The organism is Flavobacterium sp. DSR3-2, assembly GCF_049896525.1.
In the GTDB taxonomy this organism is placed as follows: domain Bacteria; phylum Bacteroidota; class Bacteroidia; order Flavobacteriales; family Flavobacteriaceae; genus Flavobacterium.
Genome location: NZ_JAFCUM010000001.1, coordinates 115,344 through 173,014, shown reverse-complemented (window position 1 = coordinate 173,014; position 57,671 = coordinate 115,344). Strand labels below are relative to the sequence as shown.

45 protein-coding genes, 2 tRNA genes and 1 pseudogene (2 of these 48 cut by a window edge) are annotated in these 57,671 nt (G+C 35.5%); 15 read left to right on the top strand and 33 right to left on the bottom strand.

What is annotated here, in order from left to right:
• Positions 1-426, top strand: partial view of a 5'-nucleotidase gene (locus tag ACP7AV_RS00725; protein ID WP_426090367.1) — the end only. 576 nt of this gene lie to the left of the window's left edge; the window shows 426 of its 1,002 coding nt (coding positions 577-1,002); the start codon falls outside the window, past its left edge; the stop codon is at positions 424-426.
• Positions 427-607: 181 nt separating this feature from the next.
• On the opposite strand, the gene ACP7AV_RS00720 is transcribed toward ACP7AV_RS00725, so the two are convergent.
• From ACP7AV_RS00720 to ACP7AV_RS00705, 4 genes are all read right to left on the bottom strand, one after another.
• Positions 608-2,071, bottom strand: a complete 1,464-nt coding sequence (locus ACP7AV_RS00720; RefSeq protein WP_426090366.1) for an energy transducer TonB — start codon at positions 2,069-2,071, stop codon at positions 608-610.
• Positions 2,068-2,442 (bottom strand): BlaI/MecI/CopY family transcriptional regulator, encoded by a 375-nt coding sequence (locus tag ACP7AV_RS00715; RefSeq protein WP_426090365.1) that lies wholly within the window; start codon positions 2,440-2,442, stop codon positions 2,068-2,070. Before ACP7AV_RS00715 ends, ACP7AV_RS00720 begins: the two co-directional genes overlap by 4 nt.
• Positions 2,443-2,451: 9 nt before the next feature.
• Positions 2,452-2,877: a hypothetical protein gene (locus ACP7AV_RS00710; protein WP_426090364.1), complete on the bottom strand. Its 426-nt coding sequence runs from the start codon at positions 2,875-2,877 to the stop codon at positions 2,452-2,454.
• Positions 2,878-3,120: 243 nt separating this feature from the next.
• Positions 3,121-4,509, bottom strand: coding sequence for a dipeptidase (locus tag ACP7AV_RS00705; protein WP_426090363.1), 1,389 nt, complete (start codon positions 4,507-4,509; stop codon positions 3,121-3,123).
• 108 nt (positions 4,510-4,617) lie between these two features.
• Between ACP7AV_RS00705 and ACP7AV_RS00700 the strand changes: the two genes are divergently transcribed.
• Positions 4,618-4,699: transfer RNA gene (locus ACP7AV_RS00700), tRNA-Leu, on the top strand.
• Between the two features lie 50 nt (positions 4,700-4,749).
• Here ACP7AV_RS00700 and ACP7AV_RS00695 read toward each other — a convergent pair.
• Complete coding sequence (locus tag ACP7AV_RS00695; RefSeq protein ID WP_426090362.1) at positions 4,750-6,513, bottom strand: DUF885 domain-containing protein; 1,764 nt, start codon at positions 6,511-6,513, stop codon at positions 4,750-4,752.
• A gap of 180 nt (positions 6,514-6,693) precedes the next feature.
• Here ACP7AV_RS00695 and ACP7AV_RS00690 point away from each other — a divergent pair, with 180 nt between their 5' ends.
• Positions 6,694-8,841: a M3 family metallopeptidase gene (locus ACP7AV_RS00690; RefSeq protein WP_426090361.1), complete on the top strand. Its 2,148-nt coding sequence runs from the start codon at positions 6,694-6,696 to the stop codon at positions 8,839-8,841.
• Between the two features lie 79 nt (positions 8,842-8,920).
• Here ACP7AV_RS00690 and ACP7AV_RS00685 read toward each other — a convergent pair whose 3' ends face one another.
• The 6 genes from ACP7AV_RS00685 to ACP7AV_RS00660 all read right to left on the bottom strand — a co-directional run bounded on the left by ACP7AV_RS00685 (position 8,921) and on the right by ACP7AV_RS00660 (position 13,998).
• On the bottom strand, positions 8,921-9,283 hold the full coding sequence (locus tag ACP7AV_RS00685) for a nuclear transport factor 2 family protein (protein WP_426064533.1): 363 nt from the start codon (positions 9,281-9,283) through the stop codon (positions 8,921-8,923).
• 84 nt (positions 9,284-9,367) lie between these two features.
• Entirely contained in the window at positions 9,368-10,276 is a 909-nt protein-coding gene (locus ACP7AV_RS00680) for a pseudouridine synthase (protein WP_426090360.1), read from the bottom strand.
• A gap of 344 nt (positions 10,277-10,620) precedes the next feature.
• A complete protein-coding gene (locus ACP7AV_RS00675) occupies positions 10,621-11,574 on the bottom strand; it encodes a geranylgeranylglycerol-phosphate geranylgeranyltransferase (protein ID WP_426090359.1) in 954 nt (317 codons plus the stop codon).
• A 92-nt stretch (positions 11,575-11,666) separates the two neighbouring features.
• Entirely contained in the window at positions 11,667-12,605 is a 939-nt protein-coding gene (locus ACP7AV_RS00670; RefSeq protein WP_091204376.1) for a mevalonate kinase family protein, read from the bottom strand.
• Between the two features lie 56 nt (positions 12,606-12,661).
• Positions 12,662-12,856 carry a hypothetical protein gene (locus tag ACP7AV_RS00665; protein ID WP_426064529.1) on the bottom strand — a complete coding sequence of 65 codons (195 nt, stop codon included), beginning with the start codon at positions 12,854-12,856 and terminating at the stop codon, positions 12,662-12,664.
• 41 nt (positions 12,857-12,897) lie between these two features.
• Entirely contained in the window at positions 12,898-13,998 is a 1,101-nt protein-coding gene (locus ACP7AV_RS00660; protein WP_426090358.1) for a diphosphomevalonate/mevalonate 3,5-bisphosphate decarboxylase family protein, read from the bottom strand.
• 113 nt (positions 13,999-14,111) lie between these two features.
• On the opposite strand from ACP7AV_RS00660, the gene ACP7AV_RS00655 reads away from it, so the two are divergent.
• The gene (locus ACP7AV_RS00655) at positions 14,112-14,591 is read left to right on the top strand and encodes a TspO/MBR family protein (RefSeq protein WP_426090357.1); all 480 of its coding nucleotides are present in this window, start codon (positions 14,112-14,114) and stop codon (positions 14,589-14,591) included.
• 67 nt (positions 14,592-14,658) lie between these two features.
• Here the strand turns inward: ACP7AV_RS00655 and ACP7AV_RS00650 are convergent, their stop codons facing one another.
• The 11 genes and pseudogenes from ACP7AV_RS00650 to ACP7AV_RS00600 all read right to left on the bottom strand — a co-directional run bounded on the left by ACP7AV_RS00650 (position 14,659) and on the right by ACP7AV_RS00600 (position 28,167).
• Positions 14,659-15,396 (bottom strand): hypothetical protein, encoded by a 738-nt coding sequence (locus ACP7AV_RS00650; RefSeq protein WP_426090356.1) that lies wholly within the window; start codon positions 15,394-15,396, stop codon positions 14,659-14,661.
• Positions 15,397-15,686: 290 nt separating this feature from the next.
• Positions 15,687-15,821, bottom strand: a pseudogene (locus ACP7AV_RS00645) (type II toxin-antitoxin system YoeB family toxin); the annotation flags it as partial.
• A gap of 122 nt (positions 15,822-15,943) precedes the next feature.
• On the bottom strand, positions 15,944-16,165 hold the full coding sequence (locus tag ACP7AV_RS00640; RefSeq protein WP_426090355.1) for a DUF2683 family protein: 222 nt from the start codon (positions 16,163-16,165) through the stop codon (positions 15,944-15,946).
• 98 nt (positions 16,166-16,263) lie between these two features.
• On the bottom strand, positions 16,264-17,475 hold the full coding sequence (locus ACP7AV_RS00635) for an NAD(P)/FAD-dependent oxidoreductase (RefSeq protein WP_426090354.1): 1,212 nt from the start codon (positions 17,473-17,475) through the stop codon (positions 16,264-16,266).
• Positions 17,472-18,149, bottom strand: coding sequence for a glycerophosphodiester phosphodiesterase (locus tag ACP7AV_RS00630; RefSeq protein ID WP_426090353.1), 678 nt, complete (start codon positions 18,147-18,149; stop codon positions 17,472-17,474). The genes ACP7AV_RS00635 and ACP7AV_RS00630 overlap by 4 nt, the downstream gene beginning before the upstream one ends.
• A gap of 292 nt (positions 18,150-18,441) precedes the next feature.
• On the bottom strand, positions 18,442-20,100 hold the full coding sequence (locus ACP7AV_RS00625; RefSeq protein ID WP_426090352.1) for an alpha-amylase family glycosyl hydrolase: 1,659 nt from the start codon (positions 20,098-20,100) through the stop codon (positions 18,442-18,444).
• 89 nt (positions 20,101-20,189) lie between these two features.
• Entirely contained in the window at positions 20,190-22,067 is a 1,878-nt protein-coding gene (locus tag ACP7AV_RS00620) for a glycoside hydrolase family 13 protein (protein WP_426090351.1), read from the bottom strand.
• Positions 22,068-22,262: 195 nt separating this feature from the next.
• Positions 22,263-24,566 (bottom strand): glycoside hydrolase family 65 protein, encoded by a 2,304-nt coding sequence (locus ACP7AV_RS00615; protein ID WP_426090350.1) that lies wholly within the window; start codon positions 24,564-24,566, stop codon positions 22,263-22,265.
• Positions 24,567-24,664: 98 nt separating this feature from the next.
• A complete protein-coding gene (pgmB, locus tag ACP7AV_RS00610) occupies positions 24,665-25,321 on the bottom strand; it encodes a beta-phosphoglucomutase (protein ID WP_426090349.1) in 657 nt (218 codons plus the stop codon).
• Positions 25,314-26,843, bottom strand: a complete 1,530-nt coding sequence (locus ACP7AV_RS00605; RefSeq protein ID WP_426090348.1) for an MFS transporter — start codon at positions 26,841-26,843, stop codon at positions 25,314-25,316. Before ACP7AV_RS00605 ends, pgmB begins: the two co-directional genes overlap by 8 nt.
• Before the next feature lie 301 nt (positions 26,844-27,144).
• Complete coding sequence (locus ACP7AV_RS00600; RefSeq protein WP_426090347.1) at positions 27,145-28,167, bottom strand: LacI family DNA-binding transcriptional regulator; 1,023 nt, start codon at positions 28,165-28,167, stop codon at positions 27,145-27,147.
• Positions 28,168-28,402: 235 nt separating this feature from the next.
• Here ACP7AV_RS00600 and ACP7AV_RS00595 point away from each other — a divergent pair, with 235 nt between their 5' ends.
• The 4 genes from ACP7AV_RS00595 (at position 28,403) to ACP7AV_RS00580 (ending at position 36,823) form a co-directional block, all read left to right on the top strand.
• On the top strand, positions 28,403-31,378 hold the full coding sequence (locus ACP7AV_RS00595) for a SusC/RagA family TonB-linked outer membrane protein (protein WP_426090346.1): 2,976 nt from the start codon (positions 28,403-28,405) through the stop codon (positions 31,376-31,378).
• Between the two features lie 35 nt (positions 31,379-31,413).
• Positions 31,414-33,021, top strand: coding sequence for a RagB/SusD family nutrient uptake outer membrane protein (locus ACP7AV_RS00590; RefSeq protein WP_426090345.1), 1,608 nt, complete (start codon positions 31,414-31,416; stop codon positions 33,019-33,021).
• Between the two features lie 23 nt (positions 33,022-33,044).
• Entirely contained in the window at positions 33,045-33,863 is an 819-nt protein-coding gene (locus ACP7AV_RS00585) for a SusE domain-containing protein (RefSeq protein WP_426090344.1), read from the top strand.
• A gap of 71 nt (positions 33,864-33,934) precedes the next feature.
• A complete protein-coding gene (locus tag ACP7AV_RS00580) occupies positions 33,935-36,823 on the top strand; it encodes an alpha-amylase family glycosyl hydrolase (RefSeq protein WP_426090343.1) in 2,889 nt (962 codons plus the stop codon).
• A gap of 112 nt (positions 36,824-36,935) precedes the next feature.
• On the opposite strand, the gene acs is transcribed toward ACP7AV_RS00580, so the two are convergent.
• The 9 genes from acs to ACP7AV_RS00535 form a co-directional block, all read right to left on the bottom strand.
• Positions 36,936-38,843, bottom strand: coding sequence for an acetate--CoA ligase (gene acs / locus ACP7AV_RS00575; protein ID WP_426090342.1), 1,908 nt, complete (start codon positions 38,841-38,843; stop codon positions 36,936-36,938).
• Between the two features lie 14 nt (positions 38,844-38,857).
• Positions 38,858-40,756 (bottom strand): acetate--CoA ligase, encoded by a 1,899-nt coding sequence (locus ACP7AV_RS00570; RefSeq protein ID WP_426090341.1) that lies wholly within the window; start codon positions 40,754-40,756, stop codon positions 38,858-38,860.
• Positions 40,757-40,773: 17 nt separating this feature from the next.
• Entirely contained in the window at positions 40,774-41,136 is a 363-nt protein-coding gene (locus ACP7AV_RS00565) for a response regulator transcription factor (RefSeq protein ID WP_091204335.1), read from the bottom strand.
• Positions 41,137-41,140: 4 nt separating this feature from the next.
• On the bottom strand, positions 41,141-43,846 hold the full coding sequence (locus ACP7AV_RS00560) for an ATP-binding protein (RefSeq protein ID WP_426090340.1): 2,706 nt from the start codon (positions 43,844-43,846) through the stop codon (positions 41,141-41,143).
• A gap of 324 nt (positions 43,847-44,170) precedes the next feature.
• The gene (locus ACP7AV_RS00555) at positions 44,171-44,395 is read right to left on the bottom strand and encodes a DUF6814 family protein (RefSeq protein WP_426064505.1); all 225 of its coding nucleotides are present in this window, start codon (positions 44,393-44,395) and stop codon (positions 44,171-44,173) included.
• 12 nt (positions 44,396-44,407) lie between these two features.
• A complete protein-coding gene (locus tag ACP7AV_RS00550; RefSeq protein WP_426090339.1) occupies positions 44,408-45,943 on the bottom strand; it encodes an MFS transporter in 1,536 nt (511 codons plus the stop codon).
• Between the two features lie 24 nt (positions 45,944-45,967).
• The gene (locus ACP7AV_RS00545) at positions 45,968-47,347 is read right to left on the bottom strand and encodes a porin (protein WP_426090338.1); all 1,380 of its coding nucleotides are present in this window, start codon (positions 47,345-47,347) and stop codon (positions 45,968-45,970) included.
• A 101-nt stretch (positions 47,348-47,448) separates the two neighbouring features.
• Positions 47,449-47,868: an IS1/IS1595 family N-terminal zinc-binding domain-containing protein gene (locus tag ACP7AV_RS00540; RefSeq protein WP_091204322.1), complete on the bottom strand. Its 420-nt coding sequence runs from the start codon at positions 47,866-47,868 to the stop codon at positions 47,449-47,451.
• Between the two features lie 641 nt (positions 47,869-48,509).
• Positions 48,510-48,582 (bottom strand) — tRNA-Phe (locus ACP7AV_RS00535).
• 143 nt (positions 48,583-48,725) lie between these two features.
• Here ACP7AV_RS00535 and ACP7AV_RS00530 point away from each other — a divergent pair.
• From ACP7AV_RS00530 to ACP7AV_RS00505, 6 genes are all read left to right on the top strand, one after another.
• Positions 48,726-49,460, top strand: a complete 735-nt coding sequence (locus ACP7AV_RS00530; protein WP_426090337.1) for a type III pantothenate kinase — start codon at positions 48,726-48,728, stop codon at positions 49,458-49,460.
• The gene (locus ACP7AV_RS00525) at positions 49,453-50,703 is read left to right on the top strand and encodes a hypothetical protein (protein WP_426090336.1); all 1,251 of its coding nucleotides are present in this window, start codon (positions 49,453-49,455) and stop codon (positions 50,701-50,703) included. Before ACP7AV_RS00530 ends, ACP7AV_RS00525 begins: the two co-directional genes overlap by 8 nt.
• A gap of 40 nt (positions 50,704-50,743) precedes the next feature.
• Positions 50,744-51,298 carry an LPS export ABC transporter periplasmic protein LptC gene (gene lptC / locus ACP7AV_RS00520; RefSeq protein ID WP_426090335.1) on the top strand — a complete coding sequence of 185 codons (555 nt, stop codon included), beginning with the start codon at positions 50,744-50,746 and terminating at the stop codon, positions 51,296-51,298.
• A 10-nt stretch (positions 51,299-51,308) separates the two neighbouring features.
• Positions 51,309-51,506, top strand: coding sequence for a hypothetical protein (locus ACP7AV_RS00515; RefSeq protein ID WP_091204314.1), 198 nt, complete (start codon positions 51,309-51,311; stop codon positions 51,504-51,506).
• 3 nt (positions 51,507-51,509) lie between these two features.
• On the top strand, positions 51,510-52,769 hold the full coding sequence (locus tag ACP7AV_RS00510) for a hemolysin family protein (RefSeq protein ID WP_426064498.1): 1,260 nt from the start codon (positions 51,510-51,512) through the stop codon (positions 52,767-52,769).
• Positions 52,770-52,877: 108 nt separating this feature from the next.
• Positions 52,878-54,974, top strand: a complete 2,097-nt coding sequence (locus ACP7AV_RS00505; protein WP_426090334.1) for a peptidylprolyl isomerase — start codon at positions 52,878-52,880, stop codon at positions 54,972-54,974.
• 101 nt (positions 54,975-55,075) lie between these two features.
• Here ACP7AV_RS00505 and ACP7AV_RS00500 read toward each other — a convergent pair whose 3' ends face one another.
• Complete coding sequence (locus ACP7AV_RS00500; protein ID WP_426090333.1) at positions 55,076-55,993, bottom strand: GYDIA family GHMP kinase; 918 nt, start codon at positions 55,991-55,993, stop codon at positions 55,076-55,078.
• A 60-nt stretch (positions 55,994-56,053) separates the two neighbouring features.
• Complete coding sequence (locus ACP7AV_RS00495) at positions 56,054-57,370, bottom strand: hydroxymethylglutaryl-CoA reductase, degradative (RefSeq protein WP_426090332.1); 1,317 nt, start codon at positions 57,368-57,370, stop codon at positions 56,054-56,056.
• A gap of 179 nt (positions 57,371-57,549) precedes the next feature.
• Here ACP7AV_RS00495 and ACP7AV_RS00490 point away from each other — a divergent pair, with 179 nt between their 5' ends.
• A protein-coding gene (locus tag ACP7AV_RS00490) for a S9 family peptidase (RefSeq protein ID WP_426090331.1) crosses the window boundary here: on the top strand, positions 57,550-57,671 show its 5' end (the start). 2,050 nt of this gene lie beyond the right edge of the window; the window shows 122 of its 2,172 coding nt (coding positions 1-122); it begins with the start codon at positions 57,550-57,552; its stop codon lies beyond the right edge, outside the window.

Sequence of the window (57,671 nt, the reverse complement as noted above, 5' to 3'; positions counted from 1 at the left end):
GAAAATGAGGATGTTCCATTAAATGAAGGTCCTTTCGCTGAGTTACTTAAAAAGTTATCCAAAATTCAAGAAAAACTTCCAATGACAATTGAATTGACTCCATTACGAATTGCAATAGTGACTGCAAGAAATGCTCCAAGTCATATGAGAGTAATCAAAACTTTAAGGCATTGGGGTGTATATGTAGATGAAGCATATTTTATGGGAGGTTTATCGAAAGATAATGTATTGAAAGCTTTTGGAGCACATATTTTCTTTGATGACCAAGAAATTCATTTAGATGGTTCTAGCAAAGTTGTACCTTGCGGTAAGGTTCTATATAAGTCTAATTCACCAATGAAAAAATACGACCAAAGAATAATTGCTGAAGAAGTATTAGAAAAAGAAATGGACAAGAAAAAGATTACTGAATCTGAAATTAAATAAAGCAAAAATCGCACAACAGCTGTTTCGATATAGATGGAATTTAGTGAAATTAAAGTTTCGCATCACCTTTTCTGCAAAGTAGAAAATTTCGAGGTGACGAATTCCCTACCATCTAAAATCCATAAAACGTTAGTTTTATAAATCCGCTTCAGAAGTAGAAGCGGATTTCTTTTTTTTACAATTACACCTTTCCAGATTGAATTGTGATTGGTAAGCTATACATTACTCTAACAGGAACGCCGTTCAGTTTTCCGGGAATCCATTTCGGGCATGTTTTCAAAACACGTATCGCTTCTTCACCGGTTCCAAAACCAATATCTCGTATGTTTTTTATGTCGCTTAAACTGCCGTCTTTTTCTACTATAAAGGTGATGTATACTTTTCCTTTTAAGTTAGGTTGTTCTGGAGTTTTAAAATTATTGCCGACAAATTTGTAAAATTCCATAATTCCTCCCGGAAAATCTGGTTTTTCGGTTATTCCAGCAGTATTATAAACTTCATTTTCCCCTTTTTGGACAAACTTATTTTCAGAATTGAATGTGTCTATTTCAATTATTTCGGGAGCTCCTTTGCTTAAAGTCGCCAGAAGTTCCTCATTTGTAGGTAATTTTTTTTGTTTTGACAAGATAGAAGGTATAGCTCTCTTTTCTACAGGAGTTAGTTCATTGTATTTTTTTTCGCTGGCGACCTTTCCTTTTTCATCTTTGATTTTAAAAGTAGTTTTGTCATAATACGTTTTAAATATATTTTCGGACTTTTTAGGAGTAGTTTCCTTTTTTACATTGGTTTCTTGTGCAGCGACTTTCGTACACAGTAAAAATAATAATGTAGCTACTATCGGCATGAGCATCGCTTTTCTTAATAAAGCTTCTGTTTTTGATGTGGTTTTTGTCATCATAAGTAATCGTTTTTTAGTTATTAAATAATTCAAATTACTGGCCAAGTAAAAAGTTTGGTTCTCGTTCGCTTTCGATAATAATAAAGATTGGTAGAACGGAACGTTGTTATACGATTTCACTACTTTCTCGTCAGCAAGAAATTCGTGGTTGAGTTGTATGGCTTTTTTGTAAAAAATAAAAATAGGGTTGAACCAGAAAACGGTTTTCAATAGTTCAATGAATAAAATATCCAAAGTGTGTTTTTGGGTTACATGCGTGAGTTCGTGCGTGTACAATTCAGCTTCAATTTGACGGTTGTTGTATTCCGTTTCGTTGATGAAAATCGTATTCAGGAAAGTGTGCGGTAGCGTTTTTTCGGGGATCAACATCAATTTGGCATTCTTATAATCAATTGCTGTATTCGACTTCATTTTAGTCGAAATCTTGATGATATTGCTGATAAAACGTACCGCCAAAATGAGCGTTACTACAGCATATAAACTCCATGATCCTATTGCCAGATAGTTTGTTTCTTCTATTATTACTGCGCTTCCTTGCAGTATTTGGATATTTCCTGGATTGATTATAGGTTGTACTATTTTCTCAATAACTTCGATGGTTATAAATGGAATCACCATCGAAAAAACAAGACTGAACAATAAGTAAAACCGATTGAATACATGCATTTTTTCTTTTTCCAAAAACAAATAATACACTGCCAGTAATACGAATAAAGTAATTGTCGATTTGATTAGAAAGTCGTTCATTTTTTCTTTTTTTGAATTTCACTGTCTATTATTTTCTTGAGATCTTCCAGTTCCGTTTGCGATAAATTAGTTTCGGTGGTAAAGAAAGAAGCAAATTGCGAAGCCGAATTGTTGAAAAAATTACTTATCAATCCGTTGACGTGTTTCGAGAAATAATCGGTTTTCTTGACCAAAGAGTAATATTCCCGAGAGTTTCCAAATTCATTATACGCTACAAATTGTTTGTCAATCATTCTTTTCAATAAAGTAGCCACGGTTGTAGTTGCCGGTTTTGGTTTTGGATAGGCTTCCAGCAAGTCTTTCATGAATGCTTTTTCGAGTTTCCAAAGGTGTTCCATTAATTGTTCTTCGGCGTTCGTTAGTTGTTGCATGTTTATTTTTTATTTGGTGTAAATTTCTTGAATTGGTATTCCTTTTTCATAAATTTTGGTTCCAAGTAAAACCCCTTCGGAGTCGTAGAATTTCCATTCTCCTGTGGGTAGCCATTCGGTTTTTGAATTTATAATGGCTTTCTTGGAAACACCTATTTGTTGAATCGTTCCAGTGTCGTGGTATTTGATGATGTGGCAACTGTTTTTTTTATACTTTTCTTTTGAAAGTAATTTATCGCTGATGAATGCTCTCCAAGTTCCTGTTTTATCTCCTTTTTTGTATCTTCCTGTTGCATTGGATTCGATGTTCATATATTTCTCACTTTCATTCCATTTACCTGTTTTTAATCCGTTTTTGGTTTGATTAATTTTACAGCCACTGAGGCTTATGCATAAAAGAATAATAATAATTTTATAAGGAGTTTGGACTTTCATATTCTACAGATTAAAACATTGCTCTACAAATGTAGAATATAAATTGAAATAAACAAATTTTTATGAAAAATATATTGGTGGTCAGGGATTTGCGTTAAGGATGGGAGTGGAAATCCTTTTTATTTTTTTGTTTCAAAAAATAAAAAGATTGAGAACGGACAGCCTGACCCGCTATTTTCAGCGGGAAACGCCCAAAAAAAATCCGCCCTGTTTAGAGCGGATGTAGTATTTAATGAAGGAAATTTATTTAGATAACTCGACAAAATATTTGTAAAACAACGGAATGGTTTCAATCCCTTTCAGGTAATTGAAGATTCCGAAATGTTCGTTTGGCGAGTGAATGGCATCACTGTCCAGACCAAATCCCATCAAAATAGTTTTGCTTTTCAACTCTTTTTCGAACAACGCCACGATAGGAATACTTCCTCCGGAACGCACGGGAATTGCGGGAACGCCAAAGGTTTCCGTATACGCCATATTCGCGGCTTTATAGCCAATACTGTCTGTTGGCGTTACATAACCTTGTCCGCCATGATGTGGTTTTACTTTTACGGTAACGCCGGCAGGAGCAAGGCTTGTGAAGTGTTTTGTGAATAATTCCGTGATTTGTTCCCAATCCTGATTAGGAACCAAACGCATCGAGATTTTAGCGAAAGCTTTGCTTGCAATCACGGTTTTGGCACCTTCTCCGGTGTAGCCGCCCCAGATTCCGTTGACGTCCAAAGTAGGGCGAATGGAATTTCTTTCGTTCGTTACATAGCCGCTTTCACCGTAAACGTCATTTAAGTCCAATGCTTTTTTGTAATTTTCTAAATTGAAAGGCGCTTTGGCCATTTCAGCTCTTTCTTCCAACGATAATTCTGCTACATTATCATAAAAACCAGGGATGGTAATATGATTATTTTCATCATGAAGTGAAGCAATCATCTTGGCTAAAATATTGATTGGATTGGCAACCGCTCCTCCATATAATCCGGAATGTAAATCACGGTTTGGTCCTGTAACTTCGACTTCTACATAACTTAATCCACGTAACCCTGTTGTAATTGACGGTTGTTGATTAGAAATCATTCCGGTGTCCGAAATTAAAATCACGTCATTTTTTAGTTTTTCCTGATTGCGTTCTACAAACCAGCTCAAGCTTTTGGACCCAATTTCCTCTTCGCCTTCAATCATAAACTTCACGTTACACGGCAAAGTATTCGATTGAACCATATATTCCAATGCTTTCACGTGCATGTACATCTGGCCTTTATCATCGCAAGCGCCACGGGCAAAAATAGCGCCGTCAGGATGGATTTCGGTTTTCTTGATCATGGGTTCAAATGGAGGAGAAGTCCATAACTCCATAGGATCTGGTGGTTGAACATCATAATGACCATAAACCAAAATTGTTGGCAGGGATTTATCTATGATTTTTTCACCATAAACAATTGGGTATCCCGGTGTATCGCAAATTTCCACGAAATCACAGCCTGCTTTTTCTAAACTGGCTTTTACGGCATCAGCTGTTTCAAAAACATCGTGTGAATAGGCGGTGTCGGCACTTACGGATGGGATTTTTAATAATTCGATTAACTCGTTGATAAAGCGATCTTTGTGTTCTTGAACGTATGCTTTAATATTTTCCATTATTTGAATTTATTTATAATTTCAAAAATACAAAAAAGAGTATGAATAATTTTTGTAAAAATTGCTTTGAAAATTGGAAGTTAAGTGTATCTTTGCACTCAGAATTTCGCGGATATGGTGAAATTGGTAGACATGCCAGACTTAGGATCTGGTGCCGCAAGGCGTGTAGGTTCGAGTCCTATTATCCGCACAAAAAAAGCTTCTCAATCGAGAAGCTTTTTTTATACCTATAATTGAAAATTATTTGTTTTCAATCCACGCATTAATTTTCTTTTCCAATAATGCTAATGGCATTACTCCGGATTCCAATACTTTTTCATGGAATTTTTTAATATCAAATTTAGAGCCCATTTTAGTTTCCGCTTTTTTGCGTAGCTCCATGATTTTTAATTGACCAATTTTATACGACAATGCTTGTCCTGGTATTGCCATATAACGCTCTATTTCCGGAATAATACTGGCTTCACTTTCGGCTTCGTTTGCTAAGGAATATTTGATGGCTTGCTCTCTGGTCCAACCTTTGGAGTGTAATCCGGTGTCAACTACCAATCGAACCGCTCGGTGCATTTCATTGCCCAGCATCCCAAAATATTGATATGGATCTTGATACAATCCCAATTCTTTTCCTAAACTTTCCGTGTATAAAGCCCAACCTTCGCCATAAGCGCCAAACCAATTAAATTTTCTAAAATCAGGAAGACTTTGATTTTCTTGTTGCAGGGATATTTGAAAATGATGACCCGGAATCGCTTCATGCAAAAACAAATCCTCATCGCCATACATATTATAATTTGCTACATCAGGAATTGGAACATAGAAAATACCGGGGCGCGTACCGTCAGCAGTTCCTTGATTGTACTCCGCACTGGCTGTTTTTTCTCTAAAAGCTTCCGTTCTTCTAATTTCAAATTTCGTTTTGGGTTGCAATGCGAATAATTTATCAACATTTGGTTTAATCCGTGTGTAAATGCTTTGAAAGTTTGCGATAACTTCTTCTGGTTTTGTGAAAGGTTTTAATTCTTTTTTGTTTCGAACCTCTTCAAAGAATTCCAATAAAGTGCCCTTGAAGCCTACTTGGGTTTTTACCTTTTCCATTTCTGCGTTCAATCTCGCTACTTCTTTTAATCCCAATGCATGAATTTGTTCGGGAGTCATTTCGGTTGTGGTCCATTGTTTTACATACGTGGCATATAAATCCTTTCCAAAAGGCAAACTTCCTATTCCGCTTGTAGATCTGGAGGCAGGAAGATATTCTTTAGTTAAGAAATCGGCCATTTTTTTATATTGTGGAATCAGTTTGGTATTGATTGTCGCAGTATATTTTGCTGTTAAATCTTCTTTGATGCCGTCAGGGAAAGAGGCAGGCATCAATTTTATAGCCGAGTAAAATAAATTGTCTTCTACATTTGGCGTCGCCATTTCTGCAAATTGTGGTATCAGTTTTACCGTTAACGATTTTGGTAATACAACACCTTTTGCAATTCCTTTTTTCATATACACCATCGCTGAATCTATCCAAACGGAATATTTGTCCATTCTTTTCAGGAAATTGGTATAATCTTTTTCAGTTTTAAAAGGTTGCGCACCAGTTCCTCCCGCAAATTGTCCCATCGTAAGGTGAGTTCCCCAAAATTGATGCACAGGAAGTAAATTTGTAGGTTGTTTCAATAAGTCTTTACCAATCTCAACTTCCCATTTAATAATTTCGTAACTGTTTTTTTCTTCTTCGGATAAATCGTCGACGGCAATGTTTTGCAATGCCGATTGGTATTTATTAAAGAAAGCTTCTTGCGATTTTCTGAAACTGTCCGTCATTTCAAATTGCAACTGATCGTTGTATTGGTTTTGACCACTTTGAGTCGCATCCAGCGGATTCATAGCATTTTTGTCGTCAAAGTAATTTTTTGTCAGACTGCTGAAGTCTTGTTTTTTTTCTTCCGATTTACAATTAACCAGCAATAATGAAGTGGCTACGGAAAGTAAAAGTGTGGTTATTTTTTTCATATGAATATTTGGTAATAGATTGAGCTAATTTATTGTTTTTTTTTTCAATTTCAAATGTAAGAGTAATTTTTCGTTTGCAAAAATATCTTTGTTTGTCATAAAATTTAGTTAACGCGCTATCGTACCCCTTGTTTTTAATAGATTTCTGCTAAATTTACTATTCTAATTAATTACACCTAAATGAGAAAAAAATCCTTTTTCATTTTGTTAGTCATTGGGAATATGCTAACAATTGAAGCACAAGAGAAAAAAGAAAACACGACTATGAATCCATTTTTTCAAGCTTACGACACGCCATTTAATGTGCCGCCTTTCGACAAAATTAAAAATGAACATTTCAAACCGGCTATTTTAGAAGGAATCAGTTCGCATCAAGCTGAAATTAATGCAATTGCAAATAATACGCAGCCGACCACTTTTGAGAATACGATTCTTGCTATGGAAAATGCCGGGGAATTATTGTCAAATGTGAACACGGTTTTTTCTAATCTGAATTCGGCGAATACCAATAAAGAGATTCAGAATATTGCCAAAGAAATGGCGCCAAATCTTTCCGCGCACAGAGATAATATTTACCTGAACGAGAAATTATTCGCAAAAGTAAAAATGCTTTGGGGCAAAAAAGAAACGCTAGGCTTAAATTTAGAACAAGCTAAAATTTTAGACAATGCGTACAAAGATTTCGTTCGTAGTGGTGCCAATTTATCAAATGCTGATAAAGAAATATTACGTAAAATAAACGGAGATCTTTCGTTAATCAGTTTGAAATACGGTCAGAACATTTTGGCGGAAACCAATTCGTACGAAATGGTTATTGATTCCAAAAAAGATTTAGCCGGATTGCCACAAGGATTAATTGATGCTGCTGCTGTTGATGCCAAAGCAAAAGGCAAAGAAGGAAAATGGGTTTTCACCCTTTCTAATTCCAGTGTGATGCCATTTCTTCAATACAGTTCTAATCGAGAATTGCGCAAGCAAATTTGGAATGCGTACCAAACCAGAGGCAATCAGGACAATGAATTTGATAATAAGAAGAATGCCGTTGAATTAGCAAATCTTCGTGGACAAAAAGCACGATTGTTGGGCTATAAATCACATTCCAATTATGTCTTGGAAGAATCAATGGCTAAAACTCCGGAAAATGTAAATAAGCTTTTGAATGATTTGTGGAAACCAGCTTTGGAAATAGCAAAAACGGAAGCCGCGGATATTCAGAAAATGATGGCTAAAGAAGGCATAAAAGGTGCTGTGCAACCGTATGACTGGAGATATTACACAGAGAAAATTAGAAAAGAACGTTTTGATCTAGACGAAGAAGAGTTGAAACCGTATTTCAGTTTAGAGAATGTTAGAAAAGGAGTTTTTCAGGTAACCGAAAAATTATACGGAATACAATTCAAGGCGTTGACCAACGTTCCAAAATACCATGAAGACGCAACTGTTTGGGAAGTGACAGAAAAAGATGGTACGCATTTGGGTGTTTTATATATGGATTTTCATCCTCGTGAATCAAAACGTGGCGGTGCTTGGATGACCTCGTACAGAAGTCAGAAAACGGTTGATGGAAAACGTGTCGCTCCGGTAGTTTCTATCGTTTGTAATTTCACAAAACCATCAGCAAATGCTCCGGCACTTTTGACTTTTGATGAAGTAACGACTTTCTTTCACGAATTTGGACATTCTTTACACGGATTGTTGTCGAATGTGACCTATAAAAGTTTAGCGGGAACAAGTGTTCCGAGAGATTTTGTGGAACTTCCTTCTCAAATTATGGAGAATTGGGCAGCAGAACCGGAAGTGTTGAAAATGTATGCAAAGCATTATAAAACGGGCGAAGTAATTCCAGAAGCCTTAGTAAATAAATTAAAAAAAGCAGGAACTTTTGATCAAGGTTTTGCTACAACGGAATATCTGGCGGCTTCGTTATTGGATTTAGAATACCATTCTCAAACCAAAGACATCACCGTTGATGCAAATACTTTCGAAAAAGCAGCGATGACAAAAATTGGGTTAATTCAATCGATCATCCCAAGATATCGCAGTACATATTTCAGTCATATATTCTCTGGAGGCTATTCTTCCGGCTATTATAGCTACATCTGGTCAGGAGTTTTGGACACGGATGCTTTTGAAGCATTCAAGACAACTACTTTATTTAATCCTGAAAAAGCTAAATTATTCCGTGAGAATGTATTGGAAAGAGGCGGGACCGAAGATCCGATGGTTCTGTACAAACGTTTCCGTGGTGCTGAACCAAGTATTGAACCGCTGTTGAGAAAACGTGGTTTAAACAAAAAATCAGAACCGCTTAAAAAATTAAAAGGATAATTATAATTTTCTTTTAAAACGAAAACCCTACAACATAAATAATGTTTTGTAGGGTTTTTTATTGTTCTTTAAAAAGGTATTATCCGTGATATACTCGGGAAGCAATAATTTTGTCTTCCCTTATGTCCAGTACTTCAGCCACCAGCAAATCCTCTTCTCCAGTAACCGTTCTTATATATTCCATAAAAACGCGGTCACCATTGGCAGTAACCGATTTTACTTTGTAATTCAAACTTGGCATCCGCTCAAAAGCATCTTTCCACCATTCCCGCAAGGCTTCCTTGCCAGTAACAAAACCGTTACTTTCCGGTTTGTACATTTTTAGTTTTGGACTAAAATGAACGGCATCTTCGTCATACAAAGACAATAGTTTTTCTAATTCTTTATTATTGAAAGTTTCAAACCATTTAAAAGCAATTGATTGTAATTTTTCAGGTGTCATATTGATGTTGGGTTGGATTTGTAATTAAAAAAATCCCATTTCGCTGTGCAAAAGGGATTTCATTTTTATAATTTCAAAGAAATATTAAACGTTCTTCAAATTGATGATTTCTTGTTCAGTAAGCAACCTCCAGTTTCCTCTTGGTAAATTCTTTTTGGTCAAGCCAGCAAAAGCAACTCTGTCAATTCGCAATACATCATAACTAAAGTGTTCAAAAATATTACGAACCACTTTCACATTAGCGGATCGTAGTTGCAAACCAATTTCACTTTTCGCTTCACCATCGATGTAACTTACATCTTCCACAAAAACGCGGTGACCGTCAAGAGTCAAACCTTTGTTTATTTTTTCTAAATCCTCAAATTTCAAGTTTTTGTCTAATGACACTTGGTATATTTTTGATGATTTTTGACTTGGTAACGTAAACTTACGAATCATATCAGTGTCATTCGTAAACAATAGCAAACCTGTTGTATTCTTGTCCATTCTTCCCACTGCGCCAATTTTTGCAGTTGTAGAACCTTTCACCAGTTCTAATACATTACGATATTCCTGACCTTCGTCCATCGCAGTTGTAAAGTTTTTTGGTTTGTTAAGTAAGATATAAACTTTTTTCTCCGGAGTCAAAGTGGCACCGTCAAAATTTACAACATCCCCAGGTTTTACCATGTATCCCATTTCGGTTACAGGAATTCCGTTTACTTTCACAGTCCCGGATTGAATATAAATATCAGCATCACGACGCGAGCACGCACCAGAATTAGCAATGTATTTATTCAAACGAATTTCGTCTTTTACTTTCGGTCTCTTTGGTGCTTGATTTGGTTTTTTCTCTACTTTATCAGTAGCGATATCGGCAACTTTAGTATTTACTTTAACTTTTTTCGGCCCTTGAGCGCGCTTCTGCATGGCAGGTTTTGGCTTATTCGAACTTGGTCTTGAGCTAGCTGCTCTTGGACCACTTTTCTTATTATTGCCTTCCTTGTTATTCATAATATTCCAATAATTTGTGCAAAGATACTGTTTATATAGTTGACAATCAATAACAGCCAATTATAAAAACGCTAACTGCCTAGCTAATAAGCTAATTAATACGTTTTAGCTTCGTTTTTTGGAGCTATTTCCCGCTTTCCACTTTATCTTTCTTGTCCTGAAGTTGTTTCAGGATCCTGAAACAAGTTCAAGACAAGAAAGGATGCCGTTGCAAATGAAATTCACTGAACTCCGATGTGAATAAAAGCTATGTGAAGTAATCGGGGCGAAGCCAATGGGGGTATCTGTGAGCATTGAAGGTAATGGTTTTTTATCCTATTTTATAATAGTAATAAATGGCCAAATTATACCATTAACAACCTTTTTCCGTGCCACAAAACACTCGGATTAATCAACACTATGCAAAAAACACCAGCTACAATTAGGAATTTTAAGGTGTTATGAAGCAGTAAAAACTGTGGCTTCGCATTTGATTTCCATAAGTATAATAAGAAGAAAATTAGAATAATCAGACAAAAATAAAAATATACATCCATGTAACCCACATCGTAAATATCGATTAAAGCGTACACTGGAAGAATTGTCAGAATAGTCAAAAAGGTAATGATTTTTTTTGAAATTTTTTCTCCGTAAACAATAGGAATCGTTTTATAATCATTCGCTAAATCTCCTTTTAGGTTTTCTAAATCCTTTACCATTTCCCGAATCAACAATAGCAAAAACAAAAAAGCCGCATGAGAAAAAATGACGCCTAATTGTCTTTTATAATTTTCAATTTCTTCAAATGGAATCCGAGTGTAAAAATACAACAGGATTGCAAAAAAAGGCAAAACAGCCAGTAAAGCAGCAGTCAGGTTTCCTATTATTGGGTATTTTTTTATTTTGTGGGAATAAAACCAGATGAAAAATATATAGCCCGAAAAGAATAAAAATACGCGCCAGGAAACAAATAAAGCCATCAAAGCCACAATAAAATTGAGCGTAAAATAGACATTTAGTTTGGTTTTTTGACTCACCAATCGATCCAGCATCGACTTATTTGGCCGATTGATTAAATCCTTTTGACTGTCATAAAAGTTATTGATGATATATCCCGAAGCAATCGTGAGGGATGAAGCGAAAACCAGAATGAATAATTGGAAGTCAAGCAGGATATCCAACGCTCTTTTTTCAGGAGCCAAAATAAATATGGCCGAAAGGTATTGTGCCAAAATAATGACGGGAATGTTATAGCCTCTAACCACAGAGAACAAACTTGCAATTTTCATTAGGAGAAGTTTGTGCTGCCTGCTTAACATTTAGATTTATTTAAGAATGTGCTCCCAATAATAAGGATGCTATTTTAGCTTTTCTCCTCCCTCTACTTTGGAGAGGGTTGAGGAGAGGATGTTTAAAACTGATAAACGACCTCAAGTTTATAATCTTTTAGCGATGCTTTTGCTTTTTCTAAATCTTCGGTGAAACCTAAGATGTAACCGCCACCGCCAGAACCGCATAGTTTTAAATAGTAATCATTGCTGTCAATTCCTTGTTGCCAAATTCCGTGAAATTGTTCCGGAATCATTGGTTTGAAGTTATTCAAAACTACTTTTGATAATTTCTTGGTGTTCATGAACAATGATTTCATGTCTCCGCCAAGGAAATTTTCTACACAAGCATCTGTATATTTCACAAATTGATTTTTCAACATGGCACGGAAACCTTTGTCTTTCAAGTTTTCCATGAAAATATTCACCATTGGAGCCGTTTCACCTACAATTCCAGAATCTAATAAAAACACTGCGCCTTTTCCGTCAAAGCTTTGTGTTGGAATTCCGGTTGCTTCAATATTATCTTTAGAATTAATCAGAATCGGGATACTCAAATAACTGTTCAAAGGATCTAAACCAGAACTTTTCCCGTGGAAAAAACTCTCCATTTGAGAAAATATATTTTTTAACTGCAATAATTTTTCACGCGTTAAATTCTCCAGAACCGTAATTTTATTTTGTGCATATTTATCGTAAATGGCGGCTACAAGTGCGCCACTACTACCTACACCATAGCCTTGAGGAATACTGGAATCAAAATACATTCCGGTTTCCACATCGTTTTTCAACGTTGCTAAATCAAAAGTAACTAAATCGGATTGTTCATTTTGTAAGGTTTCTAAATACGTTACAAAACGTCTTAAGTTACCATTAGATTTAATGGCTTCTTCAGTTGGATTTTCATCCCTTTTAAGCGCGCCATTATAAAAATTATATGGAATTGAAAGCCCTTTTGAGTCACGGATAATTCCGTATTCTCCAAAGAGTAATATTTTTGAATAAAATAAAGGTCCTTTCATATGGTATTGTAAATTAGCAATTTGGGGTTGATAATTAGGTATTTGTAAAGTGCTTTTTATAAATCAACTTGGTCGCCGCGATTTGCTTCTTGGATTCCCAGATCAATTTGTTCTTTTTGTTCGGGAGATAATTGTTTCCAAACATCTTTTTTCTCTGATTTGAAAATGTTTTTTACAGCCTCAATTATAACTTTGTCATTTGTTTTTAACAACATTTTTATCAATTCTAATTTCTCTGATTGAAGATCCATAATTTCAGCTCTTTAAAAAATAAAGATAGGAAAAAAATAAATCAAATCAACACAGCGCCATTTCCAATTTCGTCACAAATGTACTGACCATTTTGACAATAGCCAACTAATTCGTTCTTAATAAATTGTAAAACTTTTTCGGCTACATTTTCAGGGTATAAAACATGCACATTTGCGCCGGCATCCAGTGTGAAACAAACTGGAATTTTAGTTTTATTTCTAAATTTCCAAATCGCATTTATAATCTCCAACGTGTTCGGTTTCATTAATATAAAATAAGGCATCGAAGTCATCATCATGGCATGTAAAGTTAAGGCTTCGCTCTCTACAATTTTGATGAATTCGTCCAGATTCCCACTTTCGAAAATTGAAATCAATTGGTCTAAATTTTCGTGCGCCTGTGCAAATCGCCTTTCGGCAAAAGGATGGTTGTGCATCAAATCATGTCCCACGGTACTTGAAACTTGTTTCTCACCTTTGTCAACTAGTAAAATAGTATCTTGAAAATTCTTGAAATTAGCATGTACCGCATTTGGAAATTCCACGCCAAATAAATCCGAACTTCCGGAGATATTTGCATGATTTCCCCACACTACAACTTGTCCTTTTACACTTCTGCAAGCGCTTCCTGAACCCAAACGTGCTAATAAAGACGCTTTCTGATAGAAATATTCCTCGGTCATTTCAGGATTTAATACTTTTTCTAAACTCATCAAGTTCATCGCCAAAGCTGCCATTCCAGATGCTGATGAAGCGATTCCCGAACTGTGCGGAAACGTATTTTCCGTGTCAATCGTAAAATGGTAGTCTTTCAAAAACGGCAAATAGATTTCGATTCGCTCCAGGAATTTTTGGATTTTTGGCTTGAAATCTTCTTTTGATTGTCCTTCAAAAAGTAAGTCAAAAGAAAAATCATCTTTTATGTTTAGCGCAGTTGAAGTATTTTTTTTGGCGAAAGCCAATTTCGTAATCGTTTTACAATTATTCAACGTAAAACTCACCGAAGGATTCGCAGGAATTTGATTGTCTTTTTTCCCCCAATATTTTACAAGGGCAATATTGCTGGGAGCGCTCCATTGAAAATTGCCTTCTTCAATCGAATGTGTATATTGTGATGGAATAAAATCGGTTGCTGAAATCATGAATGTATAAATTTATGCAAATATACTTTTTTTGCGTTATTTGTTTATTCGATTGGATAGTTAATCGTTAGAAAGATTTGAGTAAATTTGGCTCACATTAGAAAAATATAAAAATGAATAAAATTACCCGAATATTAGCTGTTGTTGTTACGTGTCTTGCGATTGGTTATTTCTCTGGTACGGTTACTCGTTCTGCCATTACCACTTGGTATCCAACCTTAATAAAACCTAGTTTTAATCCGCCCAATTGGATTTTTGCACCAGTCTGGAGTATGCTATATGTGATGATGGGTGTTGCTGCCGGATTAGTTTGGGACCGAATAGAAACCGAAAAAGAACTAGTAAAAAAAGCGTTGATTTTCTTTGCGATACAATTGGCACTGAATGCATTGTGGTCGTATTTATTTTTTGGCTTACACAACCCGATGTTAGCTGGATTAGAAATTATTGTATTGTGGTTGATGATTTTTGAAACGTACATTCAATTTGCCAAAATCAATAAAATTGCGGGCTATTTATTTCTTCCATATTTGGCGTGGGTAAGTTTTGCCGCGGTGTTAAATGGAAGTATATGGTGGCTGAATAGAGGATAGTGTTCAGTCTTCAGTTTTACATTGATCAGTTTGCTGCGTAAAAAAAGTTGTATAATTTTTTAAAGCCTCATAACTTCTTAAATTCAATATTCTTGGTAGATAAAAAATCCATCAGCGATAAAACATTACTATTTTCTGTAAGTGTTTTCGATTTTGGGTCACTATCACAAAATTGAAGAAAAAGGGCTATTTCTTCTGGTTTTAATTTTAAAGTTTCAACATAAAATTTTTGATCGCAGGTAGTTGTAGCCAATGCTTTAAATTCAATCTCAGTACCCTTTTTTTTAACTGCCTCTTTTTCCTTTAAGAATAGCTTTAGAATCATTTTGCCAATTCGAATCAGATCCATTCCGTTTTCAATACTACCATTGTATACGCCCGTTTTTAAACTTCTTGCTGACTTTTCTACAGCTAATTGGTCAATTTTTCCTTGTTCGTATGCTTTGTCAGTACTTAGTTTTATTGACGGCATTTTTGTAATTAATACTTCTTCTAATTCTTCCGGTTTAAGGATCAATGAAATTACAAGATTGTTTCTGCTAATGGTATTTTGATCCAAAACAATTTTTTTGATGTCATGATTTTTTGAGATAAAAATGAGTTCGTCGCCCGCTTTTACCAAAATAGAAAACTCCCCAGCTGAGTTTGTAATGCTGACTTTTTTAGAATTGAAATTAGCAACTTCAACTTTTTCTACAGGAAATTGTTCGTGTAAAACTTTGCCTTTAATTAATTTTTCAGTTTGTGAGAAACCAGATTGAAGTGTAAAAAAGACTATGGAAACAAAAAAGTAGGTTTTATTCATTCGTAATATTTTGATTACAAACATATTTAAATAATTTCATCAAAATGAAAACAAAATGGTAAAATCTTGTTAATCAAAAACCAAAGTTCTCTTAATTAAAGTATTGTACTAGAAAGACTTCGCTCTAAACAGCACTCGCCACAGTAAATCCGCTTGTCCATGCATTCTGAAAATTAAATCCGCCTGTAATCGCGTCAATATTTACGATTTAGTCAGAAAAATAGGTGTTAGTAGTGTTTAAAAAATTACAAAATATTTCATTTCGTCAACCTCTGTCGACTTAATTTTATTCATGCATAATGACCCAATGCTGAAACTACAAAAACAGTTACGATATCTTCTTGAACTTCATATATTAGTCGGTCTTTTTTATTAATCCTTCTTGACCAAAAACCTCTTAATTCATATTTTAACTCTTCTGGTTTTCCTACACCTGTTTACGGATGGTCTTTCAATTCATTAAGTATTCTTAAGATTTTTTTTATAGCAGCAACATCTCCAGATATTTTATGCTTTGATAAATCTTTTTCAGCCGTTTGTTTAATGATTACTTGATACTTTCCCATAATTCCTCTGCACTTTCCATGACTCTACCTTTTTCTTTGCTTGCTTTTTTAATTTTTTTTACAAACTCTTGATTATAGTGGCTTTTATCATCTTCCTCAATAAGCACAATTTCTTTTGAATTTTCAAAAAATACACGAGCCATTTCTAAAAAGGCTTTGCCTTTTTTAGTGTTTTCATTTATTTTTAATCTTATCGTTGTCATAACTTATTTTTTTACAAATTTACAAAAAACTTTCACTCAATAACTTAGACTTCCTTTTTGATTTTGAGTGATTTATAAAAATTTACTGCTTTAGAATTTTATCCAACAGCACTCGCTACAATAAACCCACTAGTCCACGCATTCTGAAAGTTGAATCCGCCTGTAATCGCATCAATATTTACAATTTCACCAGCAAAATACAGGTTTTCATGGAATTTGCTTTCCATGGTTTTGAAGTTGATTTCTTTTAAATCAATTCCGCCGGCAGTTACAAATTCTTCTTTAAAGGTACTTTTTCCATTTACTTGAAAAGTGCCATTCGTTAATTGATTCGCAAGATTCTGCAATTGAATTTTAGACAAATCGGCCCATTTCGTCTCCGCTTCAATTCCTGAAGCGAGCACCAAACTTTCCCATAATCTATTGGTTAATTCGAAAGGAGATTTCTTTGAAACCGATTTTTTTGCGTGTTCTTGTTTTAAATCTTTTAGCTTTTTCTCTACATCCGCAGTATCTTCATCATTCAACCAATTTACAAAAATGGTAAACTGATAATTTTTATCATGCAAGACGCGGGCTCCCCAAGCGGAGAGTTTCAAAATAGCCGGTCCGCTCATTCCCCAATGGGTAATTAACAATGGTCCTGTTGCGCTGAGTTTGGTGTCTTTTACTTTTACGGTTACTTGCGCCGCAACTCCGGGTAATTCTTTTATTCTGGAATCTTTGATATTAAAAGTGAATAGGGAAGGAACCGGGCTGACAACAGCGTGTCCAAAAGTCTGCAGCATTTCCCATATTTTAGGATTGCTACCCGTAGCTAAAACGAGCTTTTCGGCTATGTAATTCTCGCTTTGGGTTTCTATTTTCCAAAAAGCGTCTTTCTTGAAAATTGATTGTACACTTTGTCCAGTAAGTACTGTAATTCCCAGTTTTTGTGTGGCTGTTAGGAAACAGTCAATAATTGTTTGTGAGGAATTCGAAACGGGAAACATGCGTCCGTCAGGTTCAATTTTTAATTCTACGCCATGTTTCTCAAACCATTCAATTGTATCACCAGAACCAAATTGATGAAAAGGACCGCGTAATTCTTTTTCGCCACGCGGATAGAATTTCACTAATTCATTCGGTTCAAAACAAGCGTGTGTTACGTTGCATCTTCCACCACCGGAAATGCGAACTTTTTGCAACACTTCAGCTCCGCGTTCTAAAATCGCGACTTTCAGTTTTGGGTTTTTCTCTACAATACTAATCGCTGTAAAAAATCCTGCTGCGCCGCCGCCTACTATTATTATATCAAAATTCTGGTTCATATTCTATTTGGGAAATCAGTGATGATTCCGTTTACGTTGAATGTTTTTATTTTTTTAATATCTTCTAATTCATTTATGGTCCAAGGGAAAACCTGCAAGTCTTTTTGTTGCATTTTCGCCGTGTTTTCTTGTGTCAATAAATGAAAATGCGGGTGAATGGATTTAGCCTGAATGAATTTGGCGAAAGCCAAAGCCAAGTCTAAATCGGTTTCCGTTAAAACGCCAATTGGAATTTTATCATTTAAAAATGCCACTTGTTGAAGCGCGTTCCAATCAAAACTGGAAACTAAAAAACGGTCGTAGTTCCATCCTTTTTTGGTAACGTATTTTTCAATTAGCGAAACTACTTTTTCTGTAACTTCATAACTTTTGAGCTCAATGTTGATAAAACAATTTTGGTTTACCAAATCAAAAACCGCTGCCAGCGTTGGAATTTCATGTGTTCCATTTATTCGAAAAGCTTTTAATTCGCGCAAAGATAATGCATTTACAAAACCTTTTCCATTGGTCGTTCTGTCAATAGTTTCATCGTGAATAACGATTATCTCGCCATCAGCACTTAAATGCACGTCGAGTTCAATGCCGTCCACTTGCATGTCTAATGCTTTTTGGAACGAAACGAAGGTGTTCTCAGGTTCGTATCCTTTTGCGCCACGATGTGCAATTTTTAGCATTTTATTTTATTTTTTGGTAAAGATAACCATAAAAAAACGCCTTCATTTCTAAAGGCGTTTGGTTGAAATTATTTTGAAATTAACCTATTGGATATAATTCAATTTAATTGATTTTTTTAACCACATAGGAACATAAATCATAAATTTTGAAAGCCGTTGCAGTTTTTTAAAGAAAACCATAGCTATGTGAACCCAAGAATTGGGCCGTCCTACTCTTTTTCTATGTTTCTATGTGGTTAGTTTTTTTTTAATATTAATTGAAGTTTTATTAATTAAATTCGACGAGTTAAAATTATTTTTTCAATTCCAATAAAACGATGTCGAATTCAGAATCAATACTTACTTTTCCATTCGAAACAATTGCTTCTTTTCCGGAATAGGCATCTCTGACTTTAGTTCCATCTTTAAAAACAGAACCTACCGCAAGTTCTTTGGTACCAATCGCTAAATCCAATCCAACCACCACCGCATCTGAATAATTCTCTTTAGAGAATGTTCTGGAAAAAGTATAGGGTTGAGCCGAAATTTGCTTATGAATCCCTGCTCCAACGGCTGGATGATTTCTTCTGAACTGCCCTAATTTTTGCCAATGCAACAGCGTTTTTTGGGTTGCAGGATTTGATTTTATGGCTTCCCAATTCATGAACGAACGCAAGGTAGCATCGCCTTGTGTTCCGTCGATTATTAAGGAACGAGCGCTTTCATCCCCATAATACACTTGAGAAAGTCCGGGGCTCAGTAATAATTTGGTTCCGCTTTCTATAGTTTTGGTGCGATTTCCATCAAAAGGTCCGCCATCATCATGAGATGACAAATAATTCAAAACGCTATATCCTTTCAAGTCATTATTCAGCTTGTTTGAATATTTGGAGAATATAAATTCATAGTCTTTTTGCGCATCCCATTTAAATTCAAAATTGATCATGTTGTTGAAACCATTTTTGAAATAGTTTATCTTTTTGTCTCCAAAATCAAAATCTTGTCCTCCACTAATGCCATAATTGTACACTTCGGCAATCGTGTAAAAAGGGTTGTTGTCTAAAACCTTTGTTGGATTGTTTTTCTTCCAAGTTTTAAAAGCATAATCACATTGGGTTTTAAAATCGGCCCAAACGGTTTCGTCTGTATGTTTTACGGTGTCGCCTCTGTACCCGTCAATTCCGTAATCTGCAATATAATCCGTTAACCATTTGATGATGTAATATTTTGGTGCTCTTGGATATCCCGTACGAGCGAAAAACGCGTTCAATTCTTTCATTTCCTGTTCGTAACGCCCTTCTTTTTTCCATTTTTCGATTAAAAAAGGAGGCAGCGCTACAGCTTGATTGCTTTCTGTTTTTATATCCGGAAGATTAGAAACCAATGTGCATGCGGTTGTGTTTTCAAACGATTTGTAATCACAATTGGGTCCTGTTCTCACCCAATCATTTGGCCAAACGGTATCTTCGGAGGTTACGTGACCGGTATGATTGATCACGCCATCAAGAATGATTCGGATTCCGTGCGCGTGTGCTTTTTGAACTAATGCAGCCAAATCTTCTTTTGTTCCAAAGTTAGGATCTAAGTTCGTCCAGTCTCTAGCCCAATATCCATGAAAGGCATAACTCAAACCCGTTCCTTCATCAACGGCATCGTGTATTTGCTCCACTATTGGTGTAAACCAAATAGCATTTATTCCTAATTTATCAAAATAACCTTCGTCAATTTTTTGAGAAATCCCTTTGATGTCGCCACCTTCAAAACCACGAAGTTTTCCTGTTGTTTTGGTTCTGTTGAAGTTTATGTCATTTGAAGCGTCACCATTATTAAAACGGTCGGTCATTAGAAAATAAACATTCGCACCTTCCCAAACGAAAGGTGTTTTGTTACTCTCGGCAACCGTTTGTGTACTGGAGCAACTACTTATGATTGTCATGGTGAATAATAAAAGTGGGATTAAATATTTTTTCATTTTTTTAGCATTGAATGATTGATTTTTCTTGAAACCGATGAGAATTACAAGTTCATGTAAGTGAGTATAAATTACCTAATTGGTTCAAATTACTTTAGTTCTAAAATCAAAACCGATTTAGGTTCTATTGTAATTTTGTTTGTAACGTCAAAGGTAAGTTCAGAAATAACATCTTTTCCGGTTTTAAAATCTTTGATGTTTTCTCTAAAACGATTTGTGTTTACTGTTTTGGTTTCAGTACTATTGTTCATCAAAACCATAATTGTTTCATTTGTATTGTATCTGAAATAAACGTAAATGTTATTCTCCGGAATGTAATGTGTCATTTTTCCAAAATGTACCGCCGCTTTCGTTTTCCTCCAGTTAAATAATTTAGAAGTAAAATTAAAATAGTCATTCTGTCCCGAAGTTCTTCCTTCTTTGACGAAAGCATTGTTTTTATCGCCTTCCCAACCGCCAGGAAAATCTTTACGAATGTCCGCATCTCCTTTGTTTTTATCGCCAGCCATTCCTATCTCGCTTCCGTAATATAACTGTGGAATTCCACGCACGGTAGCCATAAGGGTCATTGCCATTTTGTATTTTCTAATGTCGTTTTCGTAGGTTTGATTGAAACGATTGGTGTCGTGATTTTCTACAAAAATCAACATATTATTGATATTTGGATACAGAAAATCATTCGTAAAATTGTCATATAATTTTACCATTCCTTTGTCCCATGAGCCGTCATCTTCATTAAAAACTTTGCTGGTTGCCTCATACAAGGTGAAATCCATTACACTTGGCAAATACGAGTTGTAATTTTGTATTTCAGCAATTTTACTGTCTTTTTGCCAATATGCCATTTGCGCTTGACTTTGCATCCAAACTTCCCCTACAATATTAAAATTTGGGTATTCATCCGTAATGGATTTTGTCCATTTTGCGATTCCTTTTGGATCTGAATAATTGTAGGTGTCAACTCTGAAACCATCCAAATCAGCGTATTCAATCCACCAAATTGCATTTTGAATCAAGTACTTTAAAGTCAAAGGATTCTTCAAATTTAAATCGGGCATCGTTGGAACAAACCAACCGTCAAGCGTTATTTTTTTGTCAATTTCAGATGCATTAATGTCATGGATAACGGTTCTTTTATGATTGGTTTGTGTAAAAGTATCAAATTGATTAATCCATTCTTTTGTAGGTAAATCTTTCATCATCCAATGTTCAATTCCCCAGTGATTCGTGACGTAATCCATCACCAGTTTCAGGTCTCTTTTGTGCATTTCAGAAGCCAACCGAACATAATCGTCATTTGTTCCATAACGCGGATCTATTTTATATACATCAGATTGACCGTACGTATGATATGAATAAGCAGCATCATTATCCTCATTAAGTGGCGTGGTCCATATCGTTGTAGCTCCCAACGATGCTATGTAATCCAAGTTTTTTATAATTCCGTCAATATCGCCACCGTGTCTTCCCCCCGGTAATTCTCTATTGTATTTTTCTTTGGTCGAATTTTCGCTGTCATTGTTTCTGTTTCCATTGGCAAAACGATCCGGCATCAATAAATACATCATATCCGAAGAGTCAAAGCTTTTGCGTTGCGCGGAATTTGCTCTTCTTTGCTGGAAAGAATATTTTTGTGTAAACGTTTTTTTGTTGTTGTTTTTAAAAGTAAACACGAAATCAGAGGCCAAAACTTTTTTAGTATCAATGGTGACAAAAATGTAGTTGGGATTTTCCGTTCTTTCAACATTGGTTATTTTTATGCCTTTAGAAACCGTAACTTGGTATTGAGAAATGTCTTTACCGTAAAAAAGAATCTGCAGTTCTGGATTTTGCATTCCTGCATACCAAAAAGGCGGTTCAACTTTGTCGATTTGAGCGTGTAACGTTGCAGACATAAAAAAAAGGAATAAGGTTATTTTTTTTAGAAAACTTCTATTTTGGACAGGTAAAGAAATAATTTTATTCATAGTGAAATACATTAATTACATTAAATTTTAATGAGAATTATAAAAAAATCAGTGTTGTTTCATCGAATTATGTAAGGGATAATTCCAATTAGAATCAGTGTCATATAAACAATCCCAATGTGCATTGGGATTGTATTTTACTTATGAAAATCTGGATCAAGTGACAGCATTAATGTTAAGTTTTAACAATCGTTTCTAAACGGTCGCTAAACTTTCTGGCGTTACCAAAACGGATTTTCCGTTTACTACGATTGCCAATTTGGTATCGCCAATAATTGAGAATGTAGTTTCCTTATGATTGATTGCTACTTTCAAAATTTGGTTTCTAAAATTAATCTTAAACGAATAGCCTTCCCATTCTTTTGGGATTTTTGGAGAAAAATGAAGTGTATCCTCTTTAATTCTCATTCCTCCAAAACCTTCTACTATACTCATCCAAGTTCCGGCCATAGATGTAATATGACAGCCTTCTTCCACTTCTTTGTTGTAATCATCAAGATCCAGACGCGAAGTTCTTAAGTAGAATGTGTATGCCATATCCATTTTGTCTAACAGTGCCGCCTGAATTGAATGTACACAAGGCGAAAGCGAACTTTCATGAACCGTAAAAGATTCGTAAAATTCAAAATTGTTTTTCAGTTCTTCTTTCGAAAAATGATCTTCAAAGAAATAGAAGCATTGCAAAACATCGGCTTGTTTGATATACGGCGAACGCAAAATTCTATCCCAAGACCATTTTTGATTGATGGGTCTTTGGATTTTATCCAAATCAGCTACGCGAACTAATTCTTTGTCCAAGAAACCGTCTTGTTGCAAGTATACATTATATTCTTCCGAAAACGGAAAGTACATATTGTCCGAAACTTTTTTCCAAGATTGTAATTCGGAATCCGTGATTTTTACTTTTTCGGTAATTCTTTTGTGATCCGAAGGATATTCCAGCGACACTTTTTGAATTTGTTCGTACGTATATTCCAGACACCACTTGGCAATATAATTTGTGTAGAAATTATTGTTTACGTTGTTCTCGTATTCATTTGGACCGGTAACTCCAAGAATTACATATTGGTTCAAATTAGTTGAATAATTCGCTCTTTGATGCCAAAAACGAGCAATTGCGATTAATACTTCCAATCCTTTTTCAGGAATGTAGCTGTAATCGCCAGTGTATCTGTAAAAGTTATAAATGGCAAATGCGATTGCTCCGTTTCTATGAATTTCTTCAAAGGTAATTTCCCATTCGTTATGGCATTCTTCACCGTTCATGGTCACCATTGGATACAAAGCAGCGCCATTTGTAAATCCTAATTTGGTAGCATTTTCAATGGCTTTGTCCAATTGATTGTAACGGTATGTCAATAAGTTTCTGGCTACTTCCTGATCTTTGGTTGCCATGTAAAAAGGAATGCAATAGGCTTCGGTATCCCAATACGTTGATCCACCGTATTTTTCTCCGGTGAATCCTTTAGGGCCAATATTCAGACGGGAATCTTTTCCTAAATAGGTTTGGTTCAACTGAAAAATATTGAAACGAATTCCTTGTTGTGCTTTTACATCACCATCAATGGTAATATCAGACATTTCCCAAATTTTTGCCCAAGCATCAATTTGGTCCTGCAGCATTTTGTCATATCCTAATGCTAAAGCGGATTGAATTACTTTCTCAGCAGCGGTAACGGTATTTTCATGGTTTAAGGAAACCGTGTAACCACCAATTTTTTGGATCGATGATTTTTGGCCTTGCCCCACAATTACATCATAACTGAATTGAATTTTATCAGCAGTTGCATCAATATTAGAAGGAGAAATAGCCGTTTTTTCACCATTATTCAAAATGCTGTTGTGCATGAATGTGGTTACTTTAAAATGTGTTTTAAATGTTTGTGCCGTTACAAATGCTTCATTTCCTGACTTTTTTACATCAAGTGGTTCCCAGAATTTTTCTTCCCAGTTGGCATCTTCATTTGTTACGCCAGCATCGATATATGGTTTGTAAACTATTTTTGAATCTTTGTTCAAAGGTGTGATTTCGTAATTAATCACCCCCACCTCGTCTAGGTTCAAAGAAAGGAAGCGACGTACACTCACGGAAATTTCCGTTCCGTTTTTCAAAGTAGCTTCAAAAGAGCGGTTGTACCAACCTTCTTTCATATTCAATTCACGGCGAAAATTATTGACTGCTGAACAGTTGTTCAAATCCAGTTTCTCTCCGTTGACCTCAATGTCAATACCAATCCAATTTGGAGCATTTAAAACCTTGGCGAAATATTCCGGATATCCGTTTTTCCACCAACCCACTTTAGTCTTGTCAGGATAATAGATGCCGGCAATGTAACTTCCCTGAAAGGTCTCTCCCGTGTATGTTTCTTCAAAATTAGCACGTTGTCCCATGGCACCATTACCAATACTGAACAGACTTTCAGATGATTTTACACACTCGGCATCAAATCCTTCTTCTATGATAGACCAATTGTCTGGTTTTATATAATCTTGATTCATTCTTTTCTAATTTAAAAAATTCAATGATTTAAAAATTCAAAGATTGTAGTGGGTTGCATACAATCTTTTCCTTTTTTCCTTTTTTGAATCTTGTTTTTTTATTCTTTTATTAATTCTTCTATAAAGTGGGTATCGATAGCTGTAAAATCATTAAAGATGTGTTTTGCCTCGTGCAAAGTGCGTGCATCACCTATTCCAATACTGGTCATATTACCAATATTTGCCGCTTGAACTCCCGCTACTGAATCTTCAAATACTATTGAGTTTTCGGGAGTAGCATTCAGTAATTTAGCAGCCATCAGGAATACTTCCGGATCTGGTTTAGCATTAGTCACATCATTTCCATCTACAACCGCGTCAAAATACGAGAGTAGTCCTGTTTTTTCCAGAATAGGTCTGGCGTTTTTACTGGCAGAACCTAATGCGATGTGTTGGTTGTTTTCCTTTAAAAATTTTAAAATTGGAAATACTCCCGGAAGAATTTCGCTTTCATCCATATCGACTAAATAGGATAAGTAGTCTTCATTTTTTTGAACTAACCATCGGTCTTTATCTTCTTGTGAAGCTTCCACTTTTCCTAATTCTAATATAATATCCAAAGAGCGCACGCGGCTTACTCCTTTTAATAATTCATTATGTTCGTGTGTAAATTCGATATTTAATTCATTTGCGATTTTTTGCCACGCTAAATAATGGTATTTAGCCGTGTCAACAATCACTCCGTCCAGGTCGAATATAAATGCTTTTTTAGTCATTGATTGTAATTTTCGATTCATCATTAATTGTAAGTGCAATTATTCCGGCAAGAATCATTGAAAAGCCGCCTATTAGCAGCGCATAAATTGGTTCACTGTTAAAAAATTGAGAGACCAAAAACCCTAAAATCGAGGCGGCAACTAATTGTGGGATAACAATGAAAAAGTTAAAAACCCCCATATAATATCCCATTTTATTTGATGGCAACGCTCCGGAAAGCATCGCATAGGGTATAGATAAAATACTAGCCCAAGCAATTCCGATTCCAATCATTGGCAACCATTCCATATTAAAAGTGCTGGGATCTTTTATAAAATAAATAGAAATGAGTCCTAATCCTCCTAGTGTTAATGCCAAGAAGTGAGTAAATTTTCTGCTGGTTATTTTTGCTAATAAAGGAAGCAAGAAAGCGGCTAATGCGGCAATCAGATTGTAATTTGCAAACATTTCTCCAACCTGATTTGCACCCGTATTGTAGGCTGTTGAAGTAGTGTCTGTTGTGCCATAAATATGTTGTGTAACTGCCAAAGTGGTATAAATCCACATTGAAAAAAGGGCGAACCAAGAGAAGAATTGAACCCAGGCCAATTGTTTCATGATTTTTGGCATGAACTGAAAATCATTCATAATGGTTACAAATCCATTTTCGGTATTATTTGCTTTTTGCATTAATCCCGAAATAATCATAGCCAGACCACCCAATGCGATTAAACCAAGGGCCAGTACATATAAGTCTTTCTTTAATTCAAAATGGAAAATGGCAAAAGCAAATAGTATTCCAATGGCAAAGAAGATCAACCCTTTGTTTAAGTGTGATTTGCCGTTATTTTGGTACCATTCCGTAGAATAGTTTTCTTTTTCAAAGGTGTCTTTTTTATGGTTTTCAAATGCTGCCAGTTCTTCAGGAGAATATTCTTTGGATGTAATTACCGTCCATAGGACTGCAATTAGGAAAGCAACTCCACCAATATAAAAGGAGTATTTTACAGAATCAGGAATGATTCCCAGCGGAGCGGTATTTTCAACACCGAAATGTGTCAAAATTAACGGTAATTTCGAAGCAAAATAAGCGCCAATTCCTATAAAAAAACTTTGCATCGCAAATCCCATTGTGCGTTGCTTTTCTGGAAGGTTATCGCCTACAAAGGCACGAAACGGCTCCATGGAAACATTGATTGACGCATCCATAATCCATAACATTCCTGCCGCAAACCATAAAACGGGTGAATTGGGCATGATGAATAAGGCTGCGGAAGCAAAAATAGCACCCGCTAAAAAATAAGGTTTTCTTCTACCTAATTTTGTCCAGGTTCTATCGCTGAAATAACCAATTATGGGTTGAATGATTAAACCTGTCATTGGCGCGGCAACCCACAAAATGGGAATGTCGTCAATGTCTGCGCCTAAAGTTTGAAATATACGGCTAACATTAGAATTTTGCAGCGCAAAACCCATTTGAATCCCCAGAAATCCAAAACTCATGTTCCAGATTTGCCAGAAACTTAATCTACGCTTTTCCATTATCGTAATTTAAAAAATTAAACGATAAGCGCTATGCTTATCAAAACTCATCTTATTTTCGAAGTAAAAGTTAAGGTTTGATGTCGTAAATATAAAAATATATTTTAAACTAACGTTTTTCGCAAACAAATAATAAGAAACATTTTTCACTACAAGGTTGTAGTGCTGAATCTAATACGGGATGGACTACTTAGATCAATTAGATTTTTAGTGTTCTTAGATTTTTTAGTCTACAAAATTGATAATTTGACTGAAAATAAATGTTTTTAAAAGTCCTCATTCTCTTTATAAATTTAAAAATTTAATTTGTAGACTCTCTTTCTATCAAATGCGTTTCAATAACTTCGGTTTTATAATTTTCGTCTTCTTCATCTTCTTCAGATTCGAGTCTTTCAATTAGCATTTTTGCGGCTTTGTTTCCCATTTTTATTCCGTTTTGACTTACGGTGGTAATCGTAGGTGTTGAATATTTTGAAATAATACCATCGGTAAAGGCAATAACAGCTAGATCTGTAGGGACATTAAGGCCTATTTTGTTGGCGGTTTTGATTATGGTAACGGCGAACAATTCATTAACCGTAAAAACAGCATCAATTGCTTTGTCTTCCAGTAATTTTCCAATGGTAATTTCGCACGTATCAACATCTTCTATTTTGATTATTAGATTTTCATTAAAAGGGATGTCATTATCCAACAGCGCTTTAATATAGCCGTCAGTACGGAGTTTGCCGACGCTCACGTAATCTACTGTGGTTACTAATGCAATTTTTTTTCTTCCTTTATCAATCAAGCTTTGAACCGCTTCATACGCTGCGGATTGATCGTCAATAATTACTTTGTCGCAAAGAATATCATTGGTAACACGATCAAACATCACGACAGGCATTCCTTGATTGATGACTTCAGTGATGTGGTGAAAATCGCCTTTGAATTGGGTTTCTTTAGAAAGAGACATAATGAAACCATCAATACTACCGTTAGCAAGCATTTCCATGTTAAGAACTTCTTTGTCAAAAGAATCGTCAGATAAGCAGATGATTACGCTGTATCCATTTTCATTGGCTACATGTTCGATTCCCTTAATCACTGTAGAGAAGAAATGATGCACAATTTCAGGGATAATAATTCCGATAGTTTTTGTTTTGCGATTTTTTAGGCTCAACGCAATATTGTTCGGTTTGTAATTGTAGAATTTGGCAAACGCCTGTACTTTAAGTCTAGTTTCTTCACCAATCTCGAGGCTGTTTCTTAATGACTTGGAAACTGTGGAAATGGATACATCTAATTCTTTTGCAATTTGTTTAAGTGTGATTTTCCTTTTCATGGTAAGATGTGGTAAAAATTTTATTTCGTAATAAAGATAAAATTTAATTTTACAAATGGTAATTAAAGGGATAAAAATTTAAATAAATCAGAAAGTTTTCAACACTATTACGTTTTCGTAACTCAATTAAAAAGGGCTGTTGTCGGAGGTGACAAAATTTACATAAATTTAACATTCGAAGTAATGGTTAAGGTTGAGAATTCAATAAAAACTTAAATTAATTTAAACAAAAAGTATGAAAACAATTTATAAAAAGTTGTTAATGTTATTACTGCTACTCCCTTTTAGTATTCTGGCTCAGAATACTGTTGGTGGGACTGTTCTTGATAAAACATCAGGACAGCCTATTCCGGGTGTAAATGTAAATGTACAAGGTTCCGCTAATGGTGTTTCTACTGATTTTGATGGGAAATATCAGTTATCCAATGTAAAAAGAGGCGACAAAATCGTTTTCTCATACATCGGTTACACGAATACTGTTGTGGATTATGTTGCTCAAAATTCATTAAATGTGTCTTTACAAGAAGATGCGAATCAATTGCAAGAAGTTGTAATTCAAGTGGGTTACGGTACTGTTAAGAAGAAAGATGCAACAGGATCAGTTTCTCAAATTGCTGAAAAAGACTTTAATAAAGGAATAAACATCACTCCAGAAAGTTTGATTAGTGGTCGAATTGCAGGAGTAAATGTAACAGGAGGAGGAGCGCCGGGTGCTAAAGCTGATATTCGTATTAGAGGAGGATCATCTTTATATGCTTCAAATGAGCCGTTAATTGTATTAGATGGATTGCCTTTAAGTAATGCTGTACCGTCAGGTGCGACTAGTATTTTGTCTACTATAGATCCTAATGATATCGCATCATTTACAGTTCTTAAAGATGCATCTGCAGCAGCGATATATGGTTCTCGAGCAGCAAATGGTGTAATTGTAATTACTACTAAAAAAGGTACGAAAGGAAAAGTCAAAGTAAGTTTTAGTTCCCAAGTAGCTGTTAATACTGTTGAAAACACAGTTGATGTTTTAAGTGCAGATCAATTTCGTGCTTTAGTTAATGAAAAAGGATCTACTGCACAAAAAGCATTATTAGGAAATGCCAATACAAACTGGCAAGATGAGATTTTCAGCACATCTGTCACTACTAATAATAATATCTCTGTGAGCGGAGCATTACTTGATAAATTACCAGTACGACTTTCAGTAGGTAATGTAGACAATTCTGGTATTCTTAAAAATACTTCTTTTGAAAGAACTACAACGTCTATTTCGTTGAATCCTGTGTTGTTTGATAATCATTTAAAGATAGATGTTAGCGGTAATTTATCTTTTGGTAGAAATAGATTTCAGGATGAAGGCGCAGTTATAGGAAGTGCCATAGGATTTGATCCTACTCAGCCAGTTTTTCAAGCGAACTCTCGCTTCGGTGGATACTATGAATGGCTAGAGCCAAATGGTAATGTGCCTTTATTACCAGCAAGAAACCCAGTTGCGCGTTTGAATCAAGATCAGCGTCGAGCAACTTCAACTAGAAAATGGGGAAATGTAAGCGTAGATTATAAATTTCACTTTTTTGAAGATTTAAGAGTCGTTGCGGAAGCAGGTATAGATCGATTTGATAGTAATGGTTTTACTGAAGTAAGCACTCAAAGTATCTTGGGATTTCGGCCAAGAACTTTTACTGAAGCTAATTATGTAAACTTGGGTAACTATTCAAGTTACACAGATGCGCTTCAAAATAAAAATTTAAACGCTTACTTTAATTATATTAAAAATTTTGGTAAATTGAGTGTTGATGCCACAGCCGGATACAATTATCAATTGTTTGAAAAAGAACGCTCTCAAACAGGAGAAATTAGACAGCCAAACCCAAATCAGGACGTCATAACAGATCCAGATATTAATTTGCAATCTTACTTTGGTCGTTTAAACTTAGGATTTGACAGTCGTTACTTATTGACTGTAAATTATCGTCGAGATGGGACTTCACGTTTCTCGCAACAAAACAGATGGGGTAATTTTGCAGGAGCCGCTCTTGCATGGAATGTTGCCGAAGAGTCATTTTTAAAAGATAACTCTACCATTTCAACATTTAAATTACGAGTTGGTTACGGTACAACTGGACAACAAGATATATCAGCTCAATATGATTATTTAAGACGTGTAACCCTTGGTACAATTAATTCGCAATATATTTTTGGAAACACAGTTATTTCAACTGCAAGACCAGAAGGATATAATGAGAACATCAAATGGGAAGAATTAGCAGAGATTAATCTTGGTATCGATTATGGATTTTTTAATAACAGAGTAACAGGATCTTTAAACTATTTTGACAAGGAATCAAAAGACTTATTAGCTGATATTGCCGTACCTGATGGTGCAAATATTAGAAATCAAGGTTTCTTTAATGTGGGTGCTGTGAGGACTAAAGGAGTTGAATTTAACATTGAGTCTGATATTGTCAAAAATGATAATTTAACTTGGAACGTAGCCTTCAACACTACTTTCATTGATCAAAAAATATCAAACTTAGGAATTGCCGTTCCAGGTTTTCAAGGGTATCTTGCAGGTGATAATATCGCAGGAGGAAGCGGAAACAAAATTCAAGTTAATTCTGTAGGATTTACTCCAAATTCGTTTCTAGTGTATGAGCAATTATACGATAGTAACAAAAGACCAATTCAAGGTGCATACGCTGATAGAAACCAAGATGGGAAAATTGACGCAGGAGATCGTTATAGATATCGTAAGCCAGCACCCGATTATACTTTTGGTTTATTCTCAACTTTGAATTATAAAAAGTTTGATCTAACAATGAACTGGAGAGCAAGCTTAGGAAACTATATTTTTGATAATGTGAGTTCTAATTTAGGTTATCTAGATGCAGGTTTAAGAAGACAAACAGATTTGTCTAATGTGAGTACCGACTATTTTAACACTGGTTTTACATTTGAAGATAATGGTACACAACGTTATTTGTCAAATTATTTTATAAAGGATGCTTCTTTCATCAAATTAGATAACGTAACGGTGGGTTATACTTTTGATAAATCATTACTACGAGTTGCGACGTTAAGATTTACTGCAGCGGTTCAGAATGTTTTAATTTTGACAAAATACAACGGATTAGATCCAGAACGATTTAATGGAATTGACAACAATGTTTACCCAAGAGCAAGAACATTTTTGCTAGGAGTAAATTTGAACTTATAAATGCAAACTAAAAAACAATTTTAAAAATGAACAAAATGAAAAAATCATTTAAAATTATATCTTATTTTCTCCTATTTATTTTAGGAGTGAATATGACGCTTATATCTTGTACTAGCGACTTAGATGTTACGCCAGGTGATGATGATGAATTTTTATCTGAAGCCTTTTTTCAAGATCCAGCATCCTATAAAAAAGTACTAGCAAAATTATATGCTGGTCTTTATGTAGGAGGTAATGATGGAGATGGAGCGGCAGATATTGGCGGGATTGGAGGAGACTTTAGTAGTTACTTACGGTTACTTTTTGTAATACAAGAACTCCCTACTGATGAGGCAATTATCGCATGGGCTGATGGTACATTACCTACAATGAATGCGCAAACGTGGTCACCTGCAAATGAATTCCTAGAAGGAACTTTTTCGAGAGCATTTTATCATATCAGTGTTGCAAATGAATTTTTGAGACAAACTTCAGATGAAAAATTATCGGCAAGAGGTGTTGATGCAAATTTGAAAGCTCAAATTGCTACTTTTAGAGCTGAAGCTCGATTCTTAAGAGCTTTTTCCTATTACAATTTAATGGATTTATTTGGAAATGTTCCCATCACTACAGAAAACGACCCTGTGGGGTTGTTTTATCCAGAACAAAAAACAAGAGCTGAAGTTTTTGCTTTTGTGGAATCTGAATTAAAAGATCTTGATAATAGTCTTGCAGCTTCAAAAACAAATGAATATGGACGTGTTGATAAAACAGCTGCTAAATTTTTATTGGCTCAAGTTTATATGAATGCCAGAGTTTACACAGGAACAGCTAAATTTAATGAAGCTGCAATAGTACTTAAAGATGTGATTGATAAATCGGGTTACACATTTGCAAATATTCCGTACGCACATTTGTTTTCTGCTGATAACAATAGAAACGGTGCGCAAAACGAAATTATATTTCCAATTGTAAGTGATGGAAATGCAATTAGAGCTACCGGAGCAGGAATGAGTTTTATTATGCATGCTGCAATTGGTGGAAGCTTGGACGCTGCATCACGTGGCATGGATGGCGGATGGCAAGGAATTAGAACTCGTAGAGAGTTTGTAAATCTTTTCCCAGATACAAATGCTATTGCCGATAACAGAGGAACTTTTTACACTGCTGGCCAAACATTAGATATTGCTAATGTAGGAACATTTACTGATGGCTTTGCTGTTACAAAATATATAAACAAAAATGCAAACGGATCAGCGGCACAGAGAAATGATATTCCTGATATTGATTTTCCAATGTTTAGATTATCTGACGCTTACTTAATGTATGCTGAATGTGCAGTGCGAGGAGCAACTGGATCAGATATAGCAACTTCGGTAGGTTATATTAACAAATTAAGAACGAGAGCAAATGCACAACAAATTGTCGCTTCAAACTTAACTTTAGATTTTATCTTAGACGAAAGAGGAAGAGAGTTGTTCTGGGAATGTCACAGAAGAACCGACCTTATTCGTTTTGGAAAATTCACTGGCGGATCTAAGATTTGGCAATGGAAAGGCGGATCCGTAAATGGTAGCGCAACTGAATCTTTTAGAGATTTAATGCCTATTCCTGCAAGAAATATTCAAGCAAACCCAACATTAAAACAAAATCCCGGATATTAATCAAACCAATAAAATCATAAAAAATGAAAAATATAAATAAAATTTTAATCGCATTTGTAGCTCTAGTAGCAGTATCATGTACTGCAGACGATGTTGAAGATCGTCCTATAATTGAGGCAGTTACAGCACCTATTTTACTAACCCCGAAAGCAGATTTTAGAATTGTACTCTCTAAAGCAGCCGAAAACGATATTGCAACCACGATGGTTTGGAATGATGCTGCTTACACAGGAATGACAACGGTGGTCAATTACAGTATAGAGATTGCAAAAGTAGGGAGTAAATTTGCAACTCCTTCCGTAGTAGGTACAACAACAAGTCGTTTTAAGAGCATCACAGTTGGTGAACTAAATTCAGCTTTAATAAATGGAGGCTTTACGGCCAGAGAGGAAAACTCAGTAGAAATTCGTATCAAGTCAACAGTTGGTGGAACAGGCAGTGTTGCCCAGTTTTCTAATGCTTTTACTATCAAAGTAACACCGTACCGCACACCACTAGCAAGTTCACTTTGGCTTGTAGGGGCAGCTACTCCAGGTGGTTGGTCGTGGGATAATGATTCCGAAACTGAATTTCCATTAGTTGTGGGTAAAACTGATGTTTACTCAGTATCAGTAATGCTTAAAAACGGTGAGGCATTTAGAATTTTTCTTGGGAATAACTATACTAGCAATGGCAATTGGGATGCAAGTCGGAATTTTCTATTTTATTCTACAGCAAAATTTGTAATCACTCCTGAATTAGTGAATGCAAATGATGGTGATAGCAATTTTAAATATACCGGACCAACAGGAGTGAGGGTTCTTAAAATTGATAGTACTGCTAAAACAATTACTTTAAACTAATTGGCAAACAATATTAGAAAGGCTACTTGATCGGTAGCCTTTTTTATTATCTAAAATAATTTATAACCGCTATGAAAAAAATTATACTCTTACTATTATTTTTATTTTCGCTGCCGGGTTTTACTCAACAACAAACCATTACTAGCAACGTAAGCCCCATTTTATTTGAAGAAACAACATCGATTACGATAACTATTAGCGGAAGTTCTGTAAATGAAGCAACTTGGGGAGTTACCGGAAACGCATTATATATGTGGACATGGTCTTTTGACATCAATGATGCGAATAGTAGTGATTGTCCAACTAATGGTACATGGACTTCGTCTAACGAGGCAAACAGATTTTTCTACAATTCAGCCACAGATACCTATAGTAAAACATTTACTCCAAACACCTTTTATAATAGAAATGGAATTGGTAAAATAGGTTTCCTTGTGAAAGCTAAGGATGGGACTGGTGATAAAAAATCCCAAGATAATTATATCGAAGTGGGTGCATATCAAGTTATATTATCAACACCGGGTGAAAATAGTTCAACAATTATTGCTTCAGGCGGGAGTTTAAATATTGCAGCTTCTAATACAGGTGGAAACGCCAGTTATGTATTAAAGGCAAATGGTATTAATTTAAATACAAATGCAGCTGCTTCCAGTTATTCTTATAATCACATAAATATTATCGGAAATCAAAATTACGAATTGCAGGTTACACAGGGAACAACTGTAATTACTAAAAAATTCAATGCAATTGTTAATCCGGGTACTATCAACGAATCGATGTCTGCTGGATTATTGGACGGAATCAATTACAATACAGCTGATGCGACAAAAGCAACTTTAGTGCTGGATGCGCCGTTTAAAGATTTTGTGTACGTAGCAGGGAGTTTCAACAACTATCAACCTACAGGTTCTTTTGCGATGAAAAAGGATCCTGCTTCGGGCAAGTTTTGGTTAGAATTAACTGGATTGGTTTCGGGAACCAATTACACGTATCAGTATTGGGTAGTTGATGCAACGCCTATTGCAGGCACGCCTTCTTTAGTAAAAACTGCCGATCCGTATTCCACATTGGTTTTGTCTCCTTTTGATGATCCGGGAATTTCATCTGTAAATTATCCTAATCTCCCAGTGTATCCTGCAGGTCAGGAACGTGAAGTTACGGTATTACAAACCGGGCAAACGGCTTACGTTTGGAGCGTGGCAACGACTAATTTTATTAAACCGGCTAAAGAAAAACTGGTAGTTTATGAACTGCTCGTGCGTGATTTTGATGCTAACAGAAGTTATCAGGACTTAATTAATAAAATTGACTATTTTAAAAATTTAAAAATAAATGCGATTGAGTTGATGCCAGTAATGGAGTTTGAAGGTAATGAAAGTTGGGGATACAATACCTCTTTTCACATGGCTTTAGACAAATTTTATGGTACTTCTGACAAGTTAAAAGAGTTTATTGATTTGTGCCATCAAAACGGAATTGCCGTTATTCTTGATGTTGCGTTGAATCATGCTTTTGGCAGAAATCCAATGATTCGTATGTGGATGAATGATGCTGACGGCGATGGTTGGGGTCCTCCTTCTGTTGAAAATCCATATTTCAATACCACGGCTATGCACAGTTATAGTGTAGGAGAGGATTTTAATCATCAACAAACCAGAACACAAAACTATGTGCAGCGTGTCATTAAACAATGGGTAGAGGAATATAAAATTGATGGTTTCCGTTGGGATTTAACCAAAGGATTTACTCAAAATTGTCCAGGAAACGTAGCCGGAGGACAAGAAGCCTGTACAGGAGTTAAACAACAGGACAGAGTGGATGTATTGCGAAAGTATGCCGATTATTCTTGGAGTTTAGATCCAAATCATTATGCTATTTTTGAACATTTAGGGAATGATGATGAAGAAGAGCTTTGGGCTAATTACAGACTCAATGAAACACCAAGCAAAGGAATTATGATGTGGGGAATAATGACCAGTCAATACAATGAATTGTCTATGGGTTACACCGCAAATATTTCTCGCATGAATAGTTCTAGCAGAGGTTTTGCCGCTCACAGGCTGCTGGGTTATGCCGAAAGTCATGATGAAGAACGACTGATGTATAAAAATTTGCAATTTGGGAATACTTCTAATCCTGCGCATAACGTAAAAACATTAAATGTTGCGTTATCTCGAATGTCAGCGGTTGGAGCTGTTTCTTTATTGGTTCCAGGACCAAAGATGATCTGGCATTTTGGCGAATTAGGTTGGGAAAATTCTATTTTTGCCTGTAATAATGGAACGGTAAACACTTCGTCAGATGCAACAGCGGGCGATTGTAAATTAGATACCAAACAACAACCACAATGGGTCAATAATTGGCTTGGAGACACCAATAGAAGTAAAATTTACAACGATTGGTCCAAAATGATTACGATGAAATCTGTAGAGCCAGTTTTTTTAGGAACTGCAACCATCGCCAATTCAAGTTCATTATATCCAAATATCCAAATTACCAATAGTGCTTTGGCGTCAAGCCAACTCAAAGATGTTTTGATAATAGCCAATTTCAATGTGACTACTCAAAATGTAGCTACTGGATTTCCATACGCAGGAACTTGGTATAACTTGATGGATAATACATCGATTACCGTTAATAATGTAAATGATCCAATAACAATTGCGGCAGGTGATTACCGTATCTACGGTAACAAAACAGCTTCTTTGGCAATAGCAGATTTCGAAAAGTCACCAACGATTGTTTTGTATCCAAATCCTGCATCTAATTATTTTACGTTGAATGAAACGATGTCTAAAGTGCAGATTTTTTCAATCACAGGACAATTAATAAAAAGTTTTGATTCAAATCAATCTGCAGGCTATCAATTTTCGGTTAATGATTTGAACCAAGGTCTTTACATTGTGAAAACATTTGATGAAAATAATGGAATGAAGGTATTGAAACTGTTGAAAAATTAAGAATACGTTGAATTAGTGAAAAAACGGCTGTCCCTAAAAAGACAGCCGTTTTTGTATAAAAAAACTGCTCCAGAAATGAAGCAGTTTTTCAACAACAAACTAAAACTAAAAACTAAATTTTACCTTCTTTGATTTCATCTACAATTTCAGGATTCAACAAGGTTGACGTATCGCCAAAATTAGAATAATCACCTTCAGCAATCTTACGCAGAATCCTACGCATGATTTTTCCGGAACGGGTTTTTGGTAAACCGGAAACAAACTGGATTTTATCTAGTTTTGCAATTGGTCCTATGTGATCGGATATGTGTTGGTTGATCTCTTTACTTAAGTTTTCTCGATCGCGATATTCTCCGGTTTCTTTTAAAATTACAAAACCGTACAACGCATTTCCTTTGATATCATGCGGGAAACCTACAATGGCTGATTCTGCAACTGCGGGATGCTCATTGATGGCGTCTTCTATAGGTGCAGTTCCCAGATTGTGTCCCGAGACAATAACTACGTCATCTACACGGCCAGTGATTCTGTAATACCCAACTTCATCACGCAAAGCGCCGTCGCCAGTGAAATATTTACCTGGAAAGGTAGAGAAATACGTTTCTTTATATCGTTGGTGATCGCCCCAAATGGTTCTTGCAATTCCCGGCCACGGAAATTTAATACACAAACTTCCGGTTACCTGATTGCCTTCAATTTCGTTGCGTTTTTCGTCCATCAAAACGGGTTGGATTCCTGGTAAAGGTAACGAAGCATATGTTGGTTTTGTTGGGGTTACAAAGGCAATTGGCGAAATCATAATTCCTCCGGTTTCTGTTTGCCACCATGTATCCACCACAGGACATTTTTTATCGCCTACGTGGTTGTTGTACCAGTGCCAAGCTTCCTCGTTGATTGGTTCTCCTACTGATCCAATTACCTTCAAAGAGGTCAACTGGTACCTTTGCACGTATTCAATGCTTTCTTTTGCCAAGGCTCTAATGGCGGTTGGCGCCGTGTAAAACTGGGTAACTTTATGCTTTTCGATGGTTTGCCAAAAGCGACTGAAGTCAGGATAAGACGGAACGCCTTCGAAAATTACCGTCGTAGCTCCATTCAATAACGGCCCGTAAAGAATATAAGAATGTCCGGTAATCCAGCCAATATCAGCGGTACACCAGAAAATATCATTGTCTTCATAATTAAAAACGTTCTTAAACGTGTAGGCGGAATACACCATATAACCCGCCGTAGTGTGCACCATTCCTTTTGGTTTTCCTGTTGAACCAGAAGTGTAAAGGATGAATAGAGGATCTTCGGCATCCATAATTTCAGCGACATTATTATCCGAAGCTTGATCCAAAAGAGGCTGCAACCACTGGTCACGACCTTCTTTCATATTGATAGTTGAGTTGATTCTTTTGGCCACTAAAACGTTCTTTACACAAGGACAATTCGATAAGGCTTCGTCTACGATACTTTTTAAATCGATGGTTTTGTTGCCACGATATCCACCATCAGAGGTGATGACCATTTTGCATTCGCTGTCATTGATTCTTGCTGCCACTGCCGAAGCAGAAAATCCTGCAAAAACAACCGAGTGGATTGCTCCAATTCTGGCGCAGGCCAAAGTGGTAATCGCTAATTCAGGAATCATTGGTAAATAAATACAAACGCGATCTCCTTTTTGTATTCCTTGTCCTTTTAAGACGTTTGCCATTTTGCAAACGCGTTCGTATAATTCATTGTAAGTGATGTGTAGCGCTTGTTCTGTTGGGTCATTTGGTTCAAAAATGATAGCTGTTTTATCTCCTTTTTTCGCAAGATGCCTGTCGATGCAGTTCTTTACAATGTTTACCTTCGCATTGGTAAACCATTTTATCTCGGCTTCCGCCATATTGAAATCAACGACTTTGTCCCATTGCTGATACCATGTAAAATTCTCAGCGGCTACTTTGTCCCAAAATTTTCGAGGCTCACGAACTGATTTTTTGTAATGTTTAAAGTACTCTTCTAAATTATTTATTTTATAGTAACTCATGATTTTGGTAAATTTTAAATATTATAAACGCCTATTTTATACTTTTTTAATGTTGCAATGATTTCTTCCACAATAGATTCGTCATCAATGGTGGACGGAATTTGGAATTCGGCACCATCTGTAATGCTGCGCATCAGTTTTCGAAGGATTTTCCCCGAACGTGTTTTTGGTAATCGCTGTACAATAACTACATTTCTCAACGAAGCAACAGCCCCAATTTGTTGACGAACCAGTTTAATAATTTCTTGTTCCAATTGATAGTGTTCGATTTCATCTCCGGATTTGGTTACTACCAAAGCCAAAGGAATTTGGCCTTTTAACTCATCGTGAATTCCAATGACGGCGCATTCAGCAACAGAGTGGTGAGAAGCAACAACTTCCTCCATTTCAGCTGTTGATAATCGATGTCCCGCTACATTTATGACATCATCCGTTCGTCCAGTTATGAAAATATAACCGTCTTCATCTTTGTAGCCGCCATCGCCAGACAAATAATAACCATCAAATTTGCTGAAATAACCGGCTTTGAAACGCGCTTCGTTTTCCCAAATTCCCAACATATTTCCCGGAGGTAATGGTAGTTTTACGACAACCAAACCTTCTTCATTTGCGTTTAATTCGTCACCGTTTTCATTAAAAATCCGAATATCATATCCGCAAACTGCTTTTGTGGCAGAACCGGATTTCACCGGCATTTTTTCAATACCAAGAGAATTAGCAATCATTGGCCAGCCTGATTCTGTTTGCCACCAATGGTCAATTACGGGAATAGGAATGTGTTGTTGGTACCATTCCAGCGTAGCATTATCACAACGTTCTCCCGCCAAAAATTGATTTTTAAGAGGACTTAAATCATATTGTTTGATGAATTCTCCGTCAGGATCTTCTTTTTTTATAGCTCTGATGGCGGTTGGAGCCGTAAACATGGTACCCACTTTATGTTCTGAAATTATTCTCCAAAACGTACTCGCATCTGGAGTTTTTATCGGTTTACCTTCAAAAATTATGGTTGTATTTCGGTTTAATAGCGGTCCGTAAAGAATATAGCTGTGACCCACTGCCCAACCCATATCCGAAGCCGCCCAAAAAGTCTCATCTTCTTTTACATTGTAAATGTATTTCATCGAAAACTTTAAAGCCACCGCGTATCCACCGGTATCTCTTACAATTCCTTTTGGTTTTCCCGTAGTTCCGGATGTGTACAAAATATACAGCGGATGATTCGAATTCACAGGAACACAAGGCGTTTCTTCGGAACCATAAACCAAGGCATCATAATCTACGTCGTATTTCTTAAACGGAATTCGGGCGCCTAATTTTCTGTTGAAAACGATTACTTTTTTTGGTCGGTGTAAAGCAAGTTCAATTGCTTGATCGACCAAAGGTTTGTAAGCAATTAAACGATCGACTTCAATTCCTGAAGAAGCGGTGATAATCGCTCTAGGTTTACAATCGTCAATTCTGATAGCCAATTCATTTGGTGCAAAACCTCCAAAAACAACCGAATGAATCACGCCAATTCTCGCACAAGCCAACATCGCAAATGCAGTTTGAGGAATCATTGGCATATAAATTATAGCGGTGTCGCCTTTTTTTAATCCCAGCAATTGCATACCTCCTGCGAGTTTTGCCACTTCGGTTTTTACTTCTGAAAAAGTGTATTTTTTCACGGTTTGTGTCACCGGAGAATCGTAGATAAAAGCGACCTGATCTCCACAACCATCTTGAATGTGTTTATCTAACGCAAGGTAACAAATGTTCAATTCTCCATCTTTGTACCAAAGCGGATATCCATTTTCGTCTTTTGACAAAATCGTTTCCGGTTTGTTGTACCACTCAATTGCATCAGCCTGTTCTGCCCAGAATTTTTCTGGGTGCTCAATGCTGTCCTCATAAATTTCTTTGTATGTCATTGCGTTGAATTTGTTTCTTATTGCATTAATTCATGAACTTGATCGACCAGTTTTTTAACTGAAAAGGGCTTCACAACATATAAATTGGCGCCTAATGAAAGTCCTTTTTCAATATCTTTTTCCTTGTTTTTAGCCGAAAGGAAAATAACCTTGCAATGCCTCAGTCGTTCGTCTTTTTTTATTTGTTCCAATGTGGCAAAACCGTCCACCATGGGCATCATAACGTCCAGAATGATCACATCCGGCAGCTGTTTTTTTAAAATATCCAGTGCTTCCTGACCGTCACGCGCTATGAAAACTTCAAAATTGTTCTTTTTGAAAGTATATTCCAGTGACATTACAATGTTTGGTTCGTCATCTACAATTAAAATCTTTTTCATTTTTTTAACTATTTTCTGCTGTATTATAATTGGGTAATGTAAAGATGAAAGTGGCTCCTTCTTTAACATTATCTTCAGCCCAAATTTTACCTTTGTGATGTTCAATAATTTGCTTACAAATGGCTAAACCTAGTCCGCTTCCGATTGGTTTTTTTACGTTTTGATTTCGGGATTGATAGAATTTATCAAAAATAGCTTCAAAATCTTCCTTTTTAATTCCCTTGCCGTTGTTGTGTATTTTGACTTCGATATTGTGTTTATTTTCATCAATGGAAATCACTATTTTTCCATCTGTTTCCGAGCAGAATTTTATAGCATTCGATACTAAATTATGAATGACCTGAATGATCCGTTCTTCATCATAAAAGGCTTTTATCTCTTTGGAGCTATCATTAAATTCAATATTGATATGTCTATTTTTTATTAATTGTTGGAGAGAATTTAATGTGTTTTTGATTGTTTTTGTAATGTTGTTTTTGGACAAATAAATCTTTTGTTTTCCGGTTTCAAATTTTTCTAAATCCAAAATTTTGTCAATTAGGCGGTTTAATCGATCCGACTCTGAAATGATGTTTTGCAAAAACTGCTTTCTCAATTCTTCGGGAATGTCGTTATCGTCATGAAGGATCTCGCTTGCTGCACGAATGGCCGTTATTGGCGTTCTCAATTCATGGGTAACCGTATCAAGAAATTCATCTTTTTGAATGTCTTTATTTACTAATTCCTGATTTGCATTTTTAAGTTGTTCGGATATTTTTTTTAATTCATTCGAAGTGTCCGTCAACTTCTTGTTGATGATGATATTTTCTTTGGATTCCTCCAAAATTCGCAACACTTCGGGCAAACTGATTTTGTCTTCTTTGACTACACTAGAGATTAATATTTTGGCGGAAGCCGTACCAATGTGTCCCGTTAATAAATTCTCGGCAAATTTTATAAATCGGGCATCGGCAGTGGTGATATCTTTATCAATGTTGTATTTTAAATTGAAAATAGTCAATGCGCGCTTGGTTCTTTCTTCACCAAGAAATCGCTGCAATACTTTTTGAATATCGGAGATGTAGGCCGTTCCTTTCCAAACAAAAGCATTTTCATGATTGGTAATGTATTTGTCAATATCCACAAACATTTCGGCATAATTACGTTCTCTGTAATTGCCCTTGAAACTCACGGAAATCGCAGAATAACTCAGAATATTTATTAATAAACTCCAGAAAACAGCATGCGGGATTGGTTCTAAATAATCCAAACCAAAAAGTTGAAACGGCTTTAGCAATTCAATTCCCCAAGGTCCTTCCTGAATAAACAGGCTGGTTGATTTCGTGATTCCAATAGCGTACGGAATTAGCAACGTGTAAAAACAGGTCAAAAATCCAAGAATAATTCCGGTTACCGCACCATATTTAGAACCTCTTTTCCAGAATAGTGCACCAAAAAAGGAAGGAGCCAGTTGTGCTATAACGACAAAGGAAACTAGTCCTATGGAAACCAAAGAATAGTCCAAAATGAATATTCTATAGATTGCATACGCCAAAATGATAAGCGAAAAAATCCCTATTTTTCTGCTGTTTACAATTCGCTTGCTGTTTTTTTTCTGTGAAGAATTTTCCAAAGATCCTATGAAACCATACGGGATCAATAAGTTGTTGCTCAACATTGTTGCCAATGCAATTGAAGATACAATAATCATCGAAATGGCTGCTGAAAATCCGCCCAGAAAAACCATCACTGTCAATACATCATTGTCGAAAAGCTGTGGAATCAATAAGGAGTAGGTGTCAGAATTATGGCCTTTTCCTTCAAAAAGAATATTGCCACCCCAAGCAATTGGGAAAACAAAAAGGTTGAAAAGTAGCAAGTACAACGGAAAAAGCCAAATCGCTGTTCGGATATGGGTTTCTTTATTGTTCTCGACGATCGCAGTGTGGAATTGTCTTGGCAAAAGGAAAATAGCAAACATGGATAGAATACAAAGAAAGAACCAGTTGATTCCATTTGTAATCCCGCCAATCGTATTTTTCTTGTCAAAATCTTTCAGGACAGCCGCTTTTTGATAAATATCATCAAAACCGTCAAAAACAAAATAGGTAACATAAATGCCTACTATTAAAAAGAAAACTAACTTCAAAATGGATTCCATGGCGACGGCGGTTACTATTCCGCGTCTTTTTTCGGAAGCGTCTACATATTTGGTACCATAATAAGAAGCAAATAAAGCCAGTGCCATGCAAACATAGGTTGTTGTGTCAGTGAAAATATTGGAGCTTGCCTGCGTTTTGGTAACAATATGAAAAGTGTCTGAAATTGATTTTAGCTGTAAAGAAATATAAGGTAGGATTCCAAAAATACAAATCATGGTTACTACTGCTCCCAGAAATCTGCTGTTTCCGTATCGTAAAGAAATAAAATCTGCAATGCTGGAAATTTTATTTACTCTCGAAATTCGGATAATTTTCTTAAGAATAATCATCCACGTTGGAATAATTAATATGGGCCCTAAATAGATGGGTAAATAACTCAAACCGGATTCTGCGGCAACACCAATACTTCCGTAATAGGTCCAGGCTGTACAATATACGGCTAATGAAAAGGAATAGATGTAGGGATTATTTGTCCATTTTGAATGGCTTCTTTTTTCGGACCAATAGGCAATGTAAAAAAGAATCGACAAATAAAGCACCAATATTAATAAGAGTCCAATGCTATTCATAATATCTTTTTACGATTAAGTACGATATGGCGATTGAAAACAGCCATGCCGAGAAGATATAAATATAGATAATTGGAAATCCAAAAAGTGGTTGCGAACTGTCAAATAACAGTAGGAGCGGTACGTTCAAAGCTAATAGCATTAGCATTGAAAGGATAACCAACTTTTGTTCATGTCTCTTTTTCATAAGAAAATGCAGTTTGCTTTGCAGCGGAATGTGCTTTCGTTTTTTAAAGATTCTGTATTCGAATCTGTGTTTTTTATTTAAAAAATAAACAATCTCTGCAGAAACATGCAGAGATTGTTTTAAAGGAATTCATTTAATTAATCGTTTTTTTCATCGTAATCGCCCATCAAGGCATAATACCCAAAGGTTCCTAATCCTAAAACCACAAGCGGTAGCAATATAAAAAATATGATTATTCCGAAAACCAAATCTTCTTGTTTGCCGGAGGTCAATTTTAATCCAAAAATGTCAATGCAATAATAGGCCGTAGCAACTGCTAACGCCATCCAAACTAATCCTAAAACTCTTTTTATCTGATTCATAGTTGTGTTTTTTTAAATGTGAGCGTTTTTGTCTTTATTTTTAATATAAACCATTCCAATCACAAAGCTGACAGCAGCTATAACAATTGGATACCAAAGTCCTTCGAGATAAAATTCCGGATTTCCGCCCTCTTTTGCATTTATAACAAAATAGGTTGAAATTGCAGGAAGCAGTCCTCCAAAAATTCCATTTCCTACGTGATATGGCAGCGACATAGACGTGTATCTAATTTTAACGGGGAACATTTCTACAAGGAAAGCTGCAATTGGGCCGTACACCATTGTAACAAATATGACTTGTACAAATACTAAAAATATTAAAGCCCAATTGTCACTGGAGTTGATTTTAATAGTTGTTTTGGTTTCTATTTTTGGTTTTCCGTCTACAACTTTAGCCGTACCGTTTTCTAAAGATACCGTTTTTACTTCTACTAATGTTGTTCCATCTGCATACTCTTTGTTCGTGGTGTAAATAGAGTCCATGGTTTGCTTTTTGTTCTCTTTTAATTCAGCGAGTAGCGTTGTTTTTTCTACCATTTCCGTTTTATTGGCTATCGATGTAGTTTCGTACATGCTTTTATAAATAGGTCTGTATAATATGATGGCTAGCAACATTCCGCCCATCATGATGTATTTTCGGCCTACTTTATCACTTAACCAACCAAAAAGGATGAAAAATGGAGTACCAAGCATTAATGCGATTCCTAACAAAGTATCTACCTGAGAAGAATCAATAGACATTACCGTTTTCATGAAATTCATGGCATAGAATTGACCGGTGTACCAAACGACCCCTTGTCCCATTGTTGCTCCAAATAAAGCCAACAATACAAATTTCAAGTTGTAACGATTTCCAAAACTCTCTTTCAATGGATTAGTACTGGTTTTTCCTTCTGCTTTTGCTTTAGCAAAAACAGGAGATTCATCCATATTTTTTCTAATTAAATACGAAACTCCAACCATGATGATCGATACCCAAAACGGAACTCTCCATCCCCATTCGTCAAATTGCTCAGGCGTAAGGATGTTTCTTGTGGCTAAAATTACCATCAAGGAGATGAATAATCCAACTGTTGCAGTAGTCTGAATCCAAGAAGTCCAATATCCTCTTTGTCCTACGGGAGCATGCTCAGCCACGTAGGTTGCGGCTCCGCCATATTCACCACCCAAAGCAAGACCTTGAAGCAAACGAAGAATTAAAACTAATAAAGGCGCCATGAATCCAATGGTTTCATAACTCGGGATACATCCAATCAGGAAGGTTGCACCACCCATTAATAATAAAGTAACCATGAACGTGTATTTTCTTCCAATTAAATCTCCTAATCTTCCGAAGAAAAGCGCTCCAAAAGGACGCACTACGAATCCCGCTGCGAATGTTGCCAAAGTTGACAAGAAGGCTGCTGTAGGATTATCTGAAGGGAAAAATTTTGTTGAAATTACAACGGCTAAACTTCCAAAGATGTAGAAATCATACCATTCGATCATTGTACCCATTGAGGACGCGGAAATGACTTTCCAAATTCCTTTTGTTGATTTAGTACTCATAAATTATATTTTATTAAAATTAGTTTATAGATAGATTTGTAGTTGTACTATGAATTCTCCTTTTGATCCTGAGATGTTAGATGGGGAAGTGTAAACGGGTCTTGCTGAATATTGTGCTGTAATTTTAGCGTGTTGCCCGTCCAAGAAAAAGTTAGTTCCAAGATCAAATTGGGTACTGGACTTGTCTAAAGCGTCAAAGTTTTTATAAGTAAAAGCTCCAAAAGGTTGTACGCGAACTTTTGGTTTCTCTGCTTTGCTTGGTAATAAAATTCCGGCTTGCGTGTACCAAATGTTTCCTGATCCGATGGTAGGTTGTGCATTTCCTGGTCCGGCCAATGCTCTGCTTCCTGTGAAGTTTGGGTCAACGGAACCAATATTCATAATAGCTACGTTACGCAAATAATTTGGTCCAAAATCATAATCATAGAAAACGCTATAGCCAGTTACAGCCATTTTGTTTTCTTTTTTCCCAACAGGTAAATCAAGAAAAACATCCGCTGCAAAAAGATTGATATTGTGTTTGCTGATGGTGTTATTTACCGAAGATTTGGTCGCGTCAGGAGCCGTGTAAAAACCAGCACCAATATTGAACACTTTTTTAGTTCCAAGGTAACTGCCCACTTTATAAGGGAGTACATTAGCTTCCTGATCTAAAAATTGATACTCGAAATAACCAGCTTTTGACCATTTTGTGTTTCCGCTGTTGTCAACTGCTACGGCATTATCTGCGGTTGTCACATTGGTAGGAACTAAGTTTGTGGCGAACGGTTTATTGTAACTCAATCGGTATTCTAATTTACCGTATTTTCCTTTGGCAAATAAACCCATTTGTCTGGCAAATTGATCGGAGTTTTCAATTAGCGGCCAGTTAAAAATAGGAGCGTCAATTGTTAGAAAATTTAATGTTGAGGCCATTGTGGCTCTTGATAATCCCATATAATAATGCAATCCACCACCCAGAGTCAAACTGAATTTTTTGTCTTTTTCAGGTAAAACTAATGCATATTCGTTCCAGGCATCGTGGAAAAATATTCCTGGTTTTTTTCCGGCGCCATACCCACCAGTTCCGGAAGATCCTGCGGCACCTCCATTTGTAAAAGTTTGATTGTTGATACCAAAGTGTGTCACGATCATGTATCTTTTGGATAATTGAGAGTAGGCAAGAAAACGCAAACGTCTGTTCCCAATGTCAGTTCCAGTTGTAGCCGCTTCATTTCCAATCATTGTTCCTGGGTTCATTTGGCCGGAACGAAACCATATTTGGTTCCATGCAATAAAACGCATGTATTTTGAACCATCTTCGTTCAAATTGAATTTCATTCCGCTACCGTAATCAACAGAGCCTTGTGAAAAACCTTCTAAAGACAATAACAATATTGCCGCTGTAAAAAACATTTTTTTCATAAATAAAATTTTGGTTATTAAATGGTTGGTTAATAAAGCGCCAAATTCTATTATTTTATTGTGAAAAAAAATTTAGATATATTTATGTGTAAAGTATATAGTTAATCTTTGAATCGCTCCCATTTAATGAGCATAAACTTATCACCAAGCTCCGTTATAATCATTCCAGCCCCGGACAATAGCTCTTTGTTTTTTATATATTCAATAAGTTCTAAATGGCTTAAAATCTTATAGGTAGGGTGGTAGTTGGCGTGTGATGGTTTTTTTATGTTAAAGGTTTTTACCCAGTTGCTTACCGTAACATGGGAAACCCCGATGATTCGTTCTATTTCACGAAAACTCAAACCCTCGAGATAGAGTTGCAATGCTTTGGTAACATAATAATCATCTATCTTTTTTCCAATTTTATTGACCGTAAAGAAGTAATTGCATTTTTTACATAAGTACCTTTGTTTACTATTGATTATGCCGCTTTTTATAATGTGATTGCTCTGGCATTTGGGGCAGGTTAAAATCTCCATATATATAAATTTTGCATAAATATAGTAATTTAGCAACTATTGTTATTTGAATTTCGCAAAAATATTAGAAAAAAAGTACGAACCCTTTATTTTTGTTCAATTATTGGTGCGTTTTTAGTCAAGTAAAGTACTTTATAGAAAAGGTTTGATTTTCAGAATCCAAGGCGGTTTTGGTGAAATAATTCTTCAAAACAAATCAAAACGTGCGCTTTTTTTGAAATTAAAGAAAAGGTTTTGGGCTGCGGCGGTAGTTTAAAAACTGAAAATTCTCGCCTGTCTTTAATGTAAATTTTTGATTTGGGAAAATGTAGGGTATTTTAAAAAATGTGTCAGAGTGGACGAATTGCCGATGATTTTTTCGATAAAAATTCTGCTTTTCATTTCCTTTATAAATTTTTGTAGAAAAGTGGCTTCTTTTTTGTTCGTGCAATTAATAAGAATAACTACTTCCCAATCATTAGCATTTTTTGTAAATGAGTCTGAGTAAAGATGCTCATTGTGTTTTTATAATACTTTCATTACTGTTGTGCGTTTCTCCGATATATAATTTATTAACTGATTTTTAATAGAAAATATTAAGACGATGCATTTTCAAAAATAGATTAAAAACAAAAAACCCGAATATTTCTATTCGGGTTTTGTGGTACCTCCAGGGATCGAACCAGGGACACATGGATTTTCAGTCCATTGCTCTACCATCTGAGCTAAGGTACCTTGCTATTATCTCACTTTGCTCTTATTTTAGTAGGAGTTCAATGGACTTGTTTGCGGGTGCAAATATAGAATGATTTTTAGTTTATCCAAAACATTTTTTAAAAAAAATCAATTCGTACCTTCGCAACATCAAAAACCAAATTATGATTTTAGTTATCGACGTTGGAAATACCCGAATTAAAGCAGCTGTCTTTGAGGATACTACCCTTTTTGAAATTTTTGTTTTTTCGAAAATAGAACTTCAAAAAAATATTCAAAATATTTTAAAAAATTTCAAAAAAATTACTGATATAGTTGTTTCGTCAGTTGGAGATGTCGAAAAACAGTCATTTTTAGAATATAATCATGTTTTGAATGTGCATTTTCTGTCTCATGAAGATTCTTTTCCGTTCCATAACTCTTATGCGACTCCTAAAACTTTAGGGATTGACCGGATGGTTCTGGCTGCAGGAGCCACGCTTCGGTTTCCTAATCAGAATCGATTGGTTATTGATGCGGGAACCTGTGTTACCTATGATTTTATTGATGATAAAAATAATTATTTAGGCGGAGCGATTGCGCCAGGATTGCGATTGCGTTATGAATCGTTACACAATTTTACGGCGAAACTTCCTTTGTTGTCATTAGAAAGTCCAAGAGATCTAATAGGAACATCCACGTCTGAATCGATTCATTCGGGTGTGGTAAATGGTTTCGTTTATGAGATTGACGGTTTTATCGATGAATATAAAGCGAGATATTCAAATTTTATAATAATTTTAACGGGGGGCGACACAGATTTTTTGGCTAAACGATTAAAAAATACCATATTTGCCAATTCAAATTTTCTGTTGGAAAGTTTGAACCAAACATTTCAATATAAAATCAAAAATGATTAAAAAAATTCTAATAAGCGCATGTTTGCTTTTATCATTAGTGTCTTTTGCACAGGAAGGAACAGCGTCTCCATATTCCTTCTACGGAATTGGAGATGTACGGTTTAGAGGAACACTTGAAAACCGCTCTATGGGAGAAATCGCTATCGAACAAGATAGTATTCATATGAACTTACAAAATCCGGCGAGTTTTGCACATTTAAAGTTGACTACCTTTACTTTGGGTGGTACATACGCAACTACAAAATTGAAAACCGATACTGAATCATCAAATGCGCGCAGATCAACCTTAGATTATCTTGGGATAGGTTTGCCATTAGGTAAATTTGGAGTTGGTTTTGGTTTGATTCCTTATTCTTCTGTTGGGTATAAAATTTCATCTGTGTCAGAAGATCCGGCACAAAACAACAGACGATTTAATGGATCAGGTGGTTTAAATAAAGCTTTTTTTGGTGTAGGTTTTAAAATAGCTCCCAATTTTAGTATTGGTGCCGATGTGAATTATAATTTCGGAAAAATTGAGACTAATAATTTTGAGTATATCACTGATATTTCTATTGGTACAAGAGAGTTAAATACGGTAGATTTATCAGGAGTAAATTTTAATCTTGGGATGATGTACCAAACTAAAATTAACAAAAAAGTATCTTTTTTCAGTAGTTTGAATTACTCTTTAGAAAGTACATTAAAAGCTGAAAACACCAGAAATATAGCTACGGCACTTTACGGTTCAAATTTTGATTTGGTTATTGTTGACGTTCTTGGCGATGTAAAGACAGAAAAGAATTTGAAAATACCAAGTAAATATAATGCGCAAGCAGGTTTTGGTGAAGCCAGAAAATGGTTGGTAGGTGTTGGATACACATTTCAAGAGGCTGGTTCGCTGAATAATAATTACAATTCACTTGATAATGTTACTTACGAGAAACATTCAAAATACAGTATTGGTGGTTATTATATTCCAAATTACAATTCATTTTCAAATTATGCCAAAAGAATCACTTACAGAGGTGGATTCAGGTTTGAAAATACGGGCTTAGTAATTCATTCAGAGCCGATAGAAGATATGGCGCTAACGTTAGGAGTTGGATTGCCATTGACTGGAACATTCTCAAACGTAAATGTAGGTCTTGAATTTGGTAAAAGAGGAACAACTGCTGCAAAATTGGTCGAAGAAAACTATGCAAATGTAAGTGTGAGTTTTTCACTAAACGACAGATGGTTTGAAAAACGAAAATTCAACTAAAAAGAGATTTTTTACTAAAACTTCTTTGTAAGTTCAACGTATGACTTTATTCAAAAAATATTATCTTAAATGGATTGTCACAGTTTTTGCTGTGACACTCTTTTTTGGATGCGAAAGTAATTTTAAAGAAGTACAAAAAATTAACTTTTCTGAATTTGTTCCAAGTAGTGACGCGGACATGGTGAATCTGAAATACACGGATTCAGGACGGATAACCGCTATATTGGTAAGTACTAAAATGCTGGATTATGCCAGTGTCGAATTTCCTTTTACGGAATTTCCTAAAGGAATAGACGTTACTTTGTACGATAAAAAAGATAAAAAAACCTTTATTAAATCAAATTATGCCATTTCTTACAAAGGCACGAATATTATTGATTTACAGGGAAAAGTAAAAATATTCACCGAACAAGGTCAGACGCTGGAAACTGAGCAGTTATATTATGATCAAAAAAACGAGTGGTTTTTTACCGAAAGAAGGTTTAAATTTACGGACCCAAAAGGAATCTCTAACGGACAGGGAATTGATTTCAGTAAAGATTTTAAAGTGATTTATTCTCAAAAAATAACGGGCGAAGTAGAAACGAACGATTAAATACAATATTATGAATTATTTAAAATACACACAATACGTTTATCTTGTTTTTGGCGCTTATTTCATTTATGATGGTGTCACTAAATTGAATGATCCTGCATCAGGGAATTTTTGGCTGAGTTTCATGATAGCCGGATTGGCGATATTCATGTTTTTCTTTAGAAGAAAATTTGCCAAAAAATTTGAGGACCGTAATAAAAACTCTTAATTGATGGAAGTTAGTATTATCATATCGTGTCTAATACTAAGTGCTTTTTTTTCAGGAATGGAGATAGCCTTTGTCTCCTCCAATAAAATATATCTTGAAATCGAAAAAAAACAAGATAACTTTCTATCAAAAATACTTACAAAACTTACTGAAAAACCATCAAACTTTATTGTAGCCATGCTTATTGGAAACACTATAGCAATGGTGGTCTATGGTTTTTTTATGAGTCATGCGGTGATGAGATGGTTTGTAGCTTTGGGATATCATTTTTCAGATTGGGTGAATCTGCTGTTGCAAATCCTAATTTCGGCAGGAATTATTCTGATTACTGCAGAGTTTCTTCCTAAAGTTTTTTTTCAAATTTATGCAAATTCGTTTATTAAATTTTTTGCGGTTCCAGCTTATCTATTCTATAAACTATTCTATTTTATTTCTACTTTTTTCATAGGAATTTCTGATTTCATATTGCGGAAATTTTTTAAAACGGAAGGCGATACTATTCAGTTGTATTTTAGTAAAATAGAACTTGGCAATTATATTACGGAACAAATGAGTAGTGTGGAGGATAATGAATTAGTAGATTCTGAAATATTGATGTTTCAAAATGCATTGGAGTTTTCTGGTGTGAAAGCCAGAGATGTGATGAGTCCCCGTACCGAAATAATAGCGGTTGAGGTGTTTGATTCGATCGAAGAACTGAAGCAACTGTTCATTGATACGGGCTATTCCAAAATCGTGGTGTACCAAAAATCGCTTGACGATATTATTGGTTATGTACATTCCTTCGATTTATTCAAAAAACCAAGTAACATAAAGGAAATTGTGATTCCGGTTGAATTTGTTCCTGAAACGATATTCATAAAAGACGCTATGAATTTGCTGACCAAAAAGAGAAAAAGTGTAGCCGTTGTTTTGGATGAATATGGCGGAACGTCGGGGATCATTACAATTGAGGATATTGTGGAAGAACTTTTTGGTGAAATTGAAGACGAGCATGATTCCGATGAAGAGTTGATAGAAAAAGAGTTGGGCGAAGGTGTTTTTATTTTCTCGGCTCGATTGGATGTGGAATATCTAAATCAAACCTATAAACTTCACATTCCCGAAGGCGATTCTTACGGAACGCTTGGCGGTTTCATTGTCGATTTTACAAAAGAAATTCCTCAAAAAGGAGCTGTAATTACCATAAACTGTTATCATTTTGTCATTGAAGAAGCTACAAATAAGAAAATTGAATTGGTCAAAATGAGTGTGCAAGAGTGATTTTTATTATGAAAATAAAAATTCTTGCAAAATAAAACGCTACTACTATAATTATTAATTAGATAATTGTATTTTCGCAAACTGAATATATAAATTAACAACAATAAAATGGCAGTTTTACAAAAAATTAGACAACGTTCACTTCTTCTGATACTCGTTATCGGGTTTTGTTTATTAGCATTTATCATAGGTGATATATTCAATAGTGGTGGTTTCAGCAGTACATCAAAAGATGTAGGAAGCATCGATGGAAAAGATATTTCATTCGAAGATTTTAGAGTTAAAGTTAGTAATGTTGAAAAAGGTGGTCAAGGGATAACTTCAACTGAAGCAGCTAACAGAGTTTGGGAGCAAGAAGTTTCTATCGCTTTGTTGACGTCTGAATTTGAAAAATTAGGACTTAGAGTAGGGGAAAAACACTTATTGGAAGTTTTAAAATCAGATCAAAATATTGGTGGAAATCCATTGTTTTTGAATGCTGCAGGTGTTTTTGATGTTGCCAAATTCAAACAATATTTCAAATCTAATCCTGAACAAGCCCAATTTTTAAAAGATAGAGAGAAAGATGCGGATTTAAATGCCAAATATCAAATCTACAATACATTGATCAAAGCGGCAGTTTTTACAACTGAAAGCGAAGGTAAAATGAAATACGAGATGGAAGCAAACCAAGTCAACTTTGCTTACGTTGCCGGTTTATATTCAACCATAAAAGACAGTGAAGTAAAAATCTCTGATTCGGAGATTGTAGATTTCATGAAGAAAAATGAAAAGAAATACAAAGCAGACGAATCCCGTGAAGTAGAATATGTTTTGATTGAAGACAAAGCATCACCAGCGGATGAAGCGGATGTAAAATCGAAAATTAATGCATTGTTATCTGGAAGTGTAGTGTACAATCAAGCTACAGGTAAAAACGATACTTTAGCAGGATTTAGAACTACTACGAACGCAATTGACTTCGTAAATTCAAATTCAGATGTTCCTTACGATTCAACATACATTGCAAAAAAAGATTTACCGGCTGTAGATGCTGATAAATTGTTTAACCTTGCTCCAGGTCAAGTTTATGGTCCATATATCTTTGGAAATTACTACTGTATTTCTAAATCAATGGGAATGAAGCCAGGTGTAAATGCTAAAGCAAGTCATATTTTAATTGGCTATGAAGGAACTCAGGTTCCTAATCAAAAAGAAAAAAGAACAAAAGAACAGGCAAAAGCAAAAGCAGAAAGTATTTTGGCGCAGGTGACTGCTAATCCAGATAGTTTTATGATGTTGGCTTTTACAGCTTCGGATGATTCGTCTGCACAACAAGGTGGTGATTTGGGTTATTTTGGTCCAAACCAAATGGTGAAGCCGTTCAATGATTTTGTTTTTAATAATGCGATTGGTAAAGTTGGTTTAGTTGAAACTGATTTCGGTTTTCATATTATTAAAATTACAGATAAGCAAGACGGAATTCGTTTGGCTACTGTGGCTCAAAAAGTAGAAGCTTCAGAAGCAACTTCTGATAAAATATTTACGCAGTCAACTAAGTTAGAAATGAATGCTGCTGATAAAGACTTTAATAAAGTTGCAAAAGATATGGGACTTAAAGTTGCTCCGGCTGTCTCTGTAAAAGGAATGGATGAGAACTTTGGAACATTAGGAAATCAAAGAACTATCGTGAGATGGGCTTTTGAAGACGGAGTTAAAGAAGGAGCTGTAAAAAGATTTGAAGTAGCTAATGTAGGTCACGTTATTGCCAAATTAAAGAGTATTGACAAATCTGGTTTAGTTGCCGTTTCTGTAGCGAGACCTTATGTAGAACAAATACTAAAAAACAAGAAAAAAGCAGCATTGATCAAAGCTAAAATGACTGGTTCTTCACTTGAAGCAATTGCAAAAGCAGTAGGAGGAACGGTACAACAAGCAACTGGTCTTACTATGGAAAATGCGATGTTGCCAAATGTTGGTCCAGAGCCAAAAGTAGTTGGAAATGCATTTGCATTAGCGGCTAACAAATTATCTGCTCCAATTGAAGGAAATACTGGAGTATATGTTGTTCAAAATAAAAGTACTTTAAAAGCGCCAGTATTGAAAAACCATGCGCCATACGTTGCTAAATTGAAAGCACAAAGTGCTTCAGATGCGAACAGAGTTGTTCCTGCCTTAAAAGCTAACGCTAAAATTGAAGATAACAGACAAGATTTTAATTACTAGTCAAAAAGTAATTAATGACAATAAAAATCCCGATACATGCTAAATGTATCGGGATTTTGTTTTTAATATAGTTTTTGTCTAAAGTTATGTATTTATAAAAACTAGGATAATATCATTTCATCATAAGGAATTACAGTATTGTATCCTTTTGAAATAAAATAGTCAATTGGATTTTCAATTGCAATTGCCATCACAAAATCACCTCCCCAAGCTCCCAGACTCTTTATCACACCATTAAAATCAGGAAACAAAGACTCTTTTATAGTTTGTGTTTCCAGAATAATGCTCATTTGTATTTCGTGCTTTTGTATTGCTGCAGCAAAAGATTGAATTGTAGTCGCATTCATAACTTCAGAAGTTATCACGTCATTTATAGCAATCGTACTTGGCAGATTATTCTTTTTATTCATATTGTACGCTGCTATTGCGCTTTTGCTGCTTTGCTTTTTATTCAAATATACAAAGTAAATATTGTCTGTAAAATCCGGATTAAAGCGTACTTTTTCAACAATAGGATTACCTTTTTCCAAATGATATACAATAGGAGCGTCGTTTTGCGCGCAGGCAATATCGTAACCACTGCCTCCAAAACTGTTTTTAAGCAATGTAAAAGCATCGATTCGCAACCATTGGGCAATATTATTTATCAGAGTCGACGACGTTCCCAGACCCCAGCTTTTCGGAAATCCCAATTCAGTGGTGATTGTGTAGCCGTTTGAATTTAAAATGAAATCCGGATTTAATTTGAATGCTTCATGCAAAATGGTCGTAAGTGTTGACTTTACCGACTCATTTTCAGTTTGAACTTCCTTCACGATGTCAGAAAATACAAGGGTGTCTTCAAACCATATACTGCCATCAAAATCATAACTTTTCCAGCTGATTTCTTTGTTTTTCCCATCTTCTACAATGAGGTTTTGTCCTTTCTTTGTGGGTAATGCAAAGGCTTTTGCTCCATCAAGAACTAGATATTCTCCTGTGATTAAAAGTTTTCCGTTACTGTAGAATGTTTTTGTCATTAGTCTTATTTTAATCCCTGTCAGGATTTTAAACTCTGATAAGAATGTCGGAAATAAATGTTATTTTCTTAAATTTTCAATAAAGGTTACCACGGCGCTATGCGAAACAGTATTTTTTTTGAAATATTTCTGGATTAAAATACGTTCTTCATCAGTGGCTTCAAACTGATTGATGATGTTGTTCAAATGCATTTTCATGTGTCCTTCCTGAATTCCTGTTGTAGTTAAGGAGCGTAAAGCGGCAAAATTTTGGGCTAAACCGGCTACAGCTACAAACTGCATTAATTCCTTGGCGGATGGTTTTTCTAGCATTTCAAGCGATAATTTTACCAATGGATGCAGCGAAGTCAATCCACCTACAGTTCCTAATGCTAAAGGGATTTCCAACCAAAAAGTAAAAATGCCATTTTCGATTTTGGCATGAGAAAGACTTGAGTATTTTCCGTTTCGGGAAGCATAGGCATGGATTCCTGCCTCAACGGCACGGAAATCATTTCCAGTTGCCAAAACTACGGCATCTACTCCGTTCATAATTCCTTTATTGTGCGTTACGGCGCGATACGGCTCGACTTCGGCGATTTGGACAGCTTGCACAAATTTCTCGGCAAATTCTTGAGGATTTAAAATGTGTTTTTCTTGCAAGTTAGCAATCGGACAAGAAACTTCCGCTCTTACAATGCAATTTGGAACATAATTCGAAAGAATACTCATCACTACTTCAATGTCTTTCTCTGTTTCCGTGAATAAATCATAGTGGTGTGCTTCTTCTTTTAAGGTTTTGGAAAACTGTTCCAAACACGAATTGATAAAATTAGCGCCCATGCTGTCTTTGGTTTCAAAAGTGGCATGCAGCTGAAAATAATTAGGCAATAAATCGGTTTTGTCTTTTAGAATAATATCTAAAATTCCGCCACCGCGTTTCTGCATATTTGTTGTAATCGATTCTGTCTCTGAGAAAAATTTGTTTTTGTTTTGGGCAAAAAATAAGTTCAGTTTAGAAACATCTCCTTTATAGATAAAATGAACCTGTCCAATTTTTTCGGTGTTGATTACAGTTGTTTTAAACCCGCCACGAGTGGACCAAAATTTAGCAGCTTTTGCGGCAGCGGCAACCACAGAACTTTCCTCAATTGCCATGGGAATGGTGCTGTATTTTCCATTAATCAGGAAATTAGGAGCAACTCCCAGCGGAATGTAAAAATTGGTTATCGTATTTTCGATAAATTCATCGTGTAATTTCTGTATTTTTTGATCAGAATTCCAATAGTTCTTCAGCAAGGCGACGGCTTCTGTAGGTGTTGAAAAATATTGATTGGCAATCCATCTAATTTTTTCTTCTTTGGATAATTTAGAAAATCCGCTAATAGCCTTGTTCATTCTCAATTGATTATGGTGTAGATAGTTGCAAAGATACGGTTTTAGCCGTTTTATTTACAATCAAATTATATTCAGTGAAAGGTTATTTTTAATATTGTTTTTTACATTTAACATATAAAATGACCATTAATTGTAATTTTTTCACTAAAATTGACGGTTTTTATCTTTAAATAAATAATATGTATTCGAAAAAAATTATAGCATTATTTTTATTCTTATGTTTCACGGTTGTTGGTCAACAAAAAATCACAATTGATGAAATTTATAACGGCACATTTCGCGCTCAGGGAATGGATGAATT

What these genes read in the sequence shown, in the direction of transcription:
- ACP7AV_RS00660 (WP_426090358.1), bottom strand. Translation starts at nt 13,998, where the DNA reads ATGATTTCAGCAACCGATTTTATTCCATCACAATATACACATTCGATT.
- ACP7AV_RS00615 (WP_426090350.1), bottom strand. Translation starts at nt 24,566, where the DNA reads ATGAATCAAGATTATATAAAACCAGACAATTGGTCTATCATAGAAGAA.
- lptC (WP_426090335.1), top strand. Translation starts at nt 50,744, where the DNA reads ATGACTTTATTCAAAAAATATTATCTTAAATGGATTGTCACAGTTTTT.
- acs (WP_426090342.1), bottom strand. Translation starts at nt 38,843, where the DNA reads ATGAGTTACTATAAAATAAATAATTTAGAAGAGTACTTTAAACATTAC.
- ACP7AV_RS00690 (WP_426090361.1), top strand. Translation starts at nt 6,694, where the DNA reads ATGAGAAAAAAATCCTTTTTCATTTTGTTAGTCATTGGGAATATGCTA.
- ACP7AV_RS00685 (WP_426064533.1), bottom strand. Translation starts at nt 9,283, where the DNA reads ATGACACCTGAAAAATTACAATCAATTGCTTTTAAATGGTTTGAAACT.
- ACP7AV_RS00605 (WP_426090348.1), bottom strand. Translation starts at nt 26,843, where the DNA reads ATGGAAAAGCGTAGATTAAGTTTCTGGCAAATCTGGAACATGAGTTTT.
- ACP7AV_RS00675 (WP_426090359.1), bottom strand. Translation starts at nt 11,574, where the DNA reads ATGTTAAGCAGGCAGCACAAACTTCTCCTAATGAAAATTGCAAGTTTG.
- ACP7AV_RS00665 (WP_426064529.1), bottom strand. Translation starts at nt 12,856, where the DNA reads ATGGATCTTCAATCAGAGAAATTAGAATTGATAAAAATGTTGTTAAAA.
- ACP7AV_RS00565 (WP_091204335.1), bottom strand. Translation starts at nt 41,136, where the DNA reads ATGAAAAAGATTTTAATTGTAGATGACGAACCAAACATTGTAATGTCA.
- ACP7AV_RS00495 (WP_426090332.1), bottom strand. Translation starts at nt 57,370, where the DNA reads ATGAACAAGGCTATTAGCGGATTTTCTAAATTATCCAAAGAAGAAAAA.
- ACP7AV_RS00695 (WP_426090362.1), bottom strand. Translation starts at nt 6,513, where the DNA reads ATGAAAAAAATAACCACACTTTTACTTTCCGTAGCCACTTCATTATTG.
- ACP7AV_RS00540 (WP_091204322.1), bottom strand. Translation starts at nt 47,868, where the DNA reads ATGGAGATTTTAACCTGCCCCAAATGCCAGAGCAATCACATTATAAAA.
- ACP7AV_RS00515 (WP_091204314.1), top strand. Translation starts at nt 51,309, where the DNA reads ATGAATTATTTAAAATACACACAATACGTTTATCTTGTTTTTGGCGCT.
- ACP7AV_RS00630 (WP_426090353.1), bottom strand. Translation starts at nt 18,149, where the DNA reads ATGCTAAAAATTGCACATCGTGGCGCAAAAGGATACGAACCTGAGAAC.
- ACP7AV_RS00570 (WP_426090341.1), bottom strand. Translation starts at nt 40,756, where the DNA reads ATGACATACAAAGAAATTTATGAGGACAGCATTGAGCACCCAGAAAAA.
- ACP7AV_RS00555 (WP_426064505.1), bottom strand. Translation starts at nt 44,395, where the DNA reads ATGAATCAGATAAAAAGAGTTTTAGGATTAGTTTGGATGGCGTTAGCA.
- ACP7AV_RS00625 (WP_426090352.1), bottom strand. Translation starts at nt 20,100, where the DNA reads ATGAAAAAATATTTAATCCCACTTTTATTATTCACCATGACAATCATA.
- ACP7AV_RS00710 (WP_426090364.1), bottom strand. Translation starts at nt 2,877, where the DNA reads ATGAAAGTCCAAACTCCTTATAAAATTATTATTATTCTTTTATGCATA.
- ACP7AV_RS00525 (WP_426090336.1), top strand. Translation starts at nt 49,453, where the DNA reads ATGATTAAAAAAATTCTAATAAGCGCATGTTTGCTTTTATCATTAGTG.
- ACP7AV_RS00715 (WP_426090365.1), bottom strand. Translation starts at nt 2,442, where the DNA reads ATGCAACAACTAACGAACGCCGAAGAACAATTAATGGAACACCTTTGG.
- ACP7AV_RS00600 (WP_426090347.1), bottom strand. Translation starts at nt 28,167, where the DNA reads ATGAAAAGGAAAATCACACTTAAACAAATTGCAAAAGAATTAGATGTA.
- ACP7AV_RS00505 (WP_426090334.1), top strand. Translation starts at nt 52,878, where the DNA reads ATGGCAGTTTTACAAAAAATTAGACAACGTTCACTTCTTCTGATACTC.
- ACP7AV_RS00670 (WP_091204376.1), bottom strand. Translation starts at nt 12,605, where the DNA reads ATGAAAGGACCTTTATTTTATTCAAAAATATTACTCTTTGGAGAATAC.
- ACP7AV_RS00545 (WP_426090338.1), bottom strand. Translation starts at nt 47,347, where the DNA reads ATGAAAAAAATGTTTTTTACAGCGGCAATATTGTTATTGTCTTTAGAA.
- ACP7AV_RS00510 (WP_426064498.1), top strand. Translation starts at nt 51,510, where the DNA reads ATGGAAGTTAGTATTATCATATCGTGTCTAATACTAAGTGCTTTTTTT.
- ACP7AV_RS00620 (WP_426090351.1), bottom strand. Translation starts at nt 22,067, where the DNA reads ATGAATAAAATTATTTCTTTACCTGTCCAAAATAGAAGTTTTCTAAAA.
- pgmB (WP_426090349.1), bottom strand. Translation starts at nt 25,321, where the DNA reads ATGACTAAAAAAGCATTTATATTCGACCTGGACGGAGTGATTGTTGAC.
- ACP7AV_RS00550 (WP_426090339.1), bottom strand. Translation starts at nt 45,943, where the DNA reads ATGAGTACTAAATCAACAAAAGGAATTTGGAAAGTCATTTCCGCGTCC.
- ACP7AV_RS00640 (WP_426090355.1), bottom strand. Translation starts at nt 16,165, where the DNA reads ATGACAACGATAAGATTAAAAATAAATGAAAACACTAAAAAAGGCAAA.
- ACP7AV_RS00580 (WP_426090343.1), top strand. Translation starts at nt 33,935, where the DNA reads ATGAAAAAAATTATACTCTTACTATTATTTTTATTTTCGCTGCCGGGT.
- ACP7AV_RS00720 (WP_426090366.1), bottom strand. Translation starts at nt 2,071, where the DNA reads ATGAACGACTTTCTAATCAAATCGACAATTACTTTATTCGTATTACTG.
- ACP7AV_RS00595 (WP_426090346.1), top strand. Translation starts at nt 28,403, where the DNA reads ATGAAAACAATTTATAAAAAGTTGTTAATGTTATTACTGCTACTCCCT.
- ACP7AV_RS00560 (WP_426090340.1), bottom strand. Translation starts at nt 43,846, where the DNA reads ATGAATAGCATTGGACTCTTATTAATATTGGTGCTTTATTTGTCGATT.
- ACP7AV_RS00635 (WP_426090354.1), bottom strand. Translation starts at nt 17,475, where the DNA reads ATGAACCAGAATTTTGATATAATAATAGTAGGCGGCGGCGCAGCAGGA.
- ACP7AV_RS00500 (WP_426090333.1), bottom strand. Translation starts at nt 55,993, where the DNA reads ATGACAAAAACATTCTACAGTAACGGAAAACTTTTAATCACAGGAGAA.
- ACP7AV_RS00705 (WP_426090363.1), bottom strand. Translation starts at nt 4,509, where the DNA reads ATGGAAAATATTAAAGCATACGTTCAAGAACACAAAGATCGCTTTATC.
- ACP7AV_RS00655 (WP_426090357.1), top strand. Translation starts at nt 14,112, where the DNA reads ATGAATAAAATTACCCGAATATTAGCTGTTGTTGTTACGTGTCTTGCG.
- ACP7AV_RS00650 (WP_426090356.1), bottom strand. Translation starts at nt 15,396, where the DNA reads ATGAATAAAACCTACTTTTTTGTTTCCATAGTCTTTTTTACACTTCAA.
- ACP7AV_RS00680 (WP_426090360.1), bottom strand. Translation starts at nt 10,276, where the DNA reads ATGAATAACAAGGAAGGCAATAATAAGAAAAGTGGTCCAAGAGCAGCT.
- ACP7AV_RS00585 (WP_426090344.1), top strand. Translation starts at nt 33,045, where the DNA reads ATGAAAAATATAAATAAAATTTTAATCGCATTTGTAGCTCTAGTAGCA.
- ACP7AV_RS00590 (WP_426090345.1), top strand. Translation starts at nt 31,414, where the DNA reads ATGAAAAAATCATTTAAAATTATATCTTATTTTCTCCTATTTATTTTA.
- ACP7AV_RS00530 (WP_426090337.1), top strand. Translation starts at nt 48,726, where the DNA reads ATGATTTTAGTTATCGACGTTGGAAATACCCGAATTAAAGCAGCTGTC.